A 44,683-nucleotide genomic window follows, 5' to 3' on the forward strand; every position below is an offset into this window, starting at 1 on the left:
CGGCACGAGCGCCCCCTGCCGGACCGCGCGACCGCCTTGGCCGCGGCGCGCGAGGCGTTCGCCTACTGCCCGGACGCCGTGCACCAGGACTACGGTTCCCTGGACGGGGTGGCCGAGCGGCTGCTCCGGCCGATCTGGCGGCTCTGGTGGGACTGACCCGACATGGTTGCGGATCGGTTGCCGAGCCCGCAGAATGACACTCGATCGGGTGCACGGCGGCGACCGGCGAAGACGGGGTGATGACCATGGGCAGGTCGGGGACTTTCCTGGAGGCACTGGCTCGGCTCGCGCCGGAACCGCTGACCGGCGACCGTTTCCCGCGCTGTCCGCACGGCTGGTGCGGCCGCCCGTGGCACGGGCTCCCGGTGCTCGCCGGGGCCGAGGAGCCGCCCCGCCGGGGCGCGCTCCCGGCCGCACCCGGCGATTCGCTGGTGTTGTGCCCCGGGTCCGCGCTTCCGGGCCCCGACCTCCGGGTCGGGCGCGCTCAGCTGCCCTGATCGATCAGGGCATCGCCGTCCCCAGGGCCGGGGGAGGGAGGGGCGGGTCACCCCCGGCCCCGACCAGCATCCGCTTGAGGATCTTGCCGGTCTCGCCGCGCGGCAGCGCGCTCAGGAAGGTGACGTCGCGCGGCACCGAGAAGCGGCTCAGGCGGTGCCGCACGTAGTTGCGCACCATGTCCGAATCCAGCCCGGCGCCCTCCCGCTTCACCACGAAGGCGGCGAGCCGCTGGCCGTACTCCCGATCCGGGACGCCGACCACCGCCACCTCGCTCACCTGCGGCAGGTGCGCCAGCGCCTCCTCGACCGGGCGCGGGAAGACGTTCTCGCCGCCGGAGATGATCATCTCGTCGTCGCGGCCCGCGATGAACAGCTTCCCGGTGGCGTCCAGGTAGCCGAGGTCGCCGGTGTCGAGCATGCCGTCCGCCTCGTCCGGCGGCGCGGAGTTCACGTAGCCGTCGAAGAGCATGTGGTTGCCGACGAAGACCCGCCCGGTCCGGCCGACCGGCAGCGGCTTGCGGTCGGGGCCGAGCACCCCGAGCCTGGTCCCGAGCGGCGGGTGGCCCGCGGTGGTGGGGGAGGTGCGCAGGTCGTCCGGGTCGGCGATGGTCGCCCAGGAGACCTCGGTGGAGCCGTAGACGTTGTAGAGGATGTCGCCGTAGGTGTCCATGAAGTCGAGCACGGTCGCCCCGGCCAGCGGGGCGCCGCAACTCGCCACGATGCGCAGGCTGGAGGTGTCGTAGCGGTCGCGCACGCCCGCGGGCAGGTCGAGGATGCGGTTCACCATGATCGGCACGACGATCAGCGTGGTGATCCGGTGCTCGTGCACCAGCCGCAGGCACTCCTCGGCGTCGAACCGGTCCGGCAGCACCACGGTGGCCCGGACGGCGGTGCTCAGCTGCAGCGCGGCCAGCCCCCAGGTGTGGAAGAGCGGGGCCGGGATCAGCATGTTCTCGTCGCTGCGCAGCGGAATGCGGGACATCAGCGCGGCAACCGTCGCGAACCCCTTCGGGTGCGGGCGGCGGGCGCCCTTGGGGGTGCCGGAGGTGCCCGAGGTGAGGACGACGAGCCTGCCCGGCTGCACCGGCTTGCGGTATTCGCGGTGCCCGTCGCCGATCAGGTCCTCGGTGGTGACGTTCCAGCCGTCGCCGGGCGCGTTCTCGGTGCGGAACCGCGGCAGGTCGGTGTGCAGGTACTGCACCAGGTGGTCGTACTCGGTGTCGACGAAGAGCGCCTCCAGCCGGTCGCGCTGCACGATCTCCTCGATCCGGCGCGCGGGCAGCCCGGTGTTCAGCAGCACCGCGTCCACTCCGAGCTTGCCCGCGGCGACCATGGTCTCCACCATGGCGCCGTGGTTGCGGGCCAGGATGCCGACGGCGTCGCCCGCGCCGAGCCCGGCCTCGGCCATGGCGGCGGCGAGTCGCTCGGTGCGCCGGTGCATCTCGGCGAAGGTCCGCGAGCCCCAGGCATCGACGACGGCGGGACGGTTCGGCACCCGGACCGCGCCGGAGGCGTACCCGCCCGCCAGGTTGAAGCCGTACTCGGCGAGCCTGCGCCACTGCCGCAGCGCTGAGTCCGGGCGGTAGGTGCGCAGGACGCCCCCGGCCACCACCTGCCTGGCGATGTCGGCGCGCCTGCGCAGCGGGGCATCCTCGCCGTTGACCACCACCGAGGTGGGAGCGCCGAGCAGCAGGTCGGCCACCCGCTTCAGGCCGCGGACGGCCCAGTCCACCACCGCGGAGTTGGGCAGGTCGGCCATGCCGGGGTGCATGCGCGCGGGCGCGAAGAAGGTGACCGTCACCCGGGTCCGGTTCTGGTCACCCTCCAGCCGGATGGAGGTGAAACTGCCCTGCGCGGGGCAGTGCAGCTCGATGCTGTCGCCGTCGCGCGCGGAGGTCATCCGCACCACGTGGGTGCGGATCTCGGTCGCGGGAGTGCCGACCCGGAAGCGGACCACCGGATCGCCCTCCACCGTCTCCAGCGGGTCGCACGCGCCGATGCCGGGGAACAGTCGCGGATAGGTATCCGGGATCCGCAGAAGATCCGATAGTGCCTTGCGGTCGACCGGGAACTCCGCGACCACGTCGATAACGTCGGTAACCAAGCGCTTGCACTTCTCGTCGGCCGGTTCGAACAGCTCGGGTCGGCGGGAATTTTATTTGTAACCGTGGACACACACTTGGTCAAGTGCCGTCCCGTCATCCCTGGTCAGGCTGGCGGAGAGAGTGAAATTCAGGGGCGGCAACGCCGTTCCACCGTCTCGGACAGAGAAAGCGGCGCATAATTTGCCCGAGGGGGAGCCGGACCGATTCCGCAAAATTCGTGAAAGATACCGCGGCGGCCCGTGTTTCGTTGTGAAATGACACTGCCGGGCCGGTTCGGCGAAGTTATGTCTCCGCGGGACAATAGCGCGCTACACTGCGGGCATGAGTGGCGACGACGATGTCGACCTCGACGGCCGCAGACAGCGCACCCGGCGCAGCCGGACCGCGCTCTCGCGCGCCGCCTTCGACCTGCTGGTCGAGCGGGGGCTGGCCGGGGTCGCGGTGGAGGACATCGCGGGCAGGGCCGGGGTCACCCGGCGCACCTTCAGCAGGCACTTCGCCTCCATCGAGGACGCGGTGCTCGGCGATATCGACCGCGACGTCGACGTGTTCAACGCGGCGCTGCGCGACCGGCCCCTCCCGGAACCCCCGCTGCTCGCCTATCGCAACGCGGTGGACGCCTGGCTGGCCGCCGCCGGGCAGGGCGACGGCGACGTCCCGCTGTGGACCCGGCGCTGGGTGGTCTTCCGCCGCTTCGACAGCGAGCCCCGGCTCCTCACCGGCTACCAGCGCATCCGGCTGTCCGGGCAGCGTGCGGCCGTCGAGATCCTGGCCGCGCGGCTCGGCGTCGACCCCATCGCCGACCGGCGCCCCGCCGCCGCCGTCGCGGCCGGCTCCGGGGTGCTGCTCGCCGCCTTCCAGACCTGGGCGGCCGGGGACGACCCGGATGCGCTGCCGCGTCTGGCCGGCGAGTTCTTCGACGCGCACCTGCTGCTCGTCGCCGATGCGGCGGGCCGTCTTCCCGAGGAGTCCCTGACATGAGCGTCCGGCAGACGGGCCCGCTGCGCCGCACCTGCAGGCGCGCCGGGCTGGACCGCAACCCCATGCGCCGCCCCGAGGACCGCATGCAGACGGTCCTCGCCGCGCTGCTGCTGCTGGCCTTCCTCGCCTCGCTGCCGCTGGCCGCGCTGCTGGTCGCCGGGCCGGTGTACCGGGCGGAGGTGCGCGCGGCCGCGGCCGAGCAGGCGAAGCTGCACCCGGTGCGGGCGACCGTGCTCACGGCCGAGCACGCGCCGCTCTACGCCCCGGTCTCCAGCGCGACCGTGCGCTACACCGGGCTCGACGGCGCCGAGCGCACCTCGGTGCACCGCGCCACCGGGCTGCTGACGCCGGGCGGCGCGGTGACCGTCTGGCTGAACGCCGCGGGCGAGCCGGTCGAGCCGCCGCCACCGGCCCGGCCGCTCGGCCGTGCGGTTCTGCTCACCGCCGGGGTCCTGCTCACCGCGCTGCTGCTCTGCGGCGGTGGCTACCTCGCGCTGCGCTTCGTGTTCGACCGCAAACGCTCGCGCGCCTGGGACCGCGAATGGGCCCGCGCGCCCTGGGCCGGCGGCGCGGGCGCCTGACCGGCCCGCCTACACCGGGAAGAGCGAGTGCTTGCGCGGGTTGTGCCGCTTCGTGAGCTCTTTCTCGCGCAGCAAACGCAGCGCGCGCCGGATCTCCAGCCGGGTGGACGACGGCTCGATCACCGCGTCGATGTAGCCGCGCTCGGCGGCGATCCACGGAGTGGCCGTCGTGGTGTTGTACTGGTCGATCATGAAGTCGCGGACGGCGGCCCGCTGCTCCTCCGGCACCTTCATGAGCTGCCGCTTGCCCACAATGCCGACCGCGCTCTCCGCGCCCATGACCGCGATCCGCGCGGTGGGCCAGGCCAGGCTGATGTCGGCGCCGAGCTGCTTGCACCCCATCACCGCGTAGCCGCCGCCGTAGGCCTTGCGGATGACGACGGTGACGATCGGGACCGTCGCCTCGATCACCGCACGGAAGAACCGGCCGCCGCGCTTGATGACGCCGTTGCGCTCCTCCTCGACGCCGGGCAGCACGCCCGGGTTGTCGACCAGGAAGACCAGCGGCAGGCTGAAGGCGTCGCAGAGCCGGATGAAGTGCGTGGCCTTGTCCGAGGCCGCCGCGTCGATGGCGCCGCCGAGCTGCATCGGCTGGTTCGCGACGACGCCGATCGCGCGGCCGTCGACCCGGGCGAAGCCGACGATCAGGTTGCGCGCGCTGTCCTCGGCGATCTCGTGGAAGTCACCGTCGTCGAAGCACCGCAGGATGACCTCGTGCATGTCGTAGCCGGCGCGGTCCGAGTCCGGGATGATCGTGTCCAGCTCGCGGTCGGAGTCGGTCAGCTCCGGCTCCAGGCCGGGGTTGACCAGCGGCGGGGTCTCCAGGCAGTTGGTCGGCATGTAGCTGAGGTACTTGCGGGCCCAGTCGAACGCCTGGCGCTCGGTGCGGGCGACGTGGTGGATGGTGCCGTTGTCGGCCTGCACGCGGGCGCCGCCGAGCTCCTCCATCGTCACCTCCTCGCCGGTGACCGCCTTGATGACCTCGGGGCCGGTGACGAACATGTAGGAGTTCTCGGTGGCGACCAGGATGTCGGTGTTCACCGGGCCGTACACCGAGCCCGCCGCGCACTTGCCGAGCATGATCGAGACCTGCGGCACGAAGCCGGAGAGCTCCTCCTGCCGCCTGCTCATCCGCGCGTACCAGGCCAGCGAGGTGACCGCGTCCTGGATCCGGGCGCCGCCGGAGTCGTTGATCGCCACCACCGGGCAACCGTTCTGCAGCGCGAAATCGAGCGCGGCCGCCACCTTGCGGCCGAACATCTCGCCGACCGACCCGCCGAACACGGTCTGGTCGTGCGCGACGACGACGACCGGGCGGCCGTCGATGTAGCCGCGGCCGGTGACGACGCCGTCGCCGTACATGGCGTTGTCGGTGTAGGGCTGACGCGCGAGCGCGCCGATCTCGACGAAGGTGCCCGGGTCGAGCAGCATCCGGACCCGCTCGCGGGCACTCGGGATCTCCTTGGCCTTGCGTTTGGCGATCCCCGCCTCGCCCGCAGGCTCCCCGGCCAGCTCGAGGACGGCCTGCAGCTGTTCCAGCTTCTCTCGGGTACCGCTCATCGTCTACTCGTCTACCTTCTTCGAACTCTCGGCGTCGCCCGTGCCCGTCGGCGGGCGAAGGCCCGATGCTAGCGGTCAGCGCCCCGCGGGGCAGGGGCCGGGGTGATTCCTTGACACTTCACAGCCGCGGCGGCGTCGCGCGTTGTGCCTGGTCCCTGTGCGCCGCGGCGCTGCGTGATGAAGGTGTCCACTTCTGCCCTCCGGTGCCGGAGTCCGACCTCCGGCGGGTTTATCGTCGGCGCGACGCAGCGCCGGGAATGCGCGGCCGGCGCTGCGTCTCCACCGCGCTTCGGCAACAATACGGCGAATGTCGACCGGCCGGATCGAATTCGCGGCCAGGCCATTCCGGAAAAACCGTTACCCGGCCGGACCCCTGGTCGCCGGTGGATTCCGGCACCGGCACCGCGTATCATCGGCCCGCATTCCGGTGGCCGCCGTGATCTGCTTGTGATTCCCCCCAAGGGCTCGGCGGCGGGCTGATGACTTGGGGGCAAGAGGGGTTCGGAGTGGGTGCAATCCGGCTTCGGATCGCTAGCCTTCGGTAGTCATGGTGGGCACACACGGAACCAGCGCGGCGAGCCTGGAATCGAAACTCGTCGAACGTCTCACCCGCGGGCGGGCACTGCCCGGCGGGGACGTCGCCGACGCCGCCCGCACCCTGCTCGCCGAGACGGCGCAGTCGCTGCGCCCGCGCAGCACGGCGGCCGCGACCGATCCGAGCGGGTCGGCGGCGAGCTGGGCGCGCGAGGGCGTCGCGCTCGAAGCGGTGCTCGAGGCCTGCCACGACGGCGTCCGGGCCGGGCTGGAGCTGCTGGCCGAGGAGTCCGGGCCGGAGGCGCTGCCGGTGGTCGAGGGCGCCGAGCTGCTGCTGCGCGCGCTGGAGCGGGTCACCGTGCTCGCCTCCGCGGCGTACGCCGACGAGCACAGGGCGGTCGCCCGCGAGCACCAGACCGCCGCGCAGACCCTGGTCGCCGCGCTGCTCGGCGGGCACGGGGTGCACCGGATGGCGCGCCAGAGCGGGATCCGGGTGGCCGAGTCCTACCAGGTGGTCGCGCTGGCCATCCCCCCGCATCCGGACGAGGAGCGCGGCTTCGGCGCCGCATCGGTGGCGCGGCGCAAGCTGCGCCGGGTGCAGGCGGCGCTCGCCAGCCCCTTCGGCTCGCGGGCGCTCACGCTGCTCGGTACCCACGGCGGCACCGTGCTCGTCCCGCTGGACGCCGATGCCGCGCTGACCGCCGCGACCATGCGCACCGAGACGCTCGCGGTGCTCAGCGAGGCCGCCGAGGTACCGCTCACCGCCGCCGTCACCGCGGGCGCCACCGGGCGCATCCCGGAATTGGCGGCGCGTGCGCACGACATGCTCGACGATATTCGCGAGTCGGGCCGCGGCCCCGGGCTGTATTCCATTCCGGATATCGCCGACGGCCGAGCTTGTGATGCGCCCCAGCAGGCGCGCAGGGGAGTCGTCACTCCACCCAATGCCGCGCGGATCGGTCGCTCCGCCTGAGCGCCTTTGCCTATCGTGGCAGGTGGGCCCGGCGTTTCCGGGCCGGTGAGGAGTTCTGCAATGCCGACCGACCGGGCAATCGCGCGTGATCTCGAACCGGTGGCCGGACGCGCGCTGCGCGATCATCTGCGCAAGGCGCGGGAATGGGATCCGGACGAGCACCGCCCGCGCGGTCGAAATATCGCCGACCGCCACGGAATTCATCTCGTGGCCCCGATTCCGGAATCCGACGCGGGCACCAGGCGCATGCTGACCGCGCTCGCGCTGCTCGAGCACGACCTGCCCGCCTGGCACCGCGCGCTGTGCGCGGCCTTCGGCCGGGACGGTGCCTGGGGCGCTTGGATCGGGCGCTGGACGGCCGAGCAGGGCAGGCACGCGATCGCGCTCCGCGAATACCTGATCGGCACCGGCACCGCCGACCCGGCCGAGTTCGAAGCGGCCAGGCTGGCCCGCGCCGACGCCGGGGTGCGCTGGCCTGCGGAGGATCCCGGGCCGCTGCCCGCGCTGGTCTACGCGACGCTCGCGCACGCCGCCATCCGCACCGCGTACCGCCGGGTCGGCGCGCGCAGCACCCAGCCGGCCACCGAGCGGCTGCTGCGCCGGGTGGCCGCCGACGAGAACCTGCACCTCATCGCCTTCCGTGATCTCACCGCCGCCGCGCTCGCGCTGGCTCCGGACGCCGGCCTGCGCGCGGTGGCCGACGTGGTCGTCGATTTCCGGCCGCCGCACGCCGCACTGCCCGGATTCGGCAGGGAGGCGGCGATTTTCGCGGCCTACGGTGGGTACGACTCCACTGTGCATCTGACCGAGGTCCTGCTTCCCACGCTGCGGATGTGGCGCGTGCCGGACCGGGAACTCGGCCCCGACGGCGAGCGGGCCCGCGCCAGGCTGGAGTCCTACCTCGACGAGCAGGCCGCCCGCTGCGCCGGCTCCGCGTCACCGCTGGCGGCGGCCGGATGAACCGCGCCACCCGCCGCCGCGTTCCGCTCGGTGTCGCCGTCGCGGCGGCGCTCACACTCGCCATCGCCTCCGGCACCGGGGTGGTGGCGGCGCCGTCGGGCAGCCCGCTGCCGCCGCCCGCGCCCGCCCCGCCCGCGCTCGGGCCTGCCGACCCCGCTCCGACCCCGGCCACCCCGCCGCCGATCGACCCGGCCATGACCAGGTCCGGGCTGGTCGAACGGATCGCGCGGAGCGACGGGAGGGAGACGCTGCGCATCGCCTCGGCCGGGATGCGCCGGGTCATCTCGGTCGACGTGCTGCACGGCTCCGGCCCCGGACCGCGCCCGGTGCTCTACCTGCTCGACGGCGTGGACGGCGACGCCACCTCCGCCTGGCTCACCAAGGGCGGGGCCGCCGAGTTCTTCGCCGACAAACCGGTCGACGTCGTCGTCCCCGGCGGCGGCACCGGCAGCATGTACAGCGACTGGGAGCGCACCGACGCCGCGCTCGGGCTGAACCGCTGGGAGACCTTCCTCACCGAGGAGCTGCCGCCGATCGTGGAATCGCTGCTGCGCTCGGACGGCAGGCGCGCGGTCGCCGGGGTCTCGATGGGGGCGCAGGCCGCCATAATGCTGGCTCAGCGGCATCCGGGGATGTACCGGGCGGTCGCCGGGATGAGCGGGTGCTACTCGACCGCCGACCCGCTCGGCCGCGCCGTCACCACCATCACCGTCGCCTCCCGCGGCGGCGACGTGCAGAACCTGTGGGGCCCGCCGACCTCCCCGGAGTGGGCGGCCCACGACAGCGTGCTCGGCGCCGAGACGCTGCGCGGCACCGCCGTCTACCTCTCGGCCTCGCCCGGTCTGCCGACCCCCGCCGACCTCGTCGCCATCGCTCAGGCGCCCTCGGTGCCGGAGGCGCTCGCCGAGGCGGGCGGCGGTGCCGCGCTCGAGGCAGGCTCGCGGGCCTGCACCGAACTCTTCGCCGGTCGGCTGGTCCAGCTCGGCATCCCCGCCACGGTGGAGTACGCGCCGGACGGCATGCACACCTGGCCCGACTTCGCCGCCCAGTTGCCGCGCACCTGGGCCGCGCTCGAGCCCGCCCTCGCGGTGAGCGGCCCTTCCTGAGATCGGCGCACGCGGTTCAGATCCCATCACGGACGAAAGACGGTCCGAGCCGTCCACGGCGAGCCGGTCGCCCGGTGATCGCGCCGCACGCCGATCCGGCCGCGGGCGATCCTGCCGTGCGGCGAACCGGCCACACGGCGAGTCGCCCCATGGAGGGCAGAATCGAGTCGAGCCGCCGCCAGGCGATGCGACAGTGTCGGTGCGACCGCCGCGATCCGCCTCCCGGCGAAGCGATTCAGGGAAAGCGGACTTCGGCGGCGGCGTAGCCGAAGAGGGGACGCCCTCCGGAGCGCAGGTCGAGGGCGAGCGTGGCGCGGCGCTCGCGCGGGTCCAGCTGGTCGACCCGGGCGCGCGACGTCACCGCCACCGCACCCGAGGCGGGGATGCGCAGAGCGTGGGTGAAACTGCCGAACTGGGCATGGATCCGGGTGACGGCGCCCGGGTCGCCGAGCCAGTTGCTCACGTACCCCGACGCCAGCCCGAGCTGCAGCATGCCGGGGGCGGTACCGCCCGCCCCGGGCCGGGCCGGCTCGCCGGTGGCGGCGGCGAAGCGGGCGAGGTCCTCGTGTGCGAGCAGCAGCGAACCGGGCGGAATCTCGGTGCCGATCGCGAGGTCGTCGAAGCACACGGTGGGGCGCGGCGCGCGCGCGGGCGGCGGCGCCTCCCGGGTGGGCCCGTCGACCGGCGCGTAGCCACGCCGGATGATGCGGCGCGCAACCTCGCCGAGCACCGATTCCCGCTCACCGGTGCGCGCGAGCAGCGCGGCCGAACCGGTCTGCACCACGGTCCCGTCGGCGGCGGTGAGCGCACTGCGAATGGCCATGACGTCGTAGTCGGCGAACTGCCGGAACGATTCGAAGTAGATATCGCAGCCGAGCAGATCACCGGCGAAGAGCGGCCGCCCGATCTCGATCACCTGGTCGGCGTGCAGAATACGGGCGCTCTCCGGACCGGAGCCGACGATGTCCAGGATTTCCCGCTGCACCCGCCCGAGCACGATCGAGCTGAAGGTGGGCGGCGCGATGAGCGCCGGATACCCGAGTTCGGCGGCGGCCGCCGCGCTGGAGTGCGCCGGATGGAAATCGCGGACCGCGCGGGCGAATTCCCGGACGGCCCGCGCGGTGACCTCGACCCGGGCCGTTGCCCGGTAGCGGTGCCCGTCGATCCGGTGCTCCGGCGCCGGGACCTGGCGGGTGGCGGTGCTGCGCATTCGAACTCCTGTCGCCGTTCCCCCGTTCGTGGACCGATTCCCACATGATCAATCCGGCACTCCCGGTGCCTGCCGTCGCCTGGCTTTGTCTGGAGATGTCACCGAAACCCGGCGCGCCGTTTGGGGCGATACCACGTGACCTCGGCGAAAAGACTTGCTGTGGTCCGTCACCTGACCGTCGAGGCGGTGTTCGTGAGTCGTCCAGGAACGCCCCGGAGCGGAGTGGAACCGGGCGGCCCGGGTCGTAGCGTCAGCCCCACCCCCGGCGTGCGTCCGCGGACGGGCCGACCGGCTCCCCGATCCGCTCCGCGGACGCACCTGCACCCGCGCACCGCACGGGCGGGGCGGAAACGCACGACCCCGCCGACCGCCCCGGCCGCAGCGCGCGGGTGACCGGACCCACCGGGCCACCCGGCCCGGTGGGTCTCGGCCGCCACCGGGAGCCCCGAAGAGAAACGGAACCGCCCATGTTCGGCCCGAGCCGACCCCGCCGCACCCCGGGGGCCCGCGCCCTGCGCGCCCTCGCGGTCGCGGTCATCGCCGCCGCGCTCACCGCGGGGCCGCCGGTGCCCGCGGGCGCCGCACCCGACGCCCCCGCGATCACCGGCCGCTGGGCGAAGGACGACCGCACCGTGCAGCTGCGCGTCTACTCGGCCGCCATGCGCCAGGACATCATGGTCGACGTGCTCCGCCCGGCCGACGCGGATACCGCCCGCCCGGTGCTGTACCTGCTCAACGGCGGTGGCGGCGGACAGGATTCGGCCACCTGGCAGCGCCGGACCGACGTCGTCTCCGGCTTCCTCGCCACCAAGGACGTCTACGTGGTGCAGCCGGTCGGCGGCCGCTGGAGCTATTACACCGACTGGCGCGCCCCCGACCCGAAACTCGGGCTCAACCGGTGGAAGACCTTCCTCACCGAGGAGCTGCCGCCGCTCGTCGACGCCGAGTTCGCCACCACCGGCGCCAATGCCCTTGCCGGGCTCTCCACCTCGGGCACCTCGGTGCTGCAGCTGCCGATCGCCGCGCCCGGGCTCTACGGCGCGGTCGCCGCCTACAGCGGGTGCGCGCAGATCAGCGACCCGCTCGGGCAGGAGTTCGTGAAACTCGCGGTGGAGACCTGGGGCGGCGGCGACACCGACAACATGTACGGCCCGGCCGGTGACCCCGCCTGGGTGGCCAACGACCCGTACGTGCACGCCGACCGGCTGCGCGGACTCGAGCTCTTCGTCTCCACCGGCACCGGCGTGCCTGGGCAGCACGACGTCTTCGACGGTGCGCACATGCAGCCCGGCCCGCGCGGCTACCTGAACCAGCTGGTGCTCGGCGGCGTCATCGAGGCGGCGGTGAACGTCTGCACGCAGAACCTGCGGCAGCGCCTGGACGGGCTCGGCATTCCGGCCACCTACGACTTCCAGCCCACCGGCACCCACTCCTGGGGCTACTGGCAGGACGCGCTGAAGGCGTCCTGGCCGGTGCTCGCGCGCGGAATGGGCGTGCCGGAGTAGCCGTCAGGGGGCGCCGGTGGATGGGGTCGACCGAGTCCGCCGTGTCCGGTTTCTCCACCGCCGGAGCCCCGGCGCGGTCAGCGCCTGCGGGCTCCGGATGCCGAGGCTCGGGGTGGCGAGCGCCTGCGGGAAGGGGTGAACGGCTGGCCCAGCACCACCTCGAGCCGGGCTTCGAGCACCCCGGTCTCCCGGTGTGGCGTGATCGGCGAGGCCGCGTAGGCGGACTCGGTCCTCGGGCCGGCCACGGGGTCGAGGGTGGCGCGCACCGCGGCGGCCGAGATCACGGTGCGCGCAGCGCGGTACTCGATGTCCCGAGCGGCCTCGCGCTCTACGATTCCGGCATGACCGGACCCGGCAGGATCTTGGCCCGCGCCTTCCACGACGACCCCATGTTCACCTACATCCAGCCCGACCCCGCGCGCCGCGCCGCGGTGCTGCCCTGGTTCTTCGACACCTCGGCCCGGCTGGGCCGGAAGTACGGCAGGCTGGACGAGCGGCCCGGCGCGGGCGCGGCGATCTGGCTGCTGCCGGGGCGCGGGCTCGGCCTGCGCCAACTGGCCGGCGCCGGCTTCCTGAGCGCGCCGGTCCGGCTCGGCCTCGGCGCCTTCCGCCGTTTCGGCGCCTTCACCTCCGAGCTGGAGCGGGCCCAGCGGGCGGTGCTGGAGCAGCCCTTCCTGCACCTGTTCATCCTCGGCGTCGACCCGGACGAGCAGGGCCGAGGGCACGGCGCCGCGCTCATCGACCCGGTCCTCGCCGAGTCCGCCCACCCCACCTACCTGGAGACGGTCAACGAGGCGAACGTGCCGTTCTACGAGCGGCACGGCTTCGACGTCGCCGCCACCCATCAGCCCGACGGTATGCCGCGCTTCTGGACCATGATCCGCCGTCCGTGACGCCGAACGGCCCCCGGCGGGCTGCCGGGGGCCGTTCGGACGCGGGGTCAGGACGCGCGGTAGGTGCGCGCGACCAGGGCCGAGCGCAGGTACCACAGCCCGGACGGCTGGGACGGGTCGAAGCCGGTGAGCTGGCCGATCCGCTTGAGCCGGTAGTCCACCGTGTTGGTGTGCACGTGCAGGACGCGCGCGGTGCGCTGCCGGTTCAGGTTGTTGGCGATGTGCCGCTGCAGGGTCTCCAGCAGCTCCGGGTGCTCGTCCAGCGGGTCGAGCAGCGAGCCGAGGTACTCCCGGCCCGGGCCGGGGCGGGTGAGCTGGTACTCCAGCGCCAGCTCGTCGAAGCGGTAGAGCCCGGCGACGGCCTGCAGCCGCTGCACCATGTCCAGCAGCTCGTGCGCCTGGTCGGCGGCGTCCGGGATCTGCTCGGGGGTCGCCTCCACCACGGTCGCGGTGATGCCGGCCTGCGCCGCCCGGGACAGCTGCTCGACCAGCGCGTCGAAGCCCTCTCGGTCGAACCGGGTGGCCGGGATGAGCACGGTGCCGCCGTCCACGCTGAGCAGCGAGAGCGCGCTCTCCCCGCAGCGGGTGGCCAGCTCGGCCTGTACCCGGCGCAGCTTGCGCCTGGCCACCACCAGGCCGTCCAGGGTGGGATTGGCCTCGTCCCGGTGCGGCGGGATGGCGACCGCGAGCACCGCGTACGACGTCGCGATGGCGATCCCGCACTCGCGCGCCATGGTCGAGGTGCTGTGCCCGCCCAGCAGCGCCGAGGTGAGCGTGTGCACCGCGGTGTGGTGCTCGCTCACCACCGAGCGCAGCTCGCGCACGTAGGCCATGGAGATGGTGGTGGTGATCATGTCGAGCATCTCGACGACGGTCTTGGCGCCGTCGACCAGGTTCTCGTAGTCCTTGATGCTGGCCTGCGAGACCACGAGATCCAGCCCCATCTTGAAGCCCTCGTGGATGGAGTGGTGGATGGTGTCGATGGGCACGCCCTCGCGCGCCCAGCCCGCGGCCGCGTCCTGCAGCCGCTGCAACTTCTCCGGAATGTCCTTGCCGTCGAGCATGCTGACCGCGAATTCGAGGCAGACCCGAGTGATCGTGGTGACATCGCCGGAGATGGCGTCGCCGGGTAGGGTCCCGCAGGGCACGACGTTCGCGACGAAATGCCCCACCATCTGCCGGGAGAGCGACCGCACGTCCTGAAGGGACGACGACATCGGCTTTCCGGACAGGGTCAGGCCCGCTCTGGTCGAACTGTCGACGGACATAGGCGACTCCTTCTGCCCCCGGGTTTACTAGCTGTGCAGGTTGATCACAGTAATCGCAGCACGCTGTCCGGGGAACGAATCCCGTGCTTCTGTGAATCCCGGCGTCGTCGCCCGAAATGCCACTGTGACCGATCACAGCCGGTCCGGAAAGCGTAGCCGAACGAGGGCGTGAGTCGTGTCACGTCCGGATCGGTCGGCCCGGAATGCCGCGACGACGGCGGTCGCGGCTTGTAGAGTCGTGCCGCCCCCGGCCGGTCAGCACCGGAAACGGGGGCTGCCCGGTTCGTGTCGCGGCGAGGAGGGTGAGGGCGCGATCGGCGTGACACGCGCGTCGACAACCGATAGGAGCGGGCCGATGAGACCGGCTCTGCACTGCCTGGTCTGGGAACCGGACCACACGCTGTGGAACGGCACCGTCAGCGACGGCTCGGGTGGCGCACTGCGCCCCGCCGCGCTGCGCACCCTGCGGCTGCTCCGCGACCGCGGGGTGCTGCACGCCGTCGCCGGTCGCGGCCACCGCGACCGCACCGTCGCCGCGCTGCGCGGGCACGGCGTGCTCGAGTACTTCTCCGCCGTCGAGGTGGGGTGGGGCCGCAAATCCGGCGCGCTGCTGCGGATCGCGCGCACGCTCGGCGTCGGGCTGGACGTGATCGGCTTCGTCGACCCCGAGCCGCTGGAGCGCGCCGAGGTGGCCGGGCGGCTGCCGCTCGTCCGCTGCTACGCCGCGCGTAACACCGATGTATTGCCCGCGCTCGCCGATTTCCGCCCGGTGCCGCGGAGCAATCCGTACCCCACCCCGCCCCTCGGCTTCGCCCGCGTCCCGGCGCACTGAAGCGCGCTCCCAGCGCGCGGGGTCCCGGCGCTCAGCGCCCCATCCCGGCGCCCGATCCACCGGCACGAGTGCCGGCGCCACCAGGAAGTGCGGTACCACCGGGTAGTGCATCCGTCGCGGGCACGACCAGGGGATGGAGCGGAAGCCCGGTCATGACCTACTCCACGTGCTGCGCGGCGATCCGGTTCACGAGGTCCGCAGGAACGCCGCCGCCTGCTCGCCGATGAACACGGAGGGCGCGTGCGTGTGCCCGCGCACCAGCAGCGGCATGACCGAGGCGTCCGCCACCCGCAGCCCCTGCACCCCGCGCACTTCCAGCCGCGGGGTGACGACGCTGGCCGCGTCGGTGCCCATCCGGCAGGTGCCGACCGGGTGGTAGAGCGTGTGCGAGTACTCGTCGAGGCTCAGCTCCGCGGCGGCGGCCAGATCCGCCGGCGCCTCCGGCGGGTAGATCAGCTCGCCGAGCACCGCCCTCATGGCCGGGGTCTGCGCGATCTCGGCGCAGGCGCGGAGCCCGGCGAGGATGGCGGCCCGGTCGGCGCCGTCGCTGTCGGTGAGGTAGCGGGGGTCGATGCGCGGCTTGGCGAAGGGGTCGCCGGAGGCCAGGGTGATGGTGCCGCGGCTGAACGGGCGCAGCAGCACCGTCGCCAGCACGACGCCGTGCTCCTCGGGCTCGCGCAGCCCCTCGTGGAAGAAGGGCGCGGGCGCGAAGAGCAGCTCGAGATCGGGCTGCTCCAGATCGCCGCGGCTGCGCACGAAGCCGTACGCCTCACCGACGTTCGAGGTGAGCATGCCGCGGTGGCGCAGCAGGTAGCCGAGCAGCTCGCGCGGCTTCTCCGCGGCGAAGAGCGAATCGCCGTGTACTCCGTACCCGAGCGCCGCCACCAGGTGGTCCTGCAGACCCGCGCCGACCTCGGGCGCGTGCTGGACAACCGGAATGCCGTGCGCGGCGAGCTGATCGGCGTCGCCGATCCCGGAGAGCAGCAGCAGCTGCGGGCTGTTGATCGCGCCACCGCTGAGCACCACCTCGCGCCGCGCCCGCACCACCTTCGTCGCCCCGCCGTGGCGGTACTCGACGCCGACCGCGCGGGTGCCGTCGAAGAGCACCCGGGTGGCCTGGGCCTCGGTGCGCACCCGCAGGTTGGGCCTGCGCAGCGCCGGGCGCAGGTAGCCGTCGGCGGTGCTCCACCGGCGACCGGCGCGCTGGGTCACCATGGTCTGCGTGAAGCCCTGCGGGTCCGGCCGGTTCGCCGGCTCCACCTGGTACCCGGCCTCCCGCACCCCGGCCAGGTAGGCGGCGGTGAGCCCGCGCGGGCTGCGCTGGTGCTGGATGTGCAGCGGGCCGGTGGTGCCCTCGTCCGGGAACTCGGCGTCCTCGACCGTCTCGATCCGGCGGAACTGCTCGACCGCGGCCCGGAAGCCCCACTCGCTGCCCGCGAGCAGCGCCCACTCGTCGTAGTCGGCGCGGAACCCGCGCACCCACATCATGGCGTTCATCGACGACGAGCCGCCGAGCATCTTGCCGCGCGGCCAGTAGATCCGCCGGTTGCCGAGCTGCTCCTGCGGCTCGGTCAGGTAGTCCCAGTCCACTTCGCTGCGGAACAGTTTGGCGAACGCGGCCGGAATGTGCGCGAACCGGTTCTTGTCCGCCGGCCCTGCCTCGAGCAGCACCACCCGGGTCGCGGCGTCGGCGCTCAACCGGTTCGCCAGCACCGCCCCCGCGGAGCCCGCCCCGACGATCACGTAGTCGGCGTCGATGTCGTCCGTTGGCACAGGTGCACGCTCCGATCGGCGCGGGTGTGGGGCTATCGGTCAATGTACGAGGAATCCGCGGGCCCGGCCCGCGAAACGCGCATTCGAGCCGAACCGAGTTGTCCGGGAGGCGATCACGGCATCCCGCGCAGCTCTGCCGGGTCAGCCGACCGCGGGCGTGTTCGGCTGCCCGGAGGTGATCCGGACGATCGGCAGCACCAGCGCGGCGGGGGAGTGCGCGGGGACCACCGGGCGCTCCGGCGCGACGGGAGCCACCTGCCGGTACTTCTCGCTCTGCGGCGGCCGCTGATCCACCTCACCCTTGTTCGGCCAGTAGGCGGCGGCCCGTTCGGCCTGGGCGGTGATGGTGAGCGAGGGGTTGACGCCGAGGTTGGCGGAGACGGCCGCGCCGTCGACCACGCTCAGCGTCGGGTAGCCGAAGACCCGGTGGTAGGCGTCGATCACGCCGTGCTCGCGGTCGGCGCCGATCGGCGCGCCGCCGAGGAAGTGCGCGGTGAGCGGGATGTTGAACACCTCGCCCCAGGTGCCGCCCGCCACGCCGCCGATCTTCTCCGCGACCCGCCGGGTGACGTCGTTGCCCGCCGGGATCCAGGTCGGGTTGGGCTCGCCGTGCCCCTGCCTGCTGGTGAGCTTGCGGCCGAAGAGCCCACGCGTCGTGTAGGTGGTGATCGAATTGTCGAGGTGCTGCATGACCAGCGAGATGATGGTGCGCTCGCTCCAGTTCCGCACGCTCAGGAAGCTGAGCAGGGTGAGCGGGTGCCGCAGCGCGACGCCGAGGAAGCGCAGCCAGCGCGGCACCCGGCCGCCGCCGTCGACCATGAGCGTCTGCAGCAGCCCCATGGAGTTCGAGCCGCGGCCGTAGCGCACCGGCTCGATGTGCGTGTCCGGGGTCGGGTGGATGGAGGAGGTGATGGCGACGCCGCGGGTGACGTCGAGGTCCGGGTTCACCGTGCGGGTGGCCGCGCCGACGATGGATTCGGAGTTGGTGCGGGTCAGTTCGCCGACGCGGGGGGAGAGGTCGGGGAGCGTGCCGGTGTCGCGCATGGCGTGCAGCAGCTTCTGGGTGCCGAGCGTGCCTGCGGCCAGCACCACCTGCTGCGCGGAGTAGGTGTGCGGCCGCTTCCGCAGCCAGGCGCCGGTGCGCTCGGTGGTGACGTCCCAGGTGCCGTCGCCGTGCGGGCGCAGCCCGGTCACCGTGGTCAGCGGGATCACCTCGGCCCCGGCCTGCTCCGCGAGGTAGAGGTAGTTCTTGACCAGGGTGTTCTTCGCGCCGTGTTTGCAGCCGACCATGCAGTCGCCGCACTCCAGGCAGCCGGTGCGCTCCGGGCCCGCGCCGCCGAAGTAGGGGTCGGGCACCGTCTCACCGGGCTCGCCGAAGAACACCCCGACGGGGGTCTGCACGAAGGTGTCGCCGACGCCCATGTCGTCGGCGACCTGCTTGAAGATCTCGTCGGCCGGGGTCATGTGCGGATTCCGCACCACGCCGAGCATCTGCTGGGCCCGCTCGTAGTACGGGGTCAGCTCGTCGCGCCAATCGGTGATGTCGCGCCACTGCGGGTCCTGGAAGAACGGCTCCGGCGGCACGTAGAGGGTGTTCGCGTAGTTCAGCGAGCCGCCGCCGACGCCGGCGCCGCCGAGGATGAGCACGTTGCGCAGCGGGTGGATGCGCTGGATGCCGTAGCAGCCGAGCTTGGGCGCCCAGAGGAACTTGCGCAGGTCCCAGGAGGTGCGCGGCAGTTCGTCGTCGGCGAAGCGGCGGCCCGCCTCCAGCACGGCGACCCGGTAGCCCTTCTCGACCAGCCGGAGCGCGGTGACGCTACCGCCGAACCCCGAGCCGACGATCAGCACGTCGTAGTCGGTCGTCCGCTGGTCCATGGGCTGCTCCTCGATCCGGGGCGAGTAGTGACGGAGGCAACACTACTCCTCGGTAGCTTGTACGCGAAACCGCCGGTTACACCTTCTGCTGGAGCAGCGCTCGCAAGAGTTGACAGTGCTCTCCCTCGGGGGCCAGGCTGGAGCCATGCCGACACCCCGCGACCGCGCCAGGGCGCAGACCATGACCGACATCCTGGAGATCGGTCGCAGGCACCTGGCCGCCGAGGGCGCCGCCGCGCTCTCGCTGCGCGCCGTCGCCCGCGACCTCGGCGTCGTCTCCTCGGCGGTCTACCGCTACGTGCGCAGCCGCGACGAGCTGCTCACCATGCTGCTCATCGACGGCTACACCGCGCTCGGCGACGAGGTGGAGGCCGCGCTGGCCGCCGAGCCCGGCGACCCGGTGGACGCGCTGCGCGTGCTCGGCCGCACCCTGCGCGGCTGGGCACTCGCCGAACCGGCCCGCTACGGCCTGCTCTTCGGCACCCCGGTGCCCGGCTACCACGCGCCCGCCGAGCAGACCGTGCAGTCCGGCACCCGGCTCATCGTCGCCATGATGCGGCTCCTCGGCGCGGCGCACGCCGCGGGCGCGCTCACCGAACCCGACGCCGTGCCCGCCGCCTCGACCGCGCTGCGGGCCGACTTCGCGGCGATCCGCGCGGAGTTCGGGCTGCCGCTTCCGGACTGGCTCATCGCCCGCGGCACGGCGCTCTACGCGGGGCTGATCGGCGCGGTGAGCGCCGACGTCTTCGACATGTACGGGGAGCGGACCTTCGCCGACCGTGCCGAGCTCTTCGAATTCCAGCTGGACGGTCTGCTCGGGATCGTGGGCGCGCACCCGGATCGCCGAGCCGCACCCGTGCGGGCCGGGCGATAGTTGCTGTTCCGCTGTCAGCGCACCGTGACCACCCGGCTGTGCCAGCCGGTGGAGCCGTCCGGGAAGGGGCGGGCGCGGGCGTCGGTCTGGGTGGCGCCGGTGCGGTCGGTGGCGCGGACCCGCAGGGTGTGTGCGCCCGGCGTCGCGTCCCACGCGAAGCGCCACTGCCGCCAGGTGTCGACGGAGTACTCGGCCGCGAGCTCGGCCTGCTGCCAGGGGGTGTCGTCGACCTGCACCTCGACCCGGTCGATGCCGTTCCGCTGCGCCCACGCGACGCCCGCGACCGCCACCCGCCCGGCGTCGACGGTGGCGAAGGAGGCCGGGACGTCGATCCGGGACGAGGTCTTGATCGGAGCCTGGGCCGCCCAGCCGCGGTCGGTCCAGTAGGCGGTGGCGCGGTCGAAGCGGGTCAGCTCGAGGTCGACCACCCACTTGGTGGCGGAGACGTAGCCGTAGAGCCCCGGAACCACCAGGCGCGCCGGGTAGCCGTGCGCCACCGGGAGCGGCTCGCCGTTCATGCCGACGGCGAGCAGGGCGTCGCGGCCGTCGGTGAGCGCGGCGAGCGGGGTGCTCGCGGTGAATCCGTCGATGCTGGTCGAGAGCACCATGTCGGCGTCCGGGCGTGGGCCAGCCTCGGCGAGCAGGTCGGCGAGGCGGTAGCCGGTCCAGGTGGCGGTGCCGAGCAGGTCGCCGCCGACCTCGTTGGAGACACAGGTCAGCGTGAAGGTGGATTCGGCGGCGGCGCGGTCGCGCAGGTCGGCGAAGGTGTACTCGACCTCGCGGTCGACCAGGCCGTGGATGCGCAGTCGCCACTCGTCCGAGGTGAGCGCGGGGAGCTGGAGTGCGGTGTCCACCCGGTAGAAGTCGCCGTTCGGCGTGGTGAACGGGGAGATGCCCGGGTCGGGGAAGGTGACGTCGGCAGCGATCGGGGGAGCGGGCCGCGCCGGGCGGGGGAGGACGAAACCGGCCCGGTCCGCGGCCACATCGCGCAGCGCGCGGCCGATGTACTGCCCGGCGGCATAGGTGGCGACGGCCAGCGCCCCGACCCCGGCGGCGATCCCGAGGAACCCGCGCCGCGAAGGGTTCCCGGCGCTCGCCGGTGCCGCAGCGCGCGACATCCGCTCGCGGCCGGACTCGGCCGGCGCCGACCGTGCGGGCGCGGCGGCACCGGCTACCTCCGGCGGCACGGCATCGGCGTCCGACCGCGACCGGGTGGCATCGGCGGATCCGGGATCGCCGTCGCCGCCCGCGCGGTACGCGGGTGCGTCACCGGCGGCACGGCTGCCCCGGGCCGCGCTCCGCACCAGGACGCGGAGGGCGAGGATTCCGGCCACGACCCCCAGCACCGCGGGCACCGCGAAAACCGCTGTCGCACCCGGCCGTTGCAGCGCGGCGCCGACCACCACCAGCCCGAGCACCGCCAGCACCCCGCACCCCGCGAAGCGGAACCGCCGCTCCAGCAGCCCGGCGACGGCGGCGAGCAGTACCATGACCACCGCCATGCTCGCGAAGAGCACCAGCTTGTCATTGCTCCCGAACTCGCGGATCGCGAAGTCCTTCAGTGCCCGCGGCGTCCGATCCACCATGGCCGCCCCGGTGGCGAGGAACGGCGAGGCGGCCGGCTCGACGACCGCCGCCACCAGGTGCCCGACCCCGAGCACGAGGCCGGCGGCGAGAACGCCGGAGAGCGCGGCCGCCGCCCGGCCGGGGGTGTGCTGCTCGGTCGCGGTCATCGCGCCCTCCAGATCGTGTGGGATGCCGGAGGAGTTCGTCTTCGCGCGGCGCGCGGACTGGTCAGTCCATGACCATGGCCGCGATCGGGGCCCCGCTGGGCGCCTGCGAGCCACCGGCGGGCTCGACCGTGACGGCGATCGTGTCGGCGGCCGCGTACCTGGCGATGACCTCCCCGGAGCCGGGCACCACCGCGTCCGGCAGTGGATCGCCGCCGGGGTGGATGATCCAGAGCTGGTAGTCCCGATCGGCGGGCAGCTCGGGCATGGCGGCGAAGGAGATCGCCGCCGCGCCGAGCGCACTCGACGAGTTCACCGTGATCGAGCCGCCGCTCGGCACCGCCACCGTGGCGGCGCGCGCGTCCGCCTGCTCGAGCACCGTCGCCGCGGTGATCCGCGTGTCGGGCGACCCGGAGTCCCGCCCGGCCAGCACCGCACCGCCGACCACCGCGGCGACCAGCACCGCGGCGGCCGTGGCCAACCAGCCCAGCTGCTTCCCGGAGAACCGCCGCGCCGAGCGGATATCCCGCACGGTGCCCGGCTGCAGCTGGTCGAGCGCGGCCAGCAGCCGCCCCTCCAGCTCGGGCGGCGGCGGGACGGCGTCGACCGCGGAGAGCTCGCCGAGCACGTCGTGGGTGCGGTCGACCGTGTCGGCGAACCGGGCGGCGAGCGACGCGTCGGCGCGCGCGAGCCGCTCCTCGATGGCGGCGCGTTCGTGCTGGTCGACGGCGTCGAGGGCGTAGAGGGGAGCGAGATCGAGCAGGTCGTCGCGGTCGGTGTCAGGCATCGCTGGTCTTTCCGGTCAAGCAGTTCTCCAGCCGTTTCAATCCGTCCCGGATCCGGCTCTTGAGGGTGGGCAGCGGGACCGCGAGGTGGTCGGCCACCTCGCGGTAGGTGCGACCGGTGTAGTACGCCAGCCCGACCGCCTCGCGCTGGGTGGCGGTGAGCGTCTCCAGGCAGAGCAGCACCGCCTGCTCGTCGAGCCGCTGCCCGACCTCCTCCGCCACGCTGTCGTGCGCGCGGCCCAGGTGTGCGTGGCCGTAGACGGAGTCCCGGCTGGCCGCGTTCTGCTCGGTGCGCACCCGGTCGACCGCGCGGCGGTGGGTGAGCATCATGAGCCAGCCGATCGGGCTCGCCCTGGTCTCGTCGTAGCGCGCCGCCATCGACCAGGCCTGCAGGTACACCTCCTGGGTGACCTCCTCGGCGGCGGCGTGGCTGCGCAGCACCCGCACGGCCAGCCCGAACACGCGGTGGCTGGTGTGCCGGTAGAAGTCGGTGAAGGCGTCCCGGTCACCGCCGGCGACGGCGGCGAGCATCCCGATCAGCTGCCGGTTCTGCGCGGTGGTCGCCGCCCGGTCTGCCGGGTCGGCGGGGCACGCCGGATCCTGTTCGCCGGTGTCGGCGCTGTGCAGGCGAATCGGCGCGAACGCCGGTTCATTGGTCATGGTCGCGTCCCTGTCCGCATGACTGGCTTTCGACATGCCTCGGTGCTCGGATGGGTTCCGGGCTGGAATCTACTCGCCCGCGTGGGCGGAGACACGGAACCGGGCGATCTCCGCGGAGACCGCCCGGTTCGACGACAGCATCTCAGAGCGAGCGCGCGATGATCTCCTTCATGATCTCGTTCGTGCCCGCGTAGATCATCTGCACCCGGCTGTCCGCCCACATGCGGGAGATCGGGTACTCGGTCATGTAGCCGTAGCCGCCGAACAGCTGCAGGCACTCGCTGGAGATCGCCAGCGCGCGGTCGGTGGTCCACCACTTCGCCATGGCCACGGTCGGGATGTCCAGCTCGCCGACGAGGTGCTTCGCCACGCAGTCGTCGGTGAAGACCCGGGCCACCCGCGCCTCGGTGGCCACCTCGGCCAGCTTGAACTTGGTGTTCTGGAAGCCGAAGACCGGCCGCCCGAACGCCTCGCGCTCCTTGACGTAGCGCAGCGTGTGCTCCAGCGCCGTCTCCATGCCCGCTACCGCGCCGACCGCGATGATCAGCCGCTCCTGCGGCAGCTGCTGCATGAGCTGCACGAAGCCCTGGCCCTCGGCATCGCCGAGCAGGTTGGCGACCGGCACCCGGACGTCCTCGAAGAACAGCTCCGAGGTGTCCTGGCCCTTCTGCCCGATCTTGTCCAGCACCCGCCCGCGCCGGAACCCGGCCCGGTCCGCCTCGACCAGCACCAGGCTGATGCCCGCCGCGCCCTGGCTGACGTCGGTCTTGGCGACCACGATGATCAGGTCGGCCTGCGAGCCGTTGGTGATGAAGGTCTTCGAGCCGTTGATCACGTACTCGTCGCCGTCGCGCAGCGCCTTGGTCTTGACGTTCTGCAGATCCGAGCCGGTGCCGGGCTCGGTCATGGCGATCGCGCCGACCACCTCGCCGCTGGCCATCTTCGGCAGCCAGTGCCGCTTCTGCTCCTCGGTGCCGTAGTGCAGCAGGTAGTGCGCCACGATGCCGTTGTGCAGGCTGGCGCCCCACGCGGTGTCGACGGCCCTGGCCTGCTCCTCGATCATGACGGCCTCGTGCGCGAAGGTGCCGCCCCCGCCGCCGTACTCCTCCGGGATGGACAGGCACAGCAGCCCGAGCTCGCCCGCCTTGGTCCAGAGGTCGCGGTCGACGTGGTGCTGGGCGAGGTACTTGTCGATGTTCGGCGTGACCTCCTTGTCGTAGAACGCGCGCGCCAGCGAGCGCAGCGCGTCCAGGTCGTCGTCCATCCACACGGACCGGTAGGCGGCCATCGGGTTCCTTTCGTTCTTCTGTAACCGTAAATAACGGGTACAGGATGTCCCAGCGCTACTGTAGTGCCCGTCACTCCCCGCCGTCGAGTCCGCTAGCCTTGCCCGACATGACGAAAGGACGCGCCGACACCACCGGCACCCGCCGGGCCGCCGCGCCCTCCCCGGTCCGCACCGAACGCCGCAGGGCGTTGGTCGACGCCGCCATCGCCGCCATCACCGAGCACGGCCCGGACGCGCTCACCGGCCAGATCGCGGACCGCGCCGGGCTGGCGCGGACGCACTTCTACCGGCACTTCGCCAGCAAGGAGGAGCTCGACCTCGCTGTCGCCCGGCGCGCGCACGAGGAGCTCACCGAGCGCATCCGCTCCGCCCTCGCCATCGACGGCACCCCGCTCGACGTGATCCGCGCGCCGATCGCCGAGCACGTCGCCTGGGCGGGCGAGCACCCGAACCTGTACCGATTCCTGGTGCGCCGCAACTACTCCCGCGGCGCCGAGGAGGAGTCCAGGATCGGCGGCAGCGCCTTCGCCTCGGAGATCTCCGAGGCGGCCGGGCGCTACATCCCGTCCTTCAACACCGACCACGCCGCCGCCGACCGGCTGGTCGTCGCGCTGCTCGGGCTGATCGACGCCTCGGTGCGCTGGTGGCTCGCGCACGGCGGCTCCACCGAAACCGAGCTGGTCGAGCTGCTCACCGCGGAGTCCTGGCTGCTGATCGATCGCCGGCTGCGCGCGCTCGGCATCGAGCTCGACCCGGACGGCTCGCTGCCCGCGCCCTGACCAGGGTGGGGATCACAGCCCGGCGGGCGCGTAACCGCAGGTGCGGCGGGTAGTAAAGGCAGCAGGGGCGCGGTGCCCCGGTCCGCGGCGAGTGCGCAACCGGACCTCCCGACGGAAGGTGAACGCGCGTGCGGTGTGTGGTGTTCGGAGCGACCGGGTACATCGGCGGCCGTCTGGTGCCGGAATTGCTGAAGGCGGGGCACACGGTCCGGGTACTGGCCCGCACCCCGGGCAAACTGGCCGACGCGCCCTGGCACGACGAGGTCGAGGTGGTCAAGGGCGACGTCACCAGCGCCGACGACGTCGCGCGGGCGCTGGAGGGCCAGGAGGTGCTCTACTACCTGGTCCACTCGCTGACCCGCGCGGACTTCGACACCGTCGACCGCAAGGCCGCCGAGCTCGTCGTCCGCGCCGCCGACGAGCAGGGGCTGGCCCGCATCGTCTACCTGGGCGGCATCGTTCCGGAGGGGCAGGATCTCTCCCGGCACCTGGCCTCGCGCGCCGAGGTCGGCCGGATTCTGCTGGCGGGCCGGGTACCCGCGCTGGTGCTGCAGGCGGCGGTGATCCTCGGCTCCGGCTCGGCCAGCTTCGAGATGCTGCGCTACCTCACCGAGCGGCTGCCGGCCATGGTGACCCCGCGCTGGGTGCGCAACCGGATCCAGCCGATCGCGGTGCGTGACGTGCTCTACTACCTGACCCGCGGCGCCGAGGTCGCCCCCGAGGTGCGCGGCGCCTTCGACATCGGCGGCCCGGACGTGCTCAGCTACCTGGAGATGATGCGCCGCTACGCCCGGGTCGCCGCGCTGCCGCGCCGGATCATCGTCCCGGTCCCGGTCCTCACCCCGTGGCTCTCCGCGCAGTGGGTGAACCTGGTGACGCCGGTGCCGCGCGCCATCGCGGTACCGCTGATGGAGTCGCTGATCAACGACGTCGTCTGCCGCGACCACGCCATCGCCGAGCACATCCCGGACCCGGACGACGGCCTCGTCGGCTACGACCACGCGGTCGAGCTCGCGCTGGCCAAGATCCGTGACCTGGACGTCCCGACCCGCTGGTCGGACGCCGACGCGGGCACCGCCCCCTCCGACCCGCTGCCCACCGACCCGGAGTGGTCGGGCGGTTCGCTCTACCGCGACGAACGCTCGCTGGCCACCCCCGCCGATCCGCAGACCGTCTGGGCCGTGGTGGAGGCGATCGGCGGCGAGAACGGCTGGTACTCGTTCCCGCTGGCCTGGTCGGTGCGCGGCTGGATGGACCGGGTGGTCGGCGGCGCCGGGCTGCGCCGCGGCCGCCGCGACCCGCACCGGCTGCGCGAGGGCGAGGCGCTGGACTGGTGGCGGGTCGAGCACCTGGAGCGCCCGCACCTGCTGCGGCTGCGCGCCGAGATGCGGGTGCCCGGCCGCGCCTGGCTGGAGCTGCGGGTCGAGCCGGACGGCACCGGAGCGGTCTACCACCAGCGCGCGCTCTTCGAGCCGCGCGGCCTCGCCGGGCACCTCTACTGGAAGGCCATCGCGCCCTTCCACGCGGTGATCTTCGGCGGCATGGCCCGCAACATCACCGGCGCCGCCGAGGCGACGATCACCCCCTGACGCGCGAAGGCGGGTGCCCGCCGGGCACCCGCCGTCCGCCGTTCGCCTGCTACTGCGTGGAGAGACAGCCCTGGAAGGTCTGGAAATCACCGGCGAAGGCGAGCCCGCCGGAGCAGGTCGGCCGGTTCACGCCGTCCACCACGACCGTGGCGCCCGGCCCGGCGATCCCGATCGAGAGCCCCGGCCGCACGCCGAGGGTGATGACGCTCGAGCCCGGGCCGATCGCCACCGCCGCCGGGGCCGACAGGTAGCCCGACTCCGAGGTCGCCGCGCCACCGTTCTGCGCGATGGCCAGCGACAGCCCGGCGGCGTTCGCGTCGGCGTCCGCGGTGCCGTCGGTGCCGATGGCGAGCGCGGCCGAGCCGCCGACGCTCTCCGACGCGCACGAGGCGTCCCCGACGGTGACGGCGGCGACCTGCCCGCCGGTCGCCGGGCAGGTGGCGGTCTGGGCGTTCGCCGCGGGTGCGGCGAGCAGGGCGCAGGCGGCGGCCGCTCCGGCGCCTGCGAGGACGGCCGCGGTGCGGCGCAGGGGAGTGGTGGTCATGTCGTTCCTCCTGGGTCGTTCGGAACGCCGGACGATGGGTACCACCGCCCGGCGCCGTTGTCCGGTGACTCAGTAATGACGCGAAATCGACGCGTCAAACGGAGTGGTTTTCTGCCACCTCTGGCGGCGCCACCTGCGAAAAGAAAGAGATTCGGGCCGCGGCGGCCGATGGATGGGTCCGGGCCGCCGATGCGACCGATCCCGTCCGCTCAGCGCCCGGTGAGCTCGTCGAAGTGCGTCCGCATGGAATCGATCAGGGTGCTGAACACGCGGTGCGCGGCGGCCAGGTCCTCGTCCGGCAGCCCGGCCATGGCGGCCCTGGTGCGGGTGCCGAGCGGGGTGAAGAAGCCGCGCGCGACATCCATGCCGTGATCGGCGTAGCGCAGCAGTACCTTGCGCCGGTCGGCGGCGTCGGTGCCGCGCTGGATGTGCCCGGACTCGATCATTCGCTCCACCAGGTAGGTGACCGCGGCCGTGGAGATGCCGAGCAGCTTGGCCAGCCGGCCCGCGGTGAGCGGGTCACCCTCGATGTCGGCGGTCGCGATGTGCATGAGCGCGCGGAAATCCGTCGGCCGCAGCTCGTTGGCGCGCGCGAAGACGTGCCCGAGCTGCTCCGAGACGGCGGTGATCGCCCGCAGATCCGCGGAGATCTCGGACTCCAACAGCTCGCGCTCGCTCTCCTGCGGCACGCGCTCCTCGCTCATCCCCGCGATCCTTTCCAACCACCCGGAAAGGCCAGCCTATCCGAGCGGTGCGGGCGGACCGCGTCAGCGCGGGACGGTGACCGGCTCGGCGCAGCTGGCCGGGCCGTCGACCAGCGAGCACGGGGCCGGGTCCCTGGTCGGCAGGTAGCCGGCCGGGGTGCCGTTCGCGCGGATCAGCTCGGTGTAGGCGGGCACCGCGTCGGTCGGACGCCTGGTGAGCGTCGGGTCGGTCAGGACGTCCACGGTGTAGAGCCCGAAGCGGGGCGCGTAGCTGCCCCATTCGTAGTTGTCGGTGAGCGTCCAGTAGTTGTAGCCGATCACGTTCAGGCCGTCGGCGACCGCGCGCTGCAGCCAGTAGACGGTGTCGCGCAGGTTGTCGGCACGGGTGTAGCCGTCGGCGCGCGGCTTGCCGTTGTCGGTCGGCAGGCCGTTCTCCACGATGTAGAGCGGCTTGCCGGGGAACTGGCGGGCGTAGTGTCGCAGCGCGTAGTAGATGCCCTCGGGCTCGAGCGGGTTCTGCCAGAGCTTCTCGAAGTCGTACGGGGTGCGCAGCGCGTCGGGGGAGAGGCCGTAGTAGTAGTCGATGCCGATGTAGTCGAGCGCGCCCCCGATCCGCTCCAGCAGGGCGCCGTTCACCGCGCCGTCGACGGCGGGGATGTAGGCGGCGTTGCTGGTGACCATGGCGCCCGGCTGCACCCGGTGGATGTGGTCGTAGATCGCCAGGTGCGCCTGCGCGATCTTCTCGTGCATGAGCGGGACGTCGGAGGCGGGCAGGGTGCCGTGCTGCACCTCGCGCAGCAGGTAGACCGCGGGCTCGTTGAAGGTCACCCAGAGCGGGTCGGCGGCGGCGTAGCGGTCGACCACGGTGCGCGCGTTGGCCAGCCAGTTCGGCACGATCTCCGGGTCGGCCCAGCCGCCGCGGTCGGCCTGCCAGCCCGGGTACACCCAATGATCGAGGGTGATCATCGGCCGCATGCCCGCCGCGCGGATCGCCGCGACCACCTCGTCGTAGAAGCGCAGCCCCGCCTCGTCCCACACCCCCGGTCGCGGCTGCACCCGGGCCCATTCGATCCCGATCCGGTAGACCTGCACCCCCAGCCCCCTGGCGAGCGCGATGTCCTCGGGGAACCGGCCGTGGAAGTCGATGGAGTCGCCGTACGGCTCGTCCTCGCGGGCGGCGTAGCGGGCCCAATTGCTGTCCGGGGCATCGCCTTCGGACTGGAAGCCGGAGGAGGCGACGCCCCAGAGGAAGTCGCGGGGCAGGGGAGCGGGCGCTCCCGGGGAGGCTCCGGCCTGCGGGGGAGCGAAGAGGAGCAGGGCGATGAGGACGGCCACGATACGCATCGCGGCACAGCCTAACTGGTCACCCGTCCGATTGTCTGACAAATTGTGGTACCTAGATATGCGCATCTAACTATATAGCCCACGTCCTCAGGAAAAAGAGAACACCGCAAGGATCAGGAGGGCAGGTGCGCCCATCGCTGAGCGAGTCGGGCGCACGCCCGGACCAGGTCCGGCGGTTGTACGTCGGTGAGCTCGGTGTCGAAGGTGGCAAGGATCCCGGCGATGCCGGCCCACGACCACGCGCCCAGCGTCAGCAGGCAGTGCCCGGCATCGATGTGCTCGACGACCGAACCGCCGGGTGCCCACCGCGCGACCACTTCGGCGGGCAGCGCGAGCCGCGCCGATCCGGTGCACTGCCAGGCCGCGGGGGTATCGCCGCGGTCGGGGCTGGTCATGACGAAGGCGGCGACGTCGTCGCCGGGCAGCTCCCGCTCCGGGAACGGCTCGGTGGTTGCGCGCGGCAGCAGCCGGTCGACGCGAAGGACGCGCCAGCCGTCGTCCCAGGCGACCAGGTACCACCGGGCCGCCCAGACCGCGAGGTGGTGCGGCTCGATGCGCCGGGCGGGGGCGAAGCCGGGGTCGCCGGGGTCGGGCCGGGTGCCGTCGGCCCGCAGCGTCTCGACCACGAGGGCGTGCCTGCGCCGGACGGCGGTGCCGACGACGGCGAGCGCGCGCGGGTCGATGGGCGGTGCGGGGAACTCCCAGTAGTTGCGGAGCTGGGTGAGGCGCAGGGTGCCCATGGCGGTGCGGAGCCGGGGTGGCATCGCGCGGGTCAGGGTGTCCAGGGCGCGGGCGGTGTCCTCGGCGAGGCCGAAGATGGTGGCGGGCGCGGTCTGCAGCGCGACCGCGACGGCGAGCGCCTGGTCGTCGTCGAGCAGCAGGGGCGGCAGGGTGCTGCCCGCGCCGAGCCGGTAGCCGCCGCCCGGTCCGCGCACGGTGGTGATGGCGTAGCCGAGTTGCCGGAGCGTGTCGATGTCGCGGGTGACGGTGCGGGCGCTGACCTCGAGCCGCTCGGTGAGCTCGGGGAGTGACCACTGCGGGCGGGCGGCGAGCAGGGAGAGCAGGTGCAGGGCGCGCCGGGAGGTTGTTGCCACGGAGTCCATGGTGCGCGCGGTAGTGGTCATCCGGTGTCCGGTATGGGCGGCATCGTTCGCAGCAGGGTTGCCGGATGAAGGAGTGGAAGCGATGCGGGTCGTTGTTGTCGGAGGCGGAATCGGCGGGCTGGCGCTGGGGTCGGGGTTGCGGCGGGCGGGGGTGGAGGTGTCGGTGTTCGAGCGGGATACCGATGTCAGAGCGACGGGCGGGTACCACATCACGCTGGACGGGCCGGCGCAGGAGGCGTTGAGTGGCTTGGTCGCGCCGGAGATCGTGGAGCGGATGCTGGCGTCGGGTTCGGCGCTGCGGCTGCGTGATCCGGACGCGTTCTGGGATCGGCGGGGGCGGGTGCTCGGGTACGGCCCTGAGCTGCGCGACGATCCGAGTCTCGATATCGACCGGATCACGCTGCGCGCGCTGCTGGCGGAGGCGGTCGGTGACGATCTGCACCTGGGGAAGGTCGCGACCGGGGTCGGGTATGCCGGGGACGGCGCGCCGGTGGTGTGGTTCGACGACGGCACCTCGGTGACCGGTGATCTGGTGGTGGGGGCGGATGGCGCGCATTCGCTCGTCGCGCGGTTTCTGGCGGGCGGGCCGACGAATGCGCCTGCCGGGATCGTCGGGTTCTCCGGGCGGACCTCGGTGAATGATCTGAGTGCGGGGGAGCGGGCGCGGCTGGGTACGCGGTCGGGGCTGGTGGTCGGGCCGCACGGTGCGGCGCTGTACCTGGGGTTTCTCGATCCGGTGGGCAATGCGGTGCTTGACCGTCCGGAGCTGCGGTCCCCGGTGACCACCGGGCCGACGTTCATCTGGGGTGCCATGTTCCCCGACTCCGCGGTGACCGGCGCGCTGCGGAAGCTGCGCGGGAGTGCGCTGCGGGCGGCGCTGGTGGCCCGGTTCCGGGAGCTGGGCTGGCGTCCCGAGGTGCTGGAGGTGATCGAAGCCGCTGATGCGGAGAGCGTGGCGGCGTTTCGGTTCAACGCGGCGTCGTCGCGGGCGGGCGAGCTGGCGCCGTGGCCCGCGGGCCGGATCACCGCGCTGGGCGATGCGGTCCATGCCACGCCGCCGACGGCGGGGATGGGCGCCGGTGCGGCGATTCGCGATGCGGCCGATCTGGTGGAGCGGCTGGGTTCGGTACCGCTCCCGCCTGCGGTCGAGGGTTTCGAGGCGGCGATGCGGGAGCGCGGGGCCGCGGTGCTGACCGCGGCGATGGGGCCGGTGCGCTGGATTCTGTTCACCGACACGGTGGCCGGGGCGGCGCTGACGGTGGCCGCCGCCCCGGTGCTGGCCGCTGCCGCGCGGTGGCGCGGGCGGCGCTAGCGGGCGTTGTGTCTGGCCAGGTTCCAGCTCTGCCAGGTGTCGTCGTCGAGTTGGTGGGCGATGGCGGTGCGCAGCTGGAGCCGGAGGTCGGCGGGGAGCCGGTCGATGGCGGGAACGATGTCGGCGGAGAGGCCGCCGAGGTAACCGGTGTCGAGTGCGCCGCTGTGCTGCCAGCGCCGGGCCCCGGTCGGCGGTGGGTGAGGAAGACCGGCCCGCGGGTGCGGTCGCGGATCAGCCGGGGTAGCAGGCGGGCGGTGCCCGCGTCCCAGTACACATTTTCAAGGACGTGTTCGTAGTGGGTGGCACCGCGACGGCGGGTGCGGGGTTTGGCGCCCTTGGACTTCACCGCCGCGGTGCGGCCCGCGAGGTCGAGGTCTTCGATGTTGAGCCCGAGCAGCTCGTCGGTGCGAGCGCAGGTTTCGTACAGCATCCGCCACAGCGTCTTCTCCCGCACGTGGATCTCGCGGCGGGCGATGAGCCGGTCGATCGCGGTGCGCGAACGGAACCGGCGTTTCGGAGTTCGGCGGGGTCGAGCGTGCGGCCGAGGGCGGGAGCGTCGGTGCGGTCCAGCCCTGTTCGGCGCACCAGGAGAGCCATTTACCGACGGCTGCGCGGCGCGCGTTCCAGGTGTTGACCGCCGCGTTGCCCCACAGGGTTTCCAGCGCGCCGCCGACTTCGGCGTCGGTGACCGAATCCAGGGCTCGGCTGGCGCCGATGAGTCAGTGCTTACCCCGGATAACAGACTATTACCCGGGGTATCACTGCTATCGTTGAGCGGTCACGGCCAGACGCGTACCGACGTTCGCCGCAGTCACCGATGCCCACGCCCCCGGACGACAGAGTCGGCCAGAGTTTCTCGGGGTCCGCGCTATGAACAATGCCGTCCTGCCTACCGGTGCCTCCACCCGGCCGGGTGGAGGCACCTTCGTCGTTCTCGGGTAGCGCCGAGTCCGCCGCGATCATGGAATATCGTGCCGGTCATGACCACGGATGACTGGTTGGCCGACACCCGAACCTCTTATGACACGGTCGCGGTCAGCTATGCCGACCAAGTGCGCGGCGCCCTCGCCGGACACCAGTACCTGCGCGCGGCTCTGGCGTTGTTCGCCGACAGCGTGCGGACCGCCGGCGGCGGACCGGTCGCGGACGTCGGCTGCGGCCCCGGTGAAGTCACCGCCCATCTGCACGAGCTCGGTGTCGACGCCTTCGGTATCGACCTCTCCCCGGCGATGATCGACGTGGCCCGGCGCGACCACCCCGGCCTGCGGTTCGAGGTGGGCTCGATGACGGAACTGAACCTGCCCGTCGCGTCGGTGGCCGGCCTGCTCGCCTGGCAGTCGTTGATCCACATCCCAGACGAGGAGGTGCCGACTGTACTCGGACGCTTCCACCGAGCATTGCGTCCCGGCGGACCGTTGCAACTGCTGTTTCACGTCGGCGACGAGTCGCGGTTGAAGACGGAGGGCTACGGCGGTCACCCGATGAAGGTCCATGTCCACCACCGTCAGCCTGACCAGGTGGCATCCTGGCTGCACGATGCCGGATTCGTGGTCGAGGCCCAGATGCTGCTCGACCCGGATGCGAAAGCTCAGCAAGCGATTCTTTTCGCACGCAGTAAGTCCTGACTTCTGCATATGTCGGGCTCGCCCTTCGGAACCGCGGGTCCCCGACGTACACCGCCCGGCGGGAAGCGTGGGTACCGCCGAGAACTGGAGTACGCATGTCACCGAAGAAGCAGCCCACCGCCGCCGAACGCGCTCGCGCCGCCGCCCGCGAGGGCGACAACTACACCACCGCACTGCGCGGTGGGACCGCGGCCGCCGACGCCTCCACCGGCCCGGTCGCCAGCCACCGCAACCGCGACACCCCCAGCGAGGCATCGGTGATCAGCAGTGCGTCCAGCTCGGCGCAGCGCGCCGGGGTGAACTCGTGCGCCGGCCGGTCGTAGGTTTCGCGCGGGGCGTGCTCGCGGGCGTGGGCGAGGCAGTGGAGAGTTCCTGGCCCCTTCGTGGAGATTTCGTGTGGTCAGCCGGGCAGTGTCTCGCCGCCGATCGGGGCGAGGATCTCGCCGGAGTAGTAGGAGGACATGGCTCCGGCGGCGAAGAACACGTAGGAGGGGGCGATCTCGTCGGGCTGGGCGGCGCGCCCGGAGGGCACCTGCGTGCCGAAGTCGGCGACCTTCGCGGCGTCCATGGTCGCCGGGATGAGCGGTGTCCAGACGGGGCCGGGTGCGATGGCGTTGACCCGGATGCCGCGCTCCTGGAACGCCTGGGCCAGCGAGTAGGTGAGCGCGTTGATCGCGCCCTTGGTGGCGGAGTAGTCGATGAGGTCGGGATTGCCGCGCAGCCCGTTGATGGAGCTGGTGTTGATGATGGTGCCGCCGGGGGTGAGGTGCGGGAGCGCGGCCTGGATGGCGTGGAAGAAGCTGTCGATGTTGACGGCGAAGGTGCGTCGCCACTGCTCGGGGGTGATGTCGGCGAAGTCGTCGACCGGGTTCTGGTAGGCGATGTTGTTGACCAGGATGTCGAGTCCGCCGAGGTCGGCGGCGGCGCGGTCGATGACGCCGCGGCAGTGGCCGGGGTCGGCGAGGTCGCCGGGGTAGAGGTGGCAGGCGCGGCCGGTGGCGGTGACGAGGTCGCGGGTGTGTTCGGCGTCGGCGTCCTCGTCGAGGTAGGCGATGGCGACATCGGCGCCCTCCTTGGCGAAGGCGATGGCCACGGCGCGCCCGATGCCGGAGTCGCCGCCGGTGACGACGGCCTTCTTGCCGTCGAGCAGGCCACTGCCGATCCAGCCGCGCATCTCGTCGCGGGGGCGTTCGGCCATGTCGTCGGTGTGGCCGGGGTAGTCGATGGTGTGCGGGGTGTGCTCGCTCATGCTCGGCGCCTACCCGGCCCGGTCCGCGGTGAACCGGTGTTTGCCGGGCGGGTGGCCGGGCACAGCGGTGTTGCCCGTCGGCGCCCGTCGGCGGGCCGGTTCCGAGGAGGTTTCCGATGGCGCTGACCGCGCTCGCGCTGGTGTGTTCGCTGAAGAAGTCCCCGGCCGAGTCCAGTAGTGACCTGATCGCCAGGCAGCTGCTGGAGGAGCTGGCCGGGCACGAGGTGACCGGCGAGGTGGTGCGGGTGGTCGACTACGACGTCCGGCCGGGGGTGAGCGCCGACGAGGGCGACGGTGATCAGTGGCCGCGGCTGCGCGCCCGGGTTTTGGCGGCCGACATTCTGATCGTGGCGTGCCCGACCTGGGTGGGGCACATGTCCTCGGTCGCGCAGCGGGTGCTGGAGCGGCTGGACGCGGAGCTGTCGGAGACCGATGACGAGAATCGTCCGAGCATGGTCGGCAAGGTCGCGGTGGCGGCGGTGGTGGGTAACGAGGACGGCGCGCACAAGATCGTCGCGGATCTGTTCCAGGCGCTGAACGACATCGGGTTCAGTATTCCGGCGCAGGGGTGCACGTATTGGAACGGGGAGGCGATGCAGGGCACCGATTACAACGATCTCGACGAGGTGCCGGAGCCGGTGCGGGGCACGAATGCGGCGGCGGCGCGCAATGCCGCGCACCTGGCGCGGGTGTTGCGGGCCCAGCCGTACCCGGCTTACCCGGGCTGATCAGACCGCGATACGGCCGATCGCCGGCAGGTGTGCGCTGGTGTCGACGACCAGCGGGTCTTGGTCGAGTAATCGCGCGCAGCGGAGCGGGTGCCACGAATTCGGGGCCGGCTGCGCACTGCGGCAAGGGAATATCGCGGTCAGAGTCCGAGTCTGGTGACGGCGTTGTCGTCGAGGGGGTCGGCGGTGCGGATGTAGCCGTGCACGGTGCGCGGGTTGGACCAGCGGCCCTGGCGCATTATCTCGCGGTCGGCGGCGCCACCGAGTGCGGCCTGGGTGGCGAAGCCGGCGCGCAGGGAGTGGCCGGAGAACAGGGCCGGGTCCAGTCCGGCTCTGGCGGCGTAGCGCTTGACCAGTTCGGCGACGGCGCGGCCGGAGACGGCGCGGTCGCCGATTCCGCCGTGGCGGTTGATGGCGGGGAAGAGGGGGAGGTCGCCGGGTAGGTCGGTGCCGGTGAAGCCGTGGCAGCGGTGGAGGGCCGGATCTCGCTGCGGGATGGGGTGTCGAGGGTTTGCTGCGCGCAGCTCGAGCCAGTCGGCGAAGGCGCAGACCGGGCAGGTGTGTGGGCGGTTGCCGCGGGGCAGCGCGACCCGGTGTTCGGCGGCGCCGGTGGGGTCGGTCTTGGTGGCGGGCAACCGCAGGACCAGGACGGGTTCGCCGGTGCGGTGGTCGGTGTGCACGGTGATGTCGCCGATGCGCAGCCCCGCGAGTTCGCTGCGGCGGAGCGCGCCGGCGAAGCCGGTGAGCAGGAGCAGGGTGTCGCGGCGGCGGGCGGGTTCGGTGGGCATGCCGGGGGGTGGGAGGCAGCCGAGGAGCTGCTCGAGGGTGTGCAGGAGGACCGGGCGTTTGCGCAGGGGAGCGGTGCGGCGGGCGCGGCGGATGCCGCGCAGGGTCATGCGGACGACGTCGGAGCGGGTGGGGGAGGGCAGCCCGTTCGCGGCGTGTACCGCCGCGACTGCCGAGGACTTGCGTTCCAGCGTGGCCGCGCCGAATGCCCAGCGGCCGTCTGGTTTCCGCGCGTCCGCGGCGGCGGCGAGGTAGACGGCGAGGTCGAGGGGGTCGGCGGGGAGTGCCTGCCGGTTCTCGGCGGCGCACCAGGCGGCCCAGGCTATCCAGTCCGCGCGGTAGGCGCGGACGGTGTTCTCCGATTGGGCCGCTCGGAGGTAGCGGCTGAGGGCGCCTGCCTGGGTGTCGTCGAAGCGTTCGCGGACTCGGCGTAGGGCGGCGGTGTCGATGAGGACCGTGCCCACGCCGGCGCGGAGGCGTGCCTGGACCGGGTCGGGGATGGCGACGGGGTGTTCGGGCACCGGTCGAGGATAGCGGTCGATGGGGGCATGTTTTCGGCGTTGATTTGGTTGCGTTTGCGTCAGCAAACGAAACGAAACGTAAAAGGTCGGCCGACGGGAAGTACGCGCTGCCTGACCTCCGATAATGTTCACTTATCGGAGGTCAGGAACAACAGGCGAATCGCCGCTACGATCGAGGCACACGACGCGGAACGAGGGAGTCAGCTGTGCGAGATCCCATCCTCACGCCGATCGACGGCACGCCGAATCTGCTGCTCGGAAGCTACGACCTGACCGGCCTCGGATACTCGGTCAGCGAGTTCGTCGTCGCGGGAACGGCGAGCTCCTACACCCCGGTCGGCGAGCTCACGGTCGACGGTCGCTGGAACGTCGCGCCCGGCGCGCGAGCCGGCTACGCCACCAGGGCGGTGGCCGTCGTCCCCGCCGATGCCGGCCGGTTCAACGGCACGGTGGTGGTCGAGTGGCTCAACGTCAGCGGCGGCCTCGACGCTCCCGCCGTGTGGATGATGGCGCACCGCGAACTGCTGCGCGAGGGGTACGCCTACGTCGGGGTCTCGGCTCAGCGCGTCGGCATCGAGGGCGGCGCAGGCATGGTCGGCGACTTCTCGCTCAAGACGGTCGATCCGCAGCGCTACGCACGCCTGAACCATCCCGGCGACGAGTACAGCTTCGATATCTTCGGCCAGCTCGGGACGGTCGCCCGGCATCGGGGCGATGAGCTGCTCGCGGGGCTACACCCGCAACGGGTCCTCGCGGTCGGCGAATCCCAGTCGGCCATGTTCCTCACGACCTACATCGACGCCGTCGTCCCCCTCGGGCCGATCTACGACGGATTCCTGGTGCATTCCCGGTTCGGCCCCGCCGGGCCGCTCGACGGGGGATCCATGTTCGACCCCGCCACCGTCGCCCGCCTCCCACGCCCGCGGTTCCGCGACGACCTGCCGGTCCCGGTGCTGGCCGTCATCACCGAGACCGACCTGATCGGCGGCGTACTCCCCGGCTACCTCCCGGCTCGGCAACCGGACGGTGAACTGCTTCGTGTCTGGGAGATTCCCGGAGCCGCGCACGCCGACAACTACACGATCCAGGGCGCTTTCCTCGACAGCGGGCTCGCGCCGGTCGCCGAACTCGCCGAGGCATACCGGCCGACCAGCACGATGCTGGGCCGCCCGCTGACCCACTTCCTCAACTTCGCGCCGCAGCACCACTACGTGCTCAATGCGGCCATCGCGCGGCTCCACGACTGGGTCGTCGCCGGCCGAGGCGCTCCCGCGGCGCCACCGATCGACGTCACGGACGAGGATGTGCCCACGATCGTCACCGACGACGACGGTGTAGCGGTCGGTGGGCTGCGAACCCCCTGGGTGGACGTACCCACCGCCGCCACATCGGGCGCGAACACCGAGAACGATCGCATGTCGGCACTGTTCGGCTCCGGCGCGCCGTTCGACGCGGCGCACCTTGCTCGCCGCTACCCCGGCGGTCTCGACGAGTACCTCACCGGCTTCACCACCGCGCTGGATCGGACGATCGACGCCGGTTTCCTCGTGGCCGCGGATCGGCCGGAGATCCTGGAACTCGCGACCATCACGGCGCGTCGTCAGTTCGCGGGGTAGCGGCGGCGCTCAGTTCTGCGGATTCAGCAGCGCGGCGGCGGCCGCGCGGTCGCCCTCGGCTCCGGTGGTCAGGGCGTACAGGGCGTAGCCGATGGGGAAGGCGTTCCACAGGTTCCTGGCCTGGGCCACCAGGCCGGGGTGCACGTGCCCACCGGCCTGCGCGTAGACCTCCAGGGTCGTCCGCAGCAGCTCCTCGCCCGCGGCGCCGTACTGGGCGGCCAGGTCGCGGGCGGGGTCGTCGACGCGGGCGGTGGTCCAGTCCAGGACGCCGGTGATGGTGCCGTCCTCGGCGAACAGGACGTGGGCGGGGTAGATCTCGCCGTGCGTCATCACCGTCCGATCGGGCCAGCAGATGTCGTCGGCCAGCCACGCCGCCCAGGCCTCGGCGATCTCGGGGGCGACGGTGAACTCCGCGCTCACCTTCTCGATATCGTCGCGCCAGGCCTGCCTGACCTGCTCGGGGCTGCGCACCTCCACCCCGGCGGCGGCCGCCTGCTCGGGGGTGATCGAGTGCAGGCCGGCCAGGAGGCGGCCGAGGCGAGCGGCGTAGTCGGGGCTCGCGGGGTCCATGTGCCACCGGGGCTCGCCCGCGTCGGACAGGGTCAGGCCGGGCGCGCCGGGCAGGGCCGGGTAGGCGATCAGCTCCGGGGTGCGGAGCTGCCAGTCGGGGACGGCGACACCGTCGGCGGCGAGGGCGGGGGCGACCAGGTCGAGGATGCGGGTCTCGGCGGCCATGCCCGCGGTGACGTCGGCGCGGCGGGGCAGGCGCAGGACCCAGCGGCGGCCCGCGTCGTCGAAGGCAAGGACGACGCGGTAGTCCAGGCCGGCCTCGATCACCGTCGCCCCCTCGGGGGTGAGGTGCAGGTCGTGCGCGGACGCCAGGGCAACGACGTCGTCGATCGTACTCATGGGCAGAGACTTTCACACGGGCCCGCACCGGGGCCATTCGATATCGTCGGGGACCGATACCGACGAGCAGTACCGTGCAGCTCATCCCGGTGCGGAGCGGCGCCGGGTCACCGCGCGGGCACGAGCCGTAGCGGCAGCCGGGCGTAGCGGCGGATGACGTTGTTGGGCAGCCATTCCGGCTCGCCGACGACCTCGATCCGCGCCACCCGCTCGGCCAGCGCGGTGAGCACGGCCTCGGCTTCGAGGCGGGCAAGGGCCTGGCCGGCGCAGCCGTGCCTGCCGTAGCCGAATCCGAGCTGGCGGGTGGCATCGCGGTGGATGTCGAAGGTGCCCGGTTCGGTCCACTCGCGGGGGTCGCGGTTGGCCGAGGCGTAGAGCACCAGGACCCGGGCACCGGCGGGCACGGGCGTGCCCGCGAGCTCGACCGGCCGCCGCACCGTGCGGGCGAACCCGCGGATGGGCGATTCGTAGCGCACCGCCTCGTGCACCGCGTTCGGGACGAGGCCGGGATCGCGGCGCAGCGCCTCCCACTGGCCGGGGTGGGTCGCGAACAGGTGCAGGGCGGCGGAGATGGCGCCGATGGTGGTGTCCAGCGACGGCGCCAGGTAGTCGATCATGAGCGCGGTCGCCTCGGCCGGGCCGATCCGCCCGTCGTCGGCGGCTCGCAGGACGTCGGCGCCCGCGCTGCCCGGCAGCAGGGCACGGTCGCGGACCAGGGCGCGGGTGTAGCGGAGCATGGCCAGGTTGGCGGGGGCGGTCCGCACGCCGCGGCCGTTGAGCGGGCCGAGCGCGTCGAAGGTCGCGGCGGCCCAGTCCAGCAGGTGGTCGCGGCCGTCGCGGGGCCAGCCGACGAGGTCGGGCACGATCGACAGCGGCAGCGCGGCGGCGAGCGTGACACCGTCGACGGTGCCCGCGCGCACCGCGGCGGCCACGGTCTCGGCGGCGCGTTGCCGCACGTCCTCCTGGATGGTGCGCAGCGCGCGGGGCAGCATGCGGTGCGCGAGCAGGGTGCGGCGGCGGCGATGGTCGGCGCCGTCGCTGGCGAGGGTGGTGTCCCTGGACATCCGGTTGGTCACCGGGTTGAGCGCGACGCCGCCGCCGGAGGCGAAGGTGTCGTGATCGCGCAGCACGGCCTTGCATTCGGCGTAGCGCGGCAGCGCGTAGGCGCGGTGGCGGGGGAGCCGGACGACCGGGCCGAGCTCGCGCAGCCGGGCGTAGTGCGGGTGCGGATCCAGGATGGCGGCGCGGGAGTAGAGATCGGGGCGGTAGACGGGGACGGTGTCAGGCACGGGACCTCCCGGTGTCGCGGAGGGTGGCGTGGTGGCGGGCTGTGGCCTGGACGACGCCGTCCGGGCGGATCAGCGCGTAGCGGGCGCCGCCGCGGCGCAGCCAGCGGCGCAGCGCCGGTCCCGCCACCAGGGCGCGGGTGCCGTCGGCGCGGGTGGTCAGGACGGTGTAGCGGCCGCGGGCCCGCTCGTCGAAGCGGTGGCCGCTCGCGAGCCGGTCGTTCGGCACGAGGCGACCGGCCAGGGTGAACGGGTGCGGCCGGTCGTTGAGCGCCGAGCGGTGCAGCGGCGGGGTGCGGCCCTCGGTGAGCGCGGCGCGCAGCCACGGGATCCGGTGCAGCCGCGGCGCCACCCCGGCGCGCAGGGCGGCGGTGTGCTCACCGCCTGCGGTCATGGCGACGCCGACGAGCCTGGCCATCCGGATCATGCTGCGCGCATGCGGTTTTCGTTCCTGCTGGTAGCTGTCGAGCGCGGTGTCGGGGAGCTCGCCGCGCAGTACAGCGGCGAGTTTCCAGGTGAGGTTGGCGGCGTCGCGCAGCCCGGCTCCCATGCCCTGGCCGATGAACGGCGGGCTGAGGTGAGCGGCATCGCCGAGCAGGAAGACCGGTCCGGCCCGCCAGCGGTCGGCGAGCTGGGCGCGGAAGGTGTAGTCGGCGACGCGCACCAGGTCGAGGTCGCCGGGGCGGGCGCGGGTGGTCCAGGGCGCCAGCAGTTCCCGCAGCCGGGCGGGGTCGGCGCGGAATCCCGCGGCGTCCTCGCCGGGCAGCAAGCGGAATTCCCAGCGGTACCGGCCCGCCCCGATCCGCATGTAGGTGGCGGCGCGGTGCGGGTCGCAGACCTGGTGCACGCCCTCCCAGTGCCCGAGCTCGGCATCGGTGGCGACGTCGAGCACCAGCCAGCGCTGGGTGAAGCCCAGATCCTCGGGCACCGCGCCGATCTCCCGACGCACCAGGCTGTTGGCGCCGTCGCAGCCGAGCAGGTAGCGGGCCCGCAGCGTCTCGGCCGTACCGGCGGCGTCGGTCACCGCGAGCGCGACCCCGGCGGTGTCGCGCTCGACCCGGGTCACCTCGGCCCCGGCGCGCAGGGTGATGCGGGGATTCGCGCGCACCGCGGCGCGCAGCAGTGCCTCCAGGTCGGGCTGGTCGAACATGTTCGCCTCGGGGTGGCCGTGCCTGCCGATCGGGTCGCGGTGGAACTCCGCGAGGACGCGCAGCTCGCGGTCGAGCAACCGCAACCCGAGGGCGGGGCGGGAGATGGCGTCGAACCCGGCCCCGACTCCGATCCGGTCCAGGATGCGGCGGATCTCGCCGTCCAGGTGCACCGCCCGCGGTTGCGGGTAGGGGTGTGGCCTGCGTTCGAGGACAACGGCGGGTACGCCATCGGCGGCGAGCAGCAGGGCCGCGGTGAGACCGGTCGGGCCCGCGCCGACGATCGCCACCGGCACGGGGGCGCCGGTCATGGGCGGACCGCGATCCGGGTGGTGAGGGGGTAGCGCGCGAGCACGGCGCGGACCGCGGCCGCGGCGCCGGTGAATGCCTGCGCCGCGGTCAGTTCGCGCGCGGCGGCGGCCCGCAGCCCGCGCCCGGCCGGCGGCACTGGTTCGACGGCGGCCGGATCCGCGGGGGGTTCGTGGCGGGGCCGGAGCGGGTCGTCCGGAGGCCGCGTGCCGGTCATCGGGTTTCCACCCGGTTGCGCTGTCTGCCCAGGTCGAGTGCGCCGTCGGGGGTGGCGATCGCGGCTTCGACGATGTCGCCGTGGCGCAGGTACTGCGGGTTGTTGCGCTGGCGCCGGAAGAACGCCTTCCACTTCAGCGCGGGCGGCAGCAGCGAGCCGATGATCTCGATCGGCTTGGCCGGTGCGCGCAGCGCGGTCCCGCCGGGGGTGCCGGTGAGCAGCAGGTCCCCGGCGTCCATGCGCTGGAACCGGCTCAGGGCGCGCAGCGTCTCGAGCGGGCGGTAGATCATGTCGGTGACCGTGCTGTCCTGGCGCGGTTCGCCGTTGACCCACAGCCGCAGCCGCAGTTGGTCGAAGCGGGCGGCGTCGCCCGGCTCGAACAGTACGAGCGCCGGGCCGACCGGGGTGAACGTGGGGTACGACTTGGCCTCGTAGAACTGGGTTTTCGGCAGCTGCACATCGCGAGCGGAGACGTCGTCGGTGATCACCAGCCCGGCGATGTAGTCGCCGAGCTCCGCGCTGGTGAGATCGGCGCCGACCTCGAGGGTGCGGCCGAAGACCAGCCCGATCTCGACCTCGTAGTCCAGGAAGCGGACGTGCTCGGGCCGCACGATCGCACCGTGCGGGCCGGTGATCGAACCCGACGCCTTGCGGAAGAAGGTCAGCGGAACCGTCGCCGGATCCATCCCCGAATCCCGGACGTGGGAGACGAAATTCGTCATCTGGGCCACCACCCGGCACGGTGCGGTCACCGGCGAGAGCAGCGCCAGCTCCTCGACCGGCACCGGGTCGCCGGCCGCCGCGGTGACCGCCGCCCGGTCGGCGAGCAGTTCGGTGGTGCTGCGGGCGGTGGTGTCGAGGCGGATCGCCCCGGCCGGAGTGGCCTTCCACCAGGCGTCGGCAGTGCGCAGGACGGCGATACTCATGAGCGGGCTACTTTCAACAGGCCACGAAGGCGGTGCAGGTCGAATTCGTTCTCCGCGCGCAGGGCGCGCCCGAACGCGCCTAGCTCGCGCAGGGATTCCGGGCCGGGGCGGATGCCGAGGAAGTCCGGGCTCGCCGGCGGGCCCCACTGGGCCAGCCCGGACGCGGTGAACGGGGCCCAGCCCGGTTCCAGTGCGGCGTCGAACAGGTCGCCGTCGCTGAAGTGCTCCACCAGGAAGCCGTCCGGATCGCGCCAGTAGTCGAAGATCTGGCTGCCCTGGATGTGCCTGCCGATACCCCACGACCGGCGGTAGCCCCGCGCGCGCAGGTACTCCCCGCCCGCGGCGAGCGCGTCCAGATCGGCCACCTGGTAGGCGGAGTGCACGTAGCGGTCGCGCGGGCCGAGGGTCAGGGCGAGGGTGTGGTGGTCGGCCGGGGTGGTGCCGCGGTCGCAGCGGATGAAGCTCATCACCGGGCCGCGTTCGCGCTGGCCGGGGTAGTACAGGAAGTCGCTGACGATCATGCCCAGGTGCTGCAGGTACCAGTCCAGCGTCGCGCGGTAGCGGGTCGTCTGCAGCACCACGTGCCCGAGCCGCTGTACCAGTGCCGGGCGCCGGGGCGGGCGCTGCGCCCGGTTCACCCGGGCCGCGTCGAGACCGGTGTTCACCGTCAGCGGCTGCTGGCCGGGGAGCGCGGGCAGCGGGTGCGGCTCCGCCACCACCCGGACCCGGGCGCCGCTCGGATCGGTCAGCTCGACCATCGATCCGCCGATGCTCGCCGGCAGCGGCGTCACCGCGGCGCCGGTGGCGGTGGCCAGGCGCGCCAGATCGGCGGTGTCGGCGGCGAGGAACGTGGGTCCGAGGAAGCGGGAGCGCGGCCCGCGGCGCACGATCACGCACGGCGCGGCGGTGCCGGTGCCGCGCAGCTGCAGTTCCCGCTCGTCGCGCAGCACGGTCGCGAAGCCGAAGGCGTGCGCGAACTCCTCGGCGCGGCGCAGGTCGGGTTTGGCGAATTCCAGCCAGGCCAGGTCCTGCACCTTCACCACCGGGTCGCGGGCGCGTCCCGGGTGCTCGCCGCGCAGGGCGCCCTGCTCGCTGTGCAGGTCGGTATGGGGATCGTGCATCGATGAACCCTCCTTGTTGACGATATCGTCACATTCGACGTGACACTCAGTCAACAAATTCTGAGGATTTCGTCAGAAATGAGCCCGCTACGATGCACGGGGAGGTGGATCATGAGCGATGACGGTTCCGCGGCGCCGAACAGGCTGACCCGCCGCAAGGCCCGGACCAGGGCGGCGCTGATCCGCGCCGCGCAGGACTTCCTCGCGGGCGGCAGGCTCAACGCGCCGATCCTGGAGATCACGCAGGCCGCCGACGTCGGCATGGGCTCGTTCTACAACCACTTCGACAGCCGCGACGCCCTGTTCGCGGCCGCGATCGCCGACGCGCTGGACAGCTACGGCGCCTGGTTCGACGCCCTCACCGAGGAGCTGCCCGACCCGGCGCAGGTCTTCGCCCAGGGCTTCCGGCTCACCGGCAGGCTGCACCGCACGGCCCCCACCCTCAGCAAGGTGCTGCTCAACAGCGCCTCCGCCATCTTCGAGTCCGACCGCGGGCTCGCGCCGCGGGCCCGGCGCGATATCGAGACCGGGATGCGGGCGGGCCGCTTCCGTCCCCGCGACCCGGACCTGACGATGGTCGTCGTGGTGGGTGCCGCGGTGTGCCTGGGGCAGCTGCTGCACGACCACCCCGAGCGCGACGAGGCGGCATCGGTCGATCAGGTGGCCGAGGATCTGCTGTGCATGCTCGGCGTGCCCGCCGAGGAGGCGCGGGAGATCTGCGCCAGGCCGATTCCCGAGCTGGTCGCCCCGCCCGAGGTCGGCGCCGCCTGACCGGGTGTCGCGGAGACGGCGGACCGGCCGGTCGCGACGGCGATCGTCTCGGCGCAGACATCCCAGTCCACGCCGGTGGCGATGCCGGAGGCGACGATGCCGAGCG

The 44,683-nt window shown here is 72.8% G+C and carries 42 protein-coding genes (1 of these 42 only partly in view); 19 read left to right on the forward strand and 23 right to left on the reverse strand.

The window, feature by feature from the left end:
• Together ACFO0B_RS02355 and ACFO0B_RS02360 are read left to right on the forward strand one after the other, a co-directional pair.
• Positions 1-156, forward strand: the end of a protein-coding gene (locus ACFO0B_RS02355) for a DUF4253 domain-containing protein (protein ID WP_378610597.1). The gene continues 645 nt to the left of window position 1, outside the view; the window shows 156 of its 801 coding nt (coding positions 646-801); its start codon lies off the left edge, out of view; the stop codon is at positions 154-156.
• An 83-nt stretch (positions 157-239) separates the two neighbouring features.
• Positions 240-497, forward strand: a complete 258-nt coding sequence (locus ACFO0B_RS02360) for a hypothetical protein (RefSeq protein ID WP_378610598.1) — start codon at positions 240-242, stop codon at positions 495-497.
• A gap of 4 nt (positions 498-501) precedes the next feature.
• Here the strand turns inward: ACFO0B_RS02360 and ACFO0B_RS02365 are convergent, their stop codons facing one another.
• Positions 502-2,601 (reverse strand): AMP-binding protein, encoded by a 2,100-nt coding sequence (locus ACFO0B_RS02365; RefSeq protein ID WP_378610599.1) that lies wholly within the window; start codon positions 2,599-2,601, stop codon positions 502-504.
• 322 nt (positions 2,602-2,923) lie between these two features.
• Between ACFO0B_RS02365 and ACFO0B_RS02370 the strand changes: the two genes are divergently transcribed.
• Positions 2,924-3,583, forward strand: coding sequence for a TetR/AcrR family transcriptional regulator (locus ACFO0B_RS02370; RefSeq protein ID WP_378610600.1), 660 nt, complete (start codon positions 2,924-2,926; stop codon positions 3,581-3,583).
• Positions 3,580-4,164 carry an Rv1733c family protein gene (locus tag ACFO0B_RS02375; RefSeq protein WP_378610601.1) on the forward strand — a complete coding sequence of 195 codons (585 nt, stop codon included), beginning with the start codon at positions 3,580-3,582 and terminating at the stop codon, positions 4,162-4,164. Before ACFO0B_RS02370 ends, ACFO0B_RS02375 begins: the two co-directional genes overlap by 4 nt.
• A 9-nt stretch (positions 4,165-4,173) precedes the next feature.
• Here ACFO0B_RS02375 and ACFO0B_RS02380 read toward each other — a convergent pair whose 3' ends face one another.
• On the reverse strand, positions 4,174-5,724 hold the full coding sequence (locus ACFO0B_RS02380) for an acyl-CoA carboxylase subunit beta (RefSeq protein WP_378610602.1): 1,551 nt from the start codon (positions 5,722-5,724) through the stop codon (positions 4,174-4,176).
• A 547-nt stretch (positions 5,725-6,271) separates the two neighbouring features.
• Here ACFO0B_RS02380 and ACFO0B_RS02385 point away from each other — a divergent pair.
• The 3 genes from ACFO0B_RS02385 to ACFO0B_RS02395 are packed head-to-tail and all read left to right on the forward strand — an operon-like array spanning position 6,272 to position 9,297.
• The gene (locus ACFO0B_RS02385) at positions 6,272-7,231 is read left to right on the forward strand and encodes a transcriptional regulator (RefSeq protein WP_378610603.1); all 960 of its coding nucleotides are present in this window, start codon (positions 6,272-6,274) and stop codon (positions 7,229-7,231) included.
• Between the two features lie 60 nt (positions 7,232-7,291).
• A complete protein-coding gene (locus ACFO0B_RS02390) occupies positions 7,292-8,191 on the forward strand; it encodes an acyl-ACP desaturase (RefSeq protein WP_378610604.1) in 900 nt (299 codons plus the stop codon).
• On the forward strand, positions 8,188-9,297 hold the full coding sequence (locus ACFO0B_RS02395) for an alpha/beta hydrolase (protein ID WP_378610605.1): 1,110 nt from the start codon (positions 8,188-8,190) through the stop codon (positions 9,295-9,297). The genes ACFO0B_RS02390 and ACFO0B_RS02395 overlap by 4 nt, the downstream gene beginning before the upstream one ends.
• Positions 9,298-9,532: 235 nt before the next feature.
• On the opposite strand, the gene ACFO0B_RS02400 is transcribed toward ACFO0B_RS02395, so the two are convergent.
• The gene (locus ACFO0B_RS02400; protein WP_378610606.1) at positions 9,533-10,507 is read right to left on the reverse strand and encodes an FAS1-like dehydratase domain-containing protein; all 975 of its coding nucleotides are present in this window, start codon (positions 10,505-10,507) and stop codon (positions 9,533-9,535) included.
• Positions 10,508-10,974: 467 nt separating this feature from the next.
• Here ACFO0B_RS02400 and ACFO0B_RS02405 point away from each other — a divergent pair, with 467 nt between their 5' ends.
• Positions 10,975-12,012 carry an alpha/beta hydrolase gene (locus tag ACFO0B_RS02405; RefSeq protein ID WP_378610607.1) on the forward strand — a complete coding sequence of 346 codons (1,038 nt, stop codon included), beginning with the start codon at positions 10,975-10,977 and terminating at the stop codon, positions 12,010-12,012.
• Positions 12,013-12,089: 77 nt separating this feature from the next.
• On the opposite strand, the gene ACFO0B_RS02410 is transcribed toward ACFO0B_RS02405, so the two are convergent.
• Complete coding sequence (locus ACFO0B_RS02410) at positions 12,090-12,257, reverse strand: hypothetical protein (RefSeq protein WP_378610608.1); 168 nt, start codon at positions 12,255-12,257, stop codon at positions 12,090-12,092.
• A 96-nt stretch (positions 12,258-12,353) separates the two neighbouring features.
• On the opposite strand from ACFO0B_RS02410, the gene ACFO0B_RS02415 reads away from it, so the two are divergent.
• Positions 12,354-12,905, forward strand: coding sequence for a GNAT family N-acetyltransferase (locus tag ACFO0B_RS02415; protein ID WP_378610609.1), 552 nt, complete (start codon positions 12,354-12,356; stop codon positions 12,903-12,905).
• A 47-nt stretch (positions 12,906-12,952) separates the two neighbouring features.
• Here ACFO0B_RS02415 and ACFO0B_RS02420 read toward each other — a convergent pair whose 3' ends face one another.
• The gene (locus ACFO0B_RS02420) at positions 12,953-14,173 is read right to left on the reverse strand and encodes a PucR family transcriptional regulator (RefSeq protein ID WP_378610610.1); all 1,221 of its coding nucleotides are present in this window, start codon (positions 14,171-14,173) and stop codon (positions 12,953-12,955) included.
• A 355-nt stretch (positions 14,174-14,528) separates the two neighbouring features.
• Between ACFO0B_RS02420 and ACFO0B_RS02425 the strand changes: the two genes are divergently transcribed.
• Positions 14,529-15,005: a hypothetical protein gene (locus ACFO0B_RS02425; RefSeq protein WP_378610611.1), complete on the forward strand. Its 477-nt coding sequence runs from the start codon at positions 14,529-14,531 to the stop codon at positions 15,003-15,005.
• Between the two features lie 186 nt (positions 15,006-15,191).
• On the opposite strand, the gene ACFO0B_RS02430 is transcribed toward ACFO0B_RS02425, so the two are convergent.
• Complete coding sequence (locus ACFO0B_RS02430) at positions 15,192-16,778, reverse strand: GMC family oxidoreductase (protein ID WP_378610612.1); 1,587 nt, start codon at positions 16,776-16,778, stop codon at positions 15,192-15,194.
• Positions 16,779-16,919: 141 nt separating this feature from the next.
• Positions 16,920-18,653, reverse strand: coding sequence for a GMC oxidoreductase (locus tag ACFO0B_RS02435; protein WP_378610613.1), 1,734 nt, complete (start codon positions 18,651-18,653; stop codon positions 16,920-16,922).
• A gap of 145 nt (positions 18,654-18,798) precedes the next feature.
• Between ACFO0B_RS02435 and ACFO0B_RS02440 the strand changes: the two genes are divergently transcribed.
• Positions 18,799-19,527: a TetR/AcrR family transcriptional regulator gene (locus ACFO0B_RS02440; RefSeq protein ID WP_378610614.1), complete on the forward strand. Its 729-nt coding sequence runs from the start codon at positions 18,799-18,801 to the stop codon at positions 19,525-19,527.
• Between the two features lie 14 nt (positions 19,528-19,541).
• Here the strand turns inward: ACFO0B_RS02440 and ACFO0B_RS02445 are convergent, their stop codons facing one another.
• The 4 genes from ACFO0B_RS02445 to ACFO0B_RS02460 form a co-directional block, all read right to left on the reverse strand.
• Positions 19,542-21,260 (reverse strand): molybdopterin-dependent oxidoreductase, encoded by a 1,719-nt coding sequence (locus ACFO0B_RS02445; protein WP_378610615.1) that lies wholly within the window; start codon positions 21,258-21,260, stop codon positions 19,542-19,544.
• A 61-nt stretch (positions 21,261-21,321) separates the two neighbouring features.
• On the reverse strand, positions 21,322-22,044 hold the full coding sequence (locus tag ACFO0B_RS02450; RefSeq protein ID WP_378610616.1) for an anti-sigma factor: 723 nt from the start codon (positions 22,042-22,044) through the stop codon (positions 21,322-21,324).
• Positions 22,037-22,702: an ECF RNA polymerase sigma factor SigK gene (gene sigK, locus ACFO0B_RS02455; RefSeq protein WP_378610617.1), complete on the reverse strand. Its 666-nt coding sequence runs from the start codon at positions 22,700-22,702 to the stop codon at positions 22,037-22,039. Before sigK ends, ACFO0B_RS02450 begins: the two co-directional genes overlap by 8 nt.
• Before the next feature lie 142 nt (positions 22,703-22,844).
• Positions 22,845-23,990, reverse strand: coding sequence for an acyl-CoA dehydrogenase family protein (locus ACFO0B_RS02460; protein ID WP_378610618.1), 1,146 nt, complete (start codon positions 23,988-23,990; stop codon positions 22,845-22,847).
• 107 nt (positions 23,991-24,097) lie between these two features.
• Between ACFO0B_RS02460 and ACFO0B_RS02465 the strand changes: the two genes are divergently transcribed.
• Together ACFO0B_RS02465 and ACFO0B_RS02470 are read left to right on the forward strand one after the other, a co-directional pair.
• Entirely contained in the window at positions 24,098-24,769 is a 672-nt protein-coding gene (locus ACFO0B_RS02465) for a TetR/AcrR family transcriptional regulator (protein WP_378610619.1), read from the forward strand.
• Between the two features lie 140 nt (positions 24,770-24,909).
• Positions 24,910-26,358: an SDR family oxidoreductase gene (locus ACFO0B_RS02470; protein ID WP_378610620.1), complete on the forward strand. Its 1,449-nt coding sequence runs from the start codon at positions 24,910-24,912 to the stop codon at positions 26,356-26,358.
• 49 nt (positions 26,359-26,407) lie between these two features.
• Here the strand turns inward: ACFO0B_RS02470 and ACFO0B_RS02475 are convergent, their stop codons facing one another.
• The 4 genes from ACFO0B_RS02475 to ACFO0B_RS02490 form a co-directional block, all read right to left on the reverse strand.
• Positions 26,408-26,902, reverse strand: a complete 495-nt coding sequence (locus tag ACFO0B_RS02475) for a DUF6764 family protein (protein WP_378610621.1) — start codon at positions 26,900-26,902, stop codon at positions 26,408-26,410.
• A 209-nt stretch (positions 26,903-27,111) separates the two neighbouring features.
• Positions 27,112-27,606: a MarR family winged helix-turn-helix transcriptional regulator gene (locus ACFO0B_RS02480; RefSeq protein ID WP_378610622.1), complete on the reverse strand. Its 495-nt coding sequence runs from the start codon at positions 27,604-27,606 to the stop codon at positions 27,112-27,114.
• Between the two features lie 63 nt (positions 27,607-27,669).
• Positions 27,670-28,950, reverse strand: coding sequence for a family 1 glycosylhydrolase (locus ACFO0B_RS02485; RefSeq protein ID WP_378610623.1), 1,281 nt, complete (start codon positions 28,948-28,950; stop codon positions 27,670-27,672).
• Positions 28,951-29,063: 113 nt separating this feature from the next.
• Positions 29,064-30,044, reverse strand: coding sequence for a helix-turn-helix transcriptional regulator (locus tag ACFO0B_RS02490; protein ID WP_378610624.1), 981 nt, complete (start codon positions 30,042-30,044; stop codon positions 29,064-29,066).
• 91 nt (positions 30,045-30,135) lie between these two features.
• Here ACFO0B_RS02490 and ACFO0B_RS02495 point away from each other — a divergent pair, with 91 nt between their 5' ends.
• The 3 genes from ACFO0B_RS02495 (at position 30,136) to ACFO0B_RS02505 (ending at position 33,313) form a co-directional block, all read left to right on the forward strand.
• Positions 30,136-31,365 carry an FAD-dependent oxidoreductase gene (locus tag ACFO0B_RS02495; RefSeq protein WP_378610625.1) on the forward strand — a complete coding sequence of 410 codons (1,230 nt, stop codon included), beginning with the start codon at positions 30,136-30,138 and terminating at the stop codon, positions 31,363-31,365.
• 980 nt (positions 31,366-32,345) lie between these two features.
• Positions 32,346-32,990: a class I SAM-dependent methyltransferase gene (locus ACFO0B_RS02500; RefSeq protein ID WP_378610626.1), complete on the forward strand. Its 645-nt coding sequence runs from the start codon at positions 32,346-32,348 to the stop codon at positions 32,988-32,990.
• A 95-nt stretch (positions 32,991-33,085) separates the two neighbouring features.
• Positions 33,086-33,313, forward strand: a complete 228-nt coding sequence (locus ACFO0B_RS02505; RefSeq protein WP_378610627.1) for a hypothetical protein — start codon at positions 33,086-33,088, stop codon at positions 33,311-33,313.
• Positions 33,314-33,390: 77 nt separating this feature from the next.
• On the opposite strand, the gene ACFO0B_RS02510 is transcribed toward ACFO0B_RS02505, so the two are convergent.
• A complete protein-coding gene (locus ACFO0B_RS02510; protein ID WP_378610628.1) occupies positions 33,391-34,239 on the reverse strand; it encodes an SDR family oxidoreductase in 849 nt (282 codons plus the stop codon).
• Between the two features lie 116 nt (positions 34,240-34,355).
• On the opposite strand from ACFO0B_RS02510, the gene ACFO0B_RS02515 reads away from it, so the two are divergent.
• Positions 34,356-34,967, forward strand: a complete 612-nt coding sequence (locus ACFO0B_RS02515) for a flavodoxin family protein (RefSeq protein ID WP_378610629.1) — start codon at positions 34,356-34,358, stop codon at positions 34,965-34,967.
• Between the two features lie 140 nt (positions 34,968-35,107).
• Here the strand turns inward: ACFO0B_RS02515 and ACFO0B_RS02520 are convergent, their stop codons facing one another.
• The gene (locus ACFO0B_RS02520; protein ID WP_378610630.1) at positions 35,108-36,274 is read right to left on the reverse strand and encodes a site-specific integrase; all 1,167 of its coding nucleotides are present in this window, start codon (positions 36,272-36,274) and stop codon (positions 35,108-35,110) included.
• A 206-nt stretch (positions 36,275-36,480) separates the two neighbouring features.
• Here ACFO0B_RS02520 and ACFO0B_RS02525 point away from each other — a divergent pair, with 206 nt between their 5' ends.
• A complete protein-coding gene (locus tag ACFO0B_RS02525) occupies positions 36,481-37,890 on the forward strand; it encodes an alpha/beta hydrolase domain-containing protein (RefSeq protein WP_378610631.1) in 1,410 nt (469 codons plus the stop codon).
• A gap of 9 nt (positions 37,891-37,899) precedes the next feature.
• Here ACFO0B_RS02525 and ACFO0B_RS02530 read toward each other — a convergent pair whose 3' ends face one another.
• The 6 genes from ACFO0B_RS02530 to ACFO0B_RS02555 all read right to left on the reverse strand — a co-directional run bounded on the left by ACFO0B_RS02530 (position 37,900) and on the right by ACFO0B_RS02555 (position 43,806).
• Positions 37,900-38,799: a macrolide 2'-phosphotransferase gene (locus ACFO0B_RS02530; RefSeq protein ID WP_378610632.1), complete on the reverse strand. Its 900-nt coding sequence runs from the start codon at positions 38,797-38,799 to the stop codon at positions 37,900-37,902.
• Between the two features lie 107 nt (positions 38,800-38,906).
• Positions 38,907-40,088 (reverse strand): cytochrome P450, encoded by a 1,182-nt coding sequence (locus ACFO0B_RS02535; RefSeq protein ID WP_378610633.1) that lies wholly within the window; start codon positions 40,086-40,088, stop codon positions 38,907-38,909.
• Positions 40,081-41,544, reverse strand: a complete 1,464-nt coding sequence (gene mhpA, locus ACFO0B_RS02540) for a bifunctional 3-(3-hydroxy-phenyl)propionate/3-hydroxycinnamic acid hydroxylase MhpA (RefSeq protein ID WP_378610634.1) — start codon at positions 41,542-41,544, stop codon at positions 40,081-40,083. The genes ACFO0B_RS02535 and mhpA overlap by 8 nt, the downstream gene beginning before the upstream one ends.
• The gene (locus tag ACFO0B_RS02545) at positions 41,541-41,759 is read right to left on the reverse strand and encodes a hypothetical protein (protein ID WP_378610635.1); all 219 of its coding nucleotides are present in this window, start codon (positions 41,757-41,759) and stop codon (positions 41,541-41,543) included. The genes mhpA and ACFO0B_RS02545 overlap by 4 nt, the downstream gene beginning before the upstream one ends.
• Positions 41,756-42,685, reverse strand: a complete 930-nt coding sequence (locus ACFO0B_RS02550) for a fumarylacetoacetate hydrolase family protein (RefSeq protein WP_378610636.1) — start codon at positions 42,683-42,685, stop codon at positions 41,756-41,758. The genes ACFO0B_RS02545 and ACFO0B_RS02550 overlap by 4 nt, the downstream gene beginning before the upstream one ends.
• Positions 42,682-43,806 (reverse strand): VOC family protein, encoded by a 1,125-nt coding sequence (locus ACFO0B_RS02555; protein WP_378610637.1) that lies wholly within the window; start codon positions 43,804-43,806, stop codon positions 42,682-42,684. The genes ACFO0B_RS02550 and ACFO0B_RS02555 overlap by 4 nt, the downstream gene beginning before the upstream one ends.
• Positions 43,807-43,917: 111 nt before the next feature.
• Between ACFO0B_RS02555 and ACFO0B_RS02560 the strand changes: the two genes are divergently transcribed.
• Positions 43,918-44,577, forward strand: coding sequence for a TetR/AcrR family transcriptional regulator (locus tag ACFO0B_RS02560; protein ID WP_378610638.1), 660 nt, complete (start codon positions 43,918-43,920; stop codon positions 44,575-44,577).
• Positions 44,578-44,683: the final 106 nt, after the last annotated feature.

Source organism: Nocardia jiangsuensis, from assembly GCF_042650385.1.
GTDB classification, from domain to species: domain Bacteria; phylum Actinomycetota; class Actinomycetes; order Mycobacteriales; family Mycobacteriaceae; genus Nocardia; species Nocardia jiangsuensis.

Excerpts from the sequence above, each read along its gene's own strand:
- ACFO0B_RS02360 (WP_378610598.1), top strand. The coding sequence starts at position 240 with ATGACCATGGGCAGGTCGGGGACTTTCCTGGAGGCACTGGCTCGGCTC.
- ACFO0B_RS02370 (WP_378610600.1), top strand. The coding sequence starts at position 2,924 with ATGAGTGGCGACGACGATGTCGACCTCGACGGCCGCAGACAGCGCACC.
- ACFO0B_RS02375 (WP_378610601.1), top strand. The coding sequence starts at position 3,580 with ATGAGCGTCCGGCAGACGGGCCCGCTGCGCCGCACCTGCAGGCGCGCC.
- ACFO0B_RS02380 (WP_378610602.1), bottom strand. The coding sequence starts at position 5,724 with ATGAGCGGTACCCGAGAGAAGCTGGAACAGCTGCAGGCCGTCCTCGAG.
- ACFO0B_RS02385 (WP_378610603.1), top strand. The coding sequence starts at position 6,272 with ATGGTGGGCACACACGGAACCAGCGCGGCGAGCCTGGAATCGAAACTC.
- ACFO0B_RS02390 (WP_378610604.1), top strand. The coding sequence starts at position 7,292 with ATGCCGACCGACCGGGCAATCGCGCGTGATCTCGAACCGGTGGCCGGA.
- ACFO0B_RS02395 (WP_378610605.1), top strand. The coding sequence starts at position 8,188 with ATGAACCGCGCCACCCGCCGCCGCGTTCCGCTCGGTGTCGCCGTCGCG.
- ACFO0B_RS02400 (WP_378610606.1), bottom strand. The coding sequence starts at position 10,507 with ATGCGCAGCACCGCCACCCGCCAGGTCCCGGCGCCGGAGCACCGGATC.
- ACFO0B_RS02405 (WP_378610607.1), top strand. The coding sequence starts at position 10,975 with ATGTTCGGCCCGAGCCGACCCCGCCGCACCCCGGGGGCCCGCGCCCTG.
- ACFO0B_RS02415 (WP_378610609.1), top strand. The coding sequence starts at position 12,354 with ATGACCGGACCCGGCAGGATCTTGGCCCGCGCCTTCCACGACGACCCC.
- ACFO0B_RS02420 (WP_378610610.1), bottom strand. The coding sequence starts at position 14,173 with ATGTCCGTCGACAGTTCGACCAGAGCGGGCCTGACCCTGTCCGGAAAG.
- ACFO0B_RS02425 (WP_378610611.1), top strand. The coding sequence starts at position 14,529 with ATGAGACCGGCTCTGCACTGCCTGGTCTGGGAACCGGACCACACGCTG.
- ACFO0B_RS02435 (WP_378610613.1), bottom strand. The coding sequence starts at position 18,653 with ATGGACCAGCGGACGACCGACTACGACGTGCTGATCGTCGGCTCGGGG.
- ACFO0B_RS02440 (WP_378610614.1), top strand. The coding sequence starts at position 18,799 with ATGCCGACACCCCGCGACCGCGCCAGGGCGCAGACCATGACCGACATC.
- ACFO0B_RS02445 (WP_378610615.1), bottom strand. The coding sequence starts at position 21,260 with ATGACCGCGACCGAGCAGCACACCCCCGGCCGGGCGGCGGCCGCGCTC.
- ACFO0B_RS02450 (WP_378610616.1), bottom strand. The coding sequence starts at position 22,044 with ATGCCTGACACCGACCGCGACGACCTGCTCGATCTCGCTCCCCTCTAC.
- sigK (WP_378610617.1), bottom strand. The coding sequence starts at position 22,702 with ATGACCAATGAACCGGCGTTCGCGCCGATTCGCCTGCACAGCGCCGAC.
- ACFO0B_RS02460 (WP_378610618.1), bottom strand. The coding sequence starts at position 23,990 with ATGGCCGCCTACCGGTCCGTGTGGATGGACGACGACCTGGACGCGCTG.
- ACFO0B_RS02465 (WP_378610619.1), top strand. The coding sequence starts at position 24,098 with ATGACGAAAGGACGCGCCGACACCACCGGCACCCGCCGGGCCGCCGCG.
- ACFO0B_RS02475 (WP_378610621.1), bottom strand. The coding sequence starts at position 26,902 with ATGACCACCACTCCCCTGCGCCGCACCGCGGCCGTCCTCGCAGGCGCC.
- ACFO0B_RS02480 (WP_378610622.1), bottom strand. The coding sequence starts at position 27,606 with ATGAGCGAGGAGCGCGTGCCGCAGGAGAGCGAGCGCGAGCTGTTGGAG.
- ACFO0B_RS02485 (WP_378610623.1), bottom strand. The coding sequence starts at position 28,950 with ATGCGTATCGTGGCCGTCCTCATCGCCCTGCTCCTCTTCGCTCCCCCG.
- ACFO0B_RS02495 (WP_378610625.1), top strand. The coding sequence starts at position 30,136 with ATGCGGGTCGTTGTTGTCGGAGGCGGAATCGGCGGGCTGGCGCTGGGG.
- ACFO0B_RS02500 (WP_378610626.1), top strand. The coding sequence starts at position 32,346 with ATGACCACGGATGACTGGTTGGCCGACACCCGAACCTCTTATGACACG.
- ACFO0B_RS02505 (WP_378610627.1), top strand. The coding sequence starts at position 33,086 with ATGTCACCGAAGAAGCAGCCCACCGCCGCCGAACGCGCTCGCGCCGCC.
- ACFO0B_RS02510 (WP_378610628.1), bottom strand. The coding sequence starts at position 34,239 with ATGAGCGAGCACACCCCGCACACCATCGACTACCCCGGCCACACCGAC.
- ACFO0B_RS02515 (WP_378610629.1), top strand. The coding sequence starts at position 34,356 with ATGGCGCTGACCGCGCTCGCGCTGGTGTGTTCGCTGAAGAAGTCCCCG.
- ACFO0B_RS02530 (WP_378610632.1), bottom strand. The coding sequence starts at position 38,799 with ATGAGTACGATCGACGACGTCGTTGCCCTGGCGTCCGCGCACGACCTG.
- mhpA (WP_378610634.1), bottom strand. The coding sequence starts at position 41,544 with ATGACCGGCGCCCCCGTGCCGGTGGCGATCGTCGGCGCGGGCCCGACC.
- ACFO0B_RS02545 (WP_378610635.1), bottom strand. The coding sequence starts at position 41,759 with ATGACCGGCACGCGGCCTCCGGACGACCCGCTCCGGCCCCGCCACGAA.
- ACFO0B_RS02550 (WP_378610636.1), bottom strand. The coding sequence starts at position 42,685 with ATGAGTATCGCCGTCCTGCGCACTGCCGACGCCTGGTGGAAGGCCACT.
- ACFO0B_RS02555 (WP_378610637.1), bottom strand. The coding sequence starts at position 43,806 with ATGCACGATCCCCATACCGACCTGCACAGCGAGCAGGGCGCCCTGCGC.
- ACFO0B_RS02560 (WP_378610638.1), top strand. The coding sequence starts at position 43,918 with ATGAGCGATGACGGTTCCGCGGCGCCGAACAGGCTGACCCGCCGCAAG.